The 56480-nt window shown below is 72.9% G+C and carries 53 protein-coding genes (2 of these 53 cut by a window edge); 26 read left to right on the top strand and 27 right to left on the bottom strand.

From position 1 onward, the window contains the following. Positions 1–380, bottom strand: the 5' portion of a protein-coding gene (locus ABZ836_RS11565; protein WP_356130463.1) for a GntR family transcriptional regulator. Its footprint begins 385 nt before the window's first position; only the first 380 of its 765 coding nucleotides appear in the window; the start codon lies at positions 378–380; its stop codon lies off the left edge, out of view. Positions 381–757: 377 nt separating this feature from the next. On the opposite strand from ABZ836_RS11565, the gene ABZ836_RS11560 reads away from it, so the two are divergent. The 4 genes from ABZ836_RS11560 (at position 758) to ABZ836_RS11545 (ending at position 5405) form a co-directional block, all read left to right on the top strand. Beyond that, entirely contained in the window at positions 758–2029 is a 1272-nt protein-coding gene (locus tag ABZ836_RS11560) for an extracellular solute-binding protein (RefSeq protein ID WP_356130465.1), read from the top strand. Positions 2030–2102: 73 nt separating this feature from the next. After that, positions 2103–3083: a sugar ABC transporter permease gene (locus ABZ836_RS11555; RefSeq protein WP_356130467.1), complete on the top strand. Its 981-nt coding sequence runs from the start codon at positions 2103–2105 to the stop codon at positions 3081–3083. After that, positions 3080–3910: a carbohydrate ABC transporter permease gene (locus ABZ836_RS11550; RefSeq protein ID WP_356130469.1), complete on the top strand. Its 831-nt coding sequence runs from the start codon at positions 3080–3082 to the stop codon at positions 3908–3910. Before ABZ836_RS11555 ends, ABZ836_RS11550 begins: the two co-directional genes overlap by 4 nt. 7 nt (positions 3911–3917) lie before the next feature. Then, positions 3918–5405, top strand: a complete 1488-nt coding sequence (locus ABZ836_RS11545; RefSeq protein WP_361141425.1) for a glycoside hydrolase family 3 protein — start codon at positions 3918–3920, stop codon at positions 5403–5405. Between the two features lie 86 nt (positions 5406–5491). Here the strand turns inward: ABZ836_RS11545 and ABZ836_RS11540 are convergent, their stop codons facing one another. After that, positions 5492–5752, bottom strand: a complete 261-nt coding sequence (locus tag ABZ836_RS11540; protein ID WP_356130472.1) for a UBP-type zinc finger domain-containing protein — start codon at positions 5750–5752, stop codon at positions 5492–5494. A gap of 71 nt (positions 5753–5823) precedes the next feature. Between ABZ836_RS11540 and ABZ836_RS11535 the strand changes: the two genes are divergently transcribed. Beyond that, positions 5824–7428 (top strand): Na+/H+ antiporter, encoded by a 1605-nt coding sequence (locus ABZ836_RS11535; RefSeq protein ID WP_356130474.1) that lies wholly within the window; start codon positions 5824–5826, stop codon positions 7426–7428. Between the two features lie 27 nt (positions 7429–7455). Here the strand turns inward: ABZ836_RS11535 and ABZ836_RS11530 are convergent, their stop codons facing one another. Together ABZ836_RS11530 and ABZ836_RS11525 are read right to left on the bottom strand one after the other, a co-directional pair. After that, on the bottom strand, positions 7456–8349 hold the full coding sequence (locus tag ABZ836_RS11530; protein WP_361141422.1) for a pyridoxal-phosphate dependent enzyme: 894 nt from the start codon (positions 8347–8349) through the stop codon (positions 7456–7458). Positions 8350–8382: 33 nt separating this feature from the next. Next, a complete protein-coding gene (locus ABZ836_RS11525) occupies positions 8383–8973 on the bottom strand; it encodes a peptidoglycan recognition family protein (protein WP_361141421.1) in 591 nt (196 codons plus the stop codon). 277 nt (positions 8974–9250) lie between these two features. On the opposite strand from ABZ836_RS11525, the gene ABZ836_RS11520 reads away from it, so the two are divergent. The 5 genes from ABZ836_RS11520 (at position 9251) to ABZ836_RS11500 (ending at position 14276) form a co-directional block, all read left to right on the top strand. Continuing rightward, positions 9251–10657, top strand: a complete 1407-nt coding sequence (locus ABZ836_RS11520) for a family 2B encapsulin nanocompartment shell protein (protein WP_356130481.1) — start codon at positions 9251–9253, stop codon at positions 10655–10657. A 95-nt stretch (positions 10658–10752) separates the two neighbouring features. Then, positions 10753–11910, top strand: a complete 1158-nt coding sequence (locus ABZ836_RS11515) for a family 2 encapsulin nanocompartment cargo protein polyprenyl transferase (protein ID WP_356130482.1) — start codon at positions 10753–10755, stop codon at positions 11908–11910. Positions 11911–12038: 128 nt separating this feature from the next. Continuing rightward, positions 12039–12266, top strand: coding sequence for a hypothetical protein (locus ABZ836_RS11510; protein ID WP_356130484.1), 228 nt, complete (start codon positions 12039–12041; stop codon positions 12264–12266). A 361-nt stretch (positions 12267–12627) separates the two neighbouring features. Then, positions 12628–13041 carry an anti-sigma regulatory factor gene (locus ABZ836_RS11505; protein ID WP_151771326.1) on the top strand — a complete coding sequence of 138 codons (414 nt, stop codon included), beginning with the start codon at positions 12628–12630 and terminating at the stop codon, positions 13039–13041. Next, the gene (locus ABZ836_RS11500) at positions 13038–14276 is read left to right on the top strand and encodes an RNA polymerase sigma factor SigF (protein ID WP_361141418.1); all 1239 of its coding nucleotides are present in this window, start codon (positions 13038–13040) and stop codon (positions 14274–14276) included. Before ABZ836_RS11505 ends, ABZ836_RS11500 begins: the two co-directional genes overlap by 4 nt. A 145-nt stretch (positions 14277–14421) precedes the next feature. Here ABZ836_RS11500 and ABZ836_RS11495 read toward each other — a convergent pair whose 3' ends face one another. Next, entirely contained in the window at positions 14422–14877 is a 456-nt protein-coding gene (locus ABZ836_RS11495; RefSeq protein ID WP_356130488.1) for a hypothetical protein, read from the bottom strand. 93 nt (positions 14878–14970) lie between these two features. Here ABZ836_RS11495 and ABZ836_RS11490 point away from each other — a divergent pair, with 93 nt between their 5' ends. Next, positions 14971–15939 carry a diacylglycerol kinase family protein gene (locus ABZ836_RS11490; protein ID WP_356130490.1) on the top strand — a complete coding sequence of 323 codons (969 nt, stop codon included), beginning with the start codon at positions 14971–14973 and terminating at the stop codon, positions 15937–15939. Positions 15940–16258: 319 nt separating this feature from the next. Next, positions 16259–16516: a WhiB family transcriptional regulator gene (locus tag ABZ836_RS11485; RefSeq protein WP_108954435.1), complete on the top strand. Its 258-nt coding sequence runs from the start codon at positions 16259–16261 to the stop codon at positions 16514–16516. A 174-nt stretch (positions 16517–16690) separates the two neighbouring features. Here the strand turns inward: ABZ836_RS11485 and ABZ836_RS11480 are convergent, their stop codons facing one another. Then, a complete protein-coding gene (locus ABZ836_RS11480; protein ID WP_356130492.1) occupies positions 16691–18169 on the bottom strand; it encodes a PAS domain-containing sensor histidine kinase in 1479 nt (492 codons plus the stop codon). Positions 18170–18609: 440 nt separating this feature from the next. Between ABZ836_RS11480 and nagB the strand changes: the two genes are divergently transcribed. Further along, the gene (gene nagB, locus ABZ836_RS11475) at positions 18610–19395 is read left to right on the top strand and encodes a glucosamine-6-phosphate deaminase (protein WP_361141415.1); all 786 of its coding nucleotides are present in this window, start codon (positions 18610–18612) and stop codon (positions 19393–19395) included. Between the two features lie 92 nt (positions 19396–19487). Here nagB and sodN read toward each other — a convergent pair whose 3' ends face one another. Continuing rightward, positions 19488–19883, bottom strand: coding sequence for a superoxide dismutase, Ni (sodN, locus tag ABZ836_RS11470; protein WP_151771321.1), 396 nt, complete (start codon positions 19881–19883; stop codon positions 19488–19490). A 144-nt stretch (positions 19884–20027) separates the two neighbouring features. Between sodN and sodX the strand changes: the two genes are divergently transcribed. Further along, positions 20028–20477, top strand: coding sequence for a nickel-type superoxide dismutase maturation protease (sodX, locus tag ABZ836_RS11465; protein WP_361141413.1), 450 nt, complete (start codon positions 20028–20030; stop codon positions 20475–20477). On the opposite strand, the gene ABZ836_RS11460 is transcribed toward sodX, so the two are convergent. From ABZ836_RS11460 to ABZ836_RS11445, 4 genes are all read right to left on the bottom strand, one after another. Continuing rightward, on the bottom strand, positions 20381–21010 hold the full coding sequence (locus ABZ836_RS11460; RefSeq protein ID WP_356130498.1) for a CGNR zinc finger domain-containing protein: 630 nt from the start codon (positions 21008–21010) through the stop codon (positions 20381–20383). The genes sodX and ABZ836_RS11460 overlap by 97 nt on opposite strands. A 186-nt stretch (positions 21011–21196) precedes the next feature. Next, the gene (locus ABZ836_RS11455; RefSeq protein WP_356130716.1) at positions 21197–21949 is read right to left on the bottom strand and encodes an amino acid ABC transporter ATP-binding protein; all 753 of its coding nucleotides are present in this window, start codon (positions 21947–21949) and stop codon (positions 21197–21199) included. A 35-nt stretch (positions 21950–21984) separates the two neighbouring features. Then, complete coding sequence (locus ABZ836_RS11450; RefSeq protein WP_356130500.1) at positions 21985–22923, bottom strand: amino acid ABC transporter permease; 939 nt, start codon at positions 22921–22923, stop codon at positions 21985–21987. Positions 22924–22962: 39 nt separating this feature from the next. After that, positions 22963–23931 (bottom strand): ABC transporter substrate-binding protein, encoded by a 969-nt coding sequence (locus tag ABZ836_RS11445; protein ID WP_361141411.1) that lies wholly within the window; start codon positions 23929–23931, stop codon positions 22963–22965. Between the two features lie 538 nt (positions 23932–24469). Between ABZ836_RS11445 and ABZ836_RS11440 the strand changes: the two genes are divergently transcribed. The 4 genes from ABZ836_RS11440 to ABZ836_RS11425 all read left to right on the top strand — a co-directional run bounded on the left by ABZ836_RS11440 (position 24470) and on the right by ABZ836_RS11425 (position 27811). After that, entirely contained in the window at positions 24470–25684 is a 1215-nt protein-coding gene (locus ABZ836_RS11440; protein ID WP_356130504.1) for an NADP-dependent malic enzyme, read from the top strand. A 198-nt stretch (positions 25685–25882) separates the two neighbouring features. Further along, a complete protein-coding gene (locus ABZ836_RS11435; protein ID WP_361141409.1) occupies positions 25883–26848 on the top strand; it encodes a zinc-binding dehydrogenase in 966 nt (321 codons plus the stop codon). A gap of 190 nt (positions 26849–27038) precedes the next feature. Further along, positions 27039–27248, top strand: coding sequence for an HTH domain-containing protein (locus ABZ836_RS11430; RefSeq protein WP_108954990.1), 210 nt, complete (start codon positions 27039–27041; stop codon positions 27246–27248). Further along, on the top strand, positions 27248–27811 hold the full coding sequence (locus ABZ836_RS11425; RefSeq protein ID WP_361141407.1) for a Clp protease N-terminal domain-containing protein: 564 nt from the start codon (positions 27248–27250) through the stop codon (positions 27809–27811). Before ABZ836_RS11430 ends, ABZ836_RS11425 begins: the two co-directional genes overlap by 1 nt. Positions 27812–27910: 99 nt before the next feature. On the opposite strand, the gene ABZ836_RS11420 is transcribed toward ABZ836_RS11425, so the two are convergent. Together ABZ836_RS11420 and ABZ836_RS11415 are read right to left on the bottom strand one after the other, a co-directional pair. Continuing rightward, positions 27911–29089 (bottom strand): PadR family transcriptional regulator, encoded by a 1179-nt coding sequence (locus tag ABZ836_RS11420; protein WP_361141405.1) that lies wholly within the window; start codon positions 29087–29089, stop codon positions 27911–27913. A 1-nt stretch (position 29090) separates the two neighbouring features. Then, a complete protein-coding gene (locus ABZ836_RS11415) occupies positions 29091–29969 on the bottom strand; it encodes a hypothetical protein (RefSeq protein WP_361141403.1) in 879 nt (292 codons plus the stop codon). A gap of 339 nt (positions 29970–30308) precedes the next feature. Here ABZ836_RS11415 and ABZ836_RS11410 point away from each other — a divergent pair, with 339 nt between their 5' ends. Continuing rightward, complete coding sequence (locus ABZ836_RS11410; protein WP_361141401.1) at positions 30309–31142, top strand: hypothetical protein; 834 nt, start codon at positions 30309–30311, stop codon at positions 31140–31142. Positions 31143–31816: 674 nt separating this feature from the next. On the opposite strand, the gene ABZ836_RS11405 is transcribed toward ABZ836_RS11410, so the two are convergent. The 5 genes from ABZ836_RS11405 to ABZ836_RS11385 all read right to left on the bottom strand — a co-directional run bounded on the left by ABZ836_RS11405 (position 31817) and on the right by ABZ836_RS11385 (position 38918). Then, positions 31817–31996, bottom strand: a complete 180-nt coding sequence (locus ABZ836_RS11405; RefSeq protein WP_030049542.1) for a DUF6104 family protein — start codon at positions 31994–31996, stop codon at positions 31817–31819. A gap of 128 nt (positions 31997–32124) precedes the next feature. Further along, a complete protein-coding gene (locus ABZ836_RS11400; RefSeq protein WP_356130516.1) occupies positions 32125–35928 on the bottom strand; it encodes a multifunctional oxoglutarate decarboxylase/oxoglutarate dehydrogenase thiamine pyrophosphate-binding subunit/dihydrolipoyllysine-residue succinyltransferase subunit in 3804 nt (1267 codons plus the stop codon). 306 nt (positions 35929–36234) lie between these two features. Beyond that, positions 36235–37287: an ATP-binding protein gene (locus ABZ836_RS11395; protein ID WP_356130718.1), complete on the bottom strand. Its 1053-nt coding sequence runs from the start codon at positions 37285–37287 to the stop codon at positions 36235–36237. 71 nt (positions 37288–37358) lie between these two features. Next, positions 37359–38096: a response regulator transcription factor gene (locus ABZ836_RS11390; protein ID WP_151771308.1), complete on the bottom strand. Its 738-nt coding sequence runs from the start codon at positions 38094–38096 to the stop codon at positions 37359–37361. A gap of 96 nt (positions 38097–38192) precedes the next feature. After that, complete coding sequence (locus ABZ836_RS11385; protein WP_356130518.1) at positions 38193–38918, bottom strand: spermidine synthase; 726 nt, start codon at positions 38916–38918, stop codon at positions 38193–38195. A 174-nt stretch (positions 38919–39092) separates the two neighbouring features. On the opposite strand from ABZ836_RS11385, the gene ABZ836_RS11380 reads away from it, so the two are divergent. After that, positions 39093–39923 (top strand): lysozyme, encoded by an 831-nt coding sequence (locus ABZ836_RS11380; protein ID WP_356130520.1) that lies wholly within the window; start codon positions 39093–39095, stop codon positions 39921–39923. A gap of 114 nt (positions 39924–40037) precedes the next feature. Here the strand turns inward: ABZ836_RS11380 and ABZ836_RS11375 are convergent, their stop codons facing one another. Together ABZ836_RS11375 and ABZ836_RS11370 are read right to left on the bottom strand one after the other, a co-directional pair. Beyond that, positions 40038–41618: a M20/M25/M40 family metallo-hydrolase gene (locus ABZ836_RS11375; protein ID WP_361141398.1), complete on the bottom strand. Its 1581-nt coding sequence runs from the start codon at positions 41616–41618 to the stop codon at positions 40038–40040. A 506-nt stretch (positions 41619–42124) separates the two neighbouring features. Further along, positions 42125–42913 carry a hypothetical protein gene (locus ABZ836_RS11370; RefSeq protein WP_361141396.1) on the bottom strand — a complete coding sequence of 263 codons (789 nt, stop codon included), beginning with the start codon at positions 42911–42913 and terminating at the stop codon, positions 42125–42127. Positions 42914–43306: 393 nt separating this feature from the next. Between ABZ836_RS11370 and ABZ836_RS11365 the strand changes: the two genes are divergently transcribed. The 5 genes from ABZ836_RS11365 to ABZ836_RS11345 all read left to right on the top strand — a co-directional run bounded on the left by ABZ836_RS11365 (position 43307) and on the right by ABZ836_RS11345 (position 49323). Then, positions 43307–46495, top strand: coding sequence for a nitrate- and nitrite sensing domain-containing protein (locus ABZ836_RS11365; RefSeq protein ID WP_361141394.1), 3189 nt, complete (start codon positions 43307–43309; stop codon positions 46493–46495). After that, entirely contained in the window at positions 46492–47004 is a 513-nt protein-coding gene (locus tag ABZ836_RS11360) for a roadblock/LC7 domain-containing protein (RefSeq protein WP_356130527.1), read from the top strand. The genes ABZ836_RS11365 and ABZ836_RS11360 overlap by 4 nt, the downstream gene beginning before the upstream one ends. Next, positions 47001–47399 (top strand): DUF742 domain-containing protein, encoded by a 399-nt coding sequence (locus ABZ836_RS11355; RefSeq protein ID WP_356130529.1) that lies wholly within the window; start codon positions 47001–47003, stop codon positions 47397–47399. The genes ABZ836_RS11360 and ABZ836_RS11355 overlap by 4 nt, the downstream gene beginning before the upstream one ends. Next, entirely contained in the window at positions 47380–48015 is a 636-nt protein-coding gene (locus tag ABZ836_RS11350) for an ATP/GTP-binding protein (protein WP_356130530.1), read from the top strand. Before ABZ836_RS11355 ends, ABZ836_RS11350 begins: the two co-directional genes overlap by 20 nt. 75 nt (positions 48016–48090) lie before the next feature. Further along, positions 48091–49323 (top strand): styrene monooxygenase/indole monooxygenase family protein, encoded by a 1233-nt coding sequence (locus tag ABZ836_RS11345; RefSeq protein WP_361141392.1) that lies wholly within the window; start codon positions 48091–48093, stop codon positions 49321–49323. An 8-nt stretch (positions 49324–49331) separates the two neighbouring features. On the opposite strand, the gene ABZ836_RS11340 is transcribed toward ABZ836_RS11345, so the two are convergent. From ABZ836_RS11340 to ligD, 7 genes are all read right to left on the bottom strand, one after another. Then, positions 49332–50126 (bottom strand): hypothetical protein, encoded by a 795-nt coding sequence (locus ABZ836_RS11340; RefSeq protein ID WP_361141390.1) that lies wholly within the window; start codon positions 50124–50126, stop codon positions 49332–49334. Between the two features lie 102 nt (positions 50127–50228). Further along, complete coding sequence (locus tag ABZ836_RS11335) at positions 50229–50522, bottom strand: hypothetical protein (protein ID WP_356130536.1); 294 nt, start codon at positions 50520–50522, stop codon at positions 50229–50231. A gap of 35 nt (positions 50523–50557) precedes the next feature. Then, positions 50558–51496 carry a diiron oxygenase gene (locus tag ABZ836_RS11330; RefSeq protein ID WP_361141388.1) on the bottom strand — a complete coding sequence of 313 codons (939 nt, stop codon included), beginning with the start codon at positions 51494–51496 and terminating at the stop codon, positions 50558–50560. Positions 51497–51696: 200 nt separating this feature from the next. Continuing rightward, positions 51697–53145 carry a penicillin-binding transpeptidase domain-containing protein gene (locus ABZ836_RS11325; protein ID WP_356130540.1) on the bottom strand — a complete coding sequence of 483 codons (1449 nt, stop codon included), beginning with the start codon at positions 53143–53145 and terminating at the stop codon, positions 51697–51699. Next, positions 53142–54503: an FtsW/RodA/SpoVE family cell cycle protein gene (locus tag ABZ836_RS11320; RefSeq protein ID WP_361141386.1), complete on the bottom strand. Its 1362-nt coding sequence runs from the start codon at positions 54501–54503 to the stop codon at positions 53142–53144. Before ABZ836_RS11320 ends, ABZ836_RS11325 begins: the two co-directional genes overlap by 4 nt. Positions 54504–54545: 42 nt before the next feature. Next, positions 54546–54908 carry an SH3 domain-containing protein gene (locus tag ABZ836_RS11315; RefSeq protein WP_356130544.1) on the bottom strand — a complete coding sequence of 121 codons (363 nt, stop codon included), beginning with the start codon at positions 54906–54908 and terminating at the stop codon, positions 54546–54548. 136 nt (positions 54909–55044) lie between these two features. Further along, entirely contained in the window at positions 55045–55926 is an 882-nt protein-coding gene (gene ligD / locus ABZ836_RS11310) for a non-homologous end-joining DNA ligase (protein WP_361141384.1), read from the bottom strand. 61 nt (positions 55927–55987) lie between these two features. Here ligD and ABZ836_RS11305 point away from each other — a divergent pair, with 61 nt between their 5' ends. Next, positions 55988–56480, top strand: partial view of a Ku protein gene (locus tag ABZ836_RS11305; RefSeq protein ID WP_361141382.1) — the beginning only. 593 nt of this gene lie beyond the right edge of the window; 493 of the gene's 1086 nt are visible here — the first part of the coding sequence; it begins with the start codon at positions 55988–55990; its stop codon lies off the right edge, out of view.

The raw sequence follows: 56480 nt of genomic DNA, 5'->3' as shown, positions 1-56480 counted from the left end.
CCGGCCAGGGTGTCGTCGGCGGTGATGTAACCGATGTCCAGGAGCTTGGAGGTGGGTTCCAGGCCCTGCGCCCGCATGTCCTCGGTGTAGGAGGTGAGCTGCAGGGACTGGGCGACCTTGGGCTTGGCGACGAAGGTGCCCTTGCCCTGGATGCGCTCCAGCCGGCCCTCGACGACCAGCTCCTGCAGCGCCTGGCGGACCGTGGTGCGGGAGGTGTCGAACTCCGCGGCCAGGGTGCGCTCCGGGGGGACCGGCGTGCCCGGCGGCAGCGTCTCGGTCATCTCCAGCAGGTGCTTCTTCAGGCGGTAGTACTTCGGCACGCGCGCGGTGCGGACGACGGCTCCGCCCTCGTTCTCCGCGCTGCTGACGTCGGTGCTCATCTTCCGCCTCTCGTCGGGGCCTTCCGTGGGGGGTGAGGTGGAGAGCGCCTACGCTCCGTGATCCCCGCGAAGATCCTGTATACCGCCGGTCGTTCACTTTGGTCTAGTCCAGCGTGCGCCCGCGGGAATTGGTCTACCTCGGCCGGCATCCTCGCGCGGATCACCCCGGGGCGTCGAATCCCGCAGGAACCCTGCATATCTCGGAAGCGTCACGGAGGTCCGCGGGGTGGTTCGCACTCCTTGACAGCCCTATTGGTCTGGGCCAAGCTCCGAGTACTGGTCTACACCATTGGTCCAGGTCCCGGCCCCACGGGCAGTACACGTCGTATGTCACCGAGGCGGGCAGGGGGGTACGTGGCATCCCTGAGGAGGGTGGCGTGAAGCGCAAGCTGGTAGCCGCGATCGGTATCGCGGGCATGATGGTCTCCATCGCGGCGTGCGGCAGCGAGGAGCCGTCGGCCAAGCCGGGCAAGGACGGTTACAAGGGTCAGACCCTGACCGTCTGGGCGATGGACGGCTCCACGCCCGAGCAGTGGACGAAGGACGTGACCGCCGAGTTCGAGAAGAAGACCGGCGCGAAGATCAAGTTCGAGACGCAGCAGTGGAACGGGATCCAGCAGAAGATCACCACCGCGCTGTCGGAGTCCAACCCGCCGGACGTCATCGAGGTCGGCAACACCCAGACCCCGGCCTACGCGGCCACCGGCGGCCTCGCCGACCTCAGCGACCTCAAGGCCGAGATCGGCGGCGAGTGGACCGAGGCGCTCAACAAGTCCTCGATCTACGAGGGCAAGCAGTACGCGGCCCCGTGGTACTTCGCCAACCGCGTCGTGATCTACAACAAGGAGATCTTCGACAAGGCCGGCGTCAAGGAGGTGCCGAAGACCCGCGAGGAGTTCTTCGCCGCCCTGGACGCCGTCGAGAAGAAGACCGACGCCGAGCCGCTCTACCTCCCCGGCCAGAACTGGTACTTCTTCGACGGCCTGACCATCGGCAAGGGCGCCGACCTGGTGAAGAAGGAGGGCGACAAGTGGGTCTCCAACCTGGCCGACCCCAAGGTCGCCGAGGCCATGGAGCTCTACAAGAAGTACCAGTCGTACTCCAAGGCCCCCAAGGACAAGGACGAGGCCACCCCGCAGCAGGGTGAGGTCTTCGGCAAGGGCAACGTCGGCGCCATCATCGCCATGGGCTGGGAAGCCGGCATCGCGATCGAGGCCAACAAGGACATCGAGTCCAAGATCGGCTACTTCACGATCCCGGGCGACACCCCGGAGAAGCCCGAGGGCGTCTTCCTCGGCGGCTCCAACCTGGCCGTCGCGGCCGGCAGCGAGAAGCAGGAGCTGGCCAAGGAGTTCCTGAAGATCGCGCTCTCCGACAAGTTCGAGGGCCAGCTCGCCAAGGAGGGCGGCGTCCTCCCGAACAAGGAGTCGCTGAACTCCAACCTGTCCGAGCACCCGGCCGGCCTCGCCGCCGCTCCCGCCGCGGCCTTCGGCGGCACCACCCCGCTGATCCCCGAGTGGGCGCCGGTGGAGAACGAGCCCAACCCGATCAAGCAGTACATGACGGCGGTGCTCAACGGGAAGAGCCCGGCCGAGGCGGCCGCCCAGGTCGAGGACGAGATCAACAAGCGTCTGTCGCAGACCAGCTGATCGCAGTGAAACCGGGGGCGGCCACGCGCCGCCCCCGGCCCGTCCTTTTCCAGGCAAGACATACGGAGTTGCCGTGACTGTGCAGACCGAGCGCGTCAAAGCGGACCCGGCTGCCGGGGCCGCCGCGCCCGCCAGGATCCCGCCCGGCCGCCCCTCCAAGGGGCGTGGGGCCGCCCTCGCCCCCTACCTGCTGCTGCTTCCCGCCCTGATCGCCACCGCGGTGCTGCTCGGCTGGCCCCTGGGCAAGAACCTGCTCATCTCGTTCCAGACCCTGGAACCCAAGCAGCTGATCCAGCACCTCACCGAGTGGACCGGCTTCAGCAACTACCAGGAGGTCCTCACCAGCGAGGAGTTCTGGAACGTCACGATGAGGTCGGTGATCTTCACCGCCGTCAACGTGGTGCTGATCATGGTCCTCGGCACCCTGGTCGGCCTGCTGCTGGCCCGGCTCGGCCCCAGGCTGCGGGTGCTGCTGCTGTTCGGCCTGGTGCTCGCCTGGGCGATGCCCGTGGTCGCCGGCGCCACCGTGTTCCAGTGGCTGTTCGCCCAGCGGTTCGGCGTCGTGAACTGGGTCCTGGCCTCGCTCGGCTGGGAGTCGATGGCCGACCACAACTGGTACGAGACGCAGTTCTCCACCTTCTTCGTGATCATCCTGCTGATCGTCTGGATGTCGATCCCGTTCGTCGCGATCAACCTCTACGCGGCCACCACGACCATCCCGAAGGAGCTGTACGAGGCTGCCGCCCTGGACGGTGCCGGCGCCTGGCGGAGCTTCACCTCCGTCACCCTGCCCTACCTGCGGCCGTTCCTCTGGGCGACGACCTTCCTCGAGGTCATCTGGGTCTTCAAGGCGCTCACCCAGGTCTTCGCCATCAACCGCGGCGGCCCGGACCGGCTCACCGAGATCCTCCCGCTCTACGCCTTCGTCGAGGGCTACGGCAACCAGCACTTCGGCACCGGCGCGGCGATCTCCTTCCTGACCATCCTGGTCCTGCTGGTGATCACCGGCTACTACCTGCGTACCGTGCTCAAGCAAGGGGAGGACGAGCTGTGAACCGCTCGCTGTTCGCCCGTACATGGCCGGGCGCCATCGCCGTGGTGCTCTTCGTCGTCTTCGTCTTCCCCGTGTACTGGATGTTCGCCACGGCGTTCAAGCAGCGGGGCGACATCATCACCGACACCCCGGTGTTCGTGCCGCTCCAGGGCACGCTGGAGAACTTCCGCACCGCGCTGGAGGCAGAGAACTTCTGGACCCTGGTGCGCAACTCGGTCACCGTGACCGTGCTGGCCGTGCTGTTCGCCCTGGTGATCGGCCTGGCGGCGTCCTTCGCCCTGGCCCGGATGCGCTTCAAGGGGCGCCGCGGGTTCGTGCTCGCCTTCATGGTCGCGCAGATGGCCCCCTGGGAGGTCATGGTCATCGCGATCTACCTGATCGTGCGCGACACCGACATGCTCAACAGCCTGGTCCCGCTGACCCTCTTCTACATGGTCATGGTGCTGCCCTTCACCATCCTGACGCTGCGCGGATACGTCTCCGCGGTGCCGCAGGAACTGGAGGAGTCGGCCATGGTGGACGGCTGCAGCCGGCCGCAGGCCTTCCTCAAGGTGATCTTCCCGCTGCTGGCGCCCGGCCTGATGGCCACCTCGCTGTTCGGCTTCATCACCGCCTGGAACGAACTGCCGATGGTGCTGATCCTGAACAAGGACGCCGCCATGCAGACCCTGCCGCTCTGGCTCACCAGCTTCCAGACGGTCTTCGGCGACGACTGGGGCGCCACGATGGCCGCCTCCTCGCTGTTCGCCCTGCCCATCCTGATCCTGTTCGTCTTCCTGCAGCGCAGGGCCGTCGCCGGGCTCACCTCCGGCGCGGTGAAGGGGTGACCCGCCGATGACCACACTGGCACCACGCATGGACACCCTCACCCGGGACGCGCTGACCGTCCTGCAACCCGGCTTCACCGGGACCACCGCCCCCGACTGGCTGCTCCGGCGGCTCGGCGAGGGCCTCGCCTCGGTCGGCCTGTTCGGCCGCAACATCGCCTCGCCCGAGCAGCTCGCCGCGCTGACGGCCCAGCTGCGCGCCGAACGCGAGGACGTCATCGTCGCCATCGACGAGGAGGGCGGCGACGTCACCCGCCTGGAGGTCCGCACCGGCTCCTCCTTCCCCGGCAACCACGCGCTGGGCGCGGTGGACGACGTCGACCTCACCCGGCGGGTCGCCGCCGAGCTGGGCAGGCGGCTCGCCGAGTGCGGGGTCAACCTCAACTGGGCGCCCTCCGCGGACATCAACTCCAACCCGGGCAACCCGGTGATCGGGGTCCGCTCCTTCGGCGCGGAGCCCGGCCTGGTCGCCCGGCACACCGCCGCCTACGTGGAGGGACTGCAGTCCGCGGGCGTCGCCGCCTGCACCAAGCACTTCCCCGGCCACGGCGACACCGCGGTCGACTCGCACCACGCGCTGCCGCGCATCGACGCCGGACGCCAGGTGCTCGCGGAACGCGAACTCGCGCCCTTCCGCGCGGCCATCGAGGCCGGGTCGCGCGCGGTGATGAGCGCGCACATCCTCGTCCCGGCGCTCGACCCGGAGTTCCCGGCCACCCTGTCGCAGCGGATCCTCGGGGGACTGCTGCGCCAGGAGCTCGGCTACGACGGGCTGATCGTCACCGACGGCATGGAGATGCGCGCCATCGCCGGGACGTACGGCATCGAGCGCGGCAGCGTGCTCGCCGTCGCCGCGGGCGCCGACGCCATCTGCGTCGGCGGCGGACTCGCCGACGACGAGACCGTGCGGCGGCTGCGGGACGCGCTGGTCGGCGCCGTCCGTTCGGGCGAACTCGCCGAGGACCGGCTGGCCGACGCGGCACGCAGGGTGCGGGAACTGGCGGCCTGGACGTCCCCGTCGCCCGCCTCCGGCGCCCCCTCCCCGGCGCCGGAGGTGGGGCTCGACGCCGCCCGGAGGGCACTGCGGCTGACGGTCTCCGACCAGGGCTCCACCCCGCTCGCCGGTCGGCCCTACGTGGCCTCGTTCACCCCGGTCGCCAACATCGCGGTGGGCGACGAGACACCCTGGGGCGTCGCGGCGGAACTGCGGCGGCTGCTGCCGGGAACCACCGCCGGCACCTTCGGCGGCGACGACGCGGGCGAGGCCGCGCTGGCCGCGGCGGGGGAGCGGCGGATCGTCGCCGTGGTCCGCGACGAGCACCGGCATCCGTGGATGGGGCGCGCGCTGGACGTCCTGCTCGCGGCCCGGCCGGACACGGTGGTCGTCGAGATGGGACTGCCGCAGGCCGCTCCCCGCGGGGCGGTGCACGTCGCCACCCACGGCGCGGCCCGGGTCTGCGGCCTGGCCGCCGCCGAGGCGCTCCTCGCCCCCTGACCGACCCGCCCCGACGGGCCCCCGCCCCGCCCCCGCGCCGACGGAGGGCGGGGCGGGGGCCCGTCGTGCCGCCGGCTCCGGGCGGTTCAGGCGAGGACGTGGTCGACGAAGCACCAGCGCCAGGCCTCGCCCGGCTCGAAGGTGCGCATCACCGGATGCCCGGTCTCCTCGAAGTGGGCCGTCGCGTGCCGCAGCGGCGAGGAGTCGCAGCACCCCACGTGCCCGCACTCCAGACACAGCCGCAACTGCACCGGCTGCGTCCCGGCCGCCCGGCACTCCTCACAGGTCCCCGACGACGGGGCCGGTTCCGGTCGCGGCAGCGAGTCGACGTGCGCGCAGTGTTTCATGGGGCCCAGATTATGTCCGGTGCGGGCGGCCACGCCCGGTGCGCCGCGGGACAGAGTGAGGGTGGGACCTGATGCACGTGATGCCCCTGCTGCTGCTGATCGCGGGCAGCGCGGCCGTGGCCGGCGCGGCCCGCCGGACCCCGGTACCGGCGCCCCTGGTGCTGGTGGCGGCCGGTCTGCTGGTCTCCTACCTGCCGGGGATGCCGCAGTACGAGCTGAACCCCGAGATCGTCCTGCCGCTGCTGCTGCCCCCGCTGCTCTACACGGCGGCCGTGGACAGCTCCTACCTGGACCTGCGCGCCCAGGTGCGGCCGGTGGCCCTGCTCTCCGTCGGGTACGTGCTCTTCGCGACGCTGCTGGTCGGGCTGATCCTGCACACCTTCGTGCCCGGCCTGTCCGCCGCCGGCGCGCTGGTGCTGGCCGCCGTGATCGCCCCGCCGGACGCCGTGGCCGCCACCGCCATCGCCCGCCGGCTGGGCCTGCCCGCGCGGATCACCACCATCCTCCAGGGCGAGTCCCTGGTGAACGACGCCACCGCGATCACCGCCTACAAGGTGGCGCTGGCCGCCGCCCTCGGCGAGAGCGTCGGCTGGTTCGGCGGCGGCCTGGAGTTCCTGGTCGCCTCGGTGGGCGGCGTCGCCGTCGGCCTCGCGCTGATGGTGCCGCTGCACTGGCTGCGCACCCGCCTGACCGACCCCATGCTGCAGAACACGCTCTCCCTGGTGATCCCCTTCTTCGCCTACGCGCTGGCCGAGCAGGTGCACGCCTCCGGTGTGCTGGCCGTCGTGGTGGTCGCCCTCTACCTGGGCCACCGCGCCTGGCAGGTCGACTTCGCCACCCGCCTCCAGGAGGGCGCCGTGTGGCGGATGGTCGCGTTCGTGCTGGAGTCGGCGGTCTTCGCGCTGATCGGCCTCCAACTGCCCGTCGTGGTCGGCGAACTGGGCGACGACTACGGCGCCGGTCAGGTCGCCTGGTACGCGCTGGCCCTGTTCGTGACGGTGGTGGTCGTGCGGTTCGTCTGGGTCTTCCCGGCGACCTTCCTGCCGCGGGCGCTGTCCCGCCGGATCCGGGAACGGGAGGCGAACCCGACCTGGAAGGGCGCCTTCGTCGTCTCCTGGGCGGGCATGCGGGGCGTGGTCTCGCTGGCCATCGCCTTCTCCATCCCGGTCACCCTGCACGGCGGCGAGGACTTCCCCGGCCGGAACCTGATCCTGTTCCTGACCTTCACCACCGTGATTGGCACGCTGGTGGTGCAGGGGCTGACGCTGCCCCCGCTGATCCGGGTGTTCCGGCTGCCCGGCCGGGACGTGCAGGCGGAGACCCTGATGGAGGCCAACGCCCAGGCGCAGGCCTCGCGCGCCGCCGAGGAGCGGCTGGAGGAGCTGATGGCCGACGAGCGCAACGCCCTCCCGGAGCCGCTCGCGGAACGCCTCAGGCGGGTGCTGGAGCGCCGTCGCAACGCGGTCTGGGAGCGGCTGGGCACGCCCAACCCGCTCACCGGGGAGACCGTCGACGACACCTACCGGCGGCTCGCGCGGGAGGTCATCGCCTCCGAGCGGGACGTCTTCGTGCGGCTGCGCGACGGCCGGTACATCGACGACGAGATGCTGCGCAAGCTGCTGCTCCGGCTGGACCTGGAGGAGGCCGCCGCGTTCCGCGAGGAGGAGGCCGGCTGACCCCGGTCGCGCGCGGCCGGACAGGCCCTAGGGGAACGGGCGCCCGGTGACGACCGCCGCGAGCCTGGTCCCCGGCGGGAACGCGCCCTCACCGGCCAGCACGGTCAGGGCGTGCAGCAGCTTGGCGACGTACACCCGCTCCACGCCCAGGCCGTGACGGTCCTCGAAGTCGCGGGCGAAGGCCTCGAGTCCGGCCGGCACCCGGGCGAAGCCGCCATGGTGGAAACGTTCCTCCACCTCCCAGCGTCCCCGGGGCCCGCCGAAGGCCTCCCGCTGCAGCCGGCGGACCTCCCCGGCCAGGAAGCCGCCCTTCAGCACGGCCACCCCCAGCGCCCGCTGCCCCGGGCCCAGACCGGCGGCCATGCCGGCCAGCGTGCCGCCCGTGCCGCAGGCCACCGCGGCGACGTCCACCAGGCCGCGCAACTCCTCGCCCAGGGCCGCGCAGCCGCGGACCGCGAGGCCGTTGCTCCCGCCCTCCGGCACCACGAAGGCGTCCGGCGGCGCCCCCGCCTCCCGCAGCAGCCGGGCCGGCCCCTCGGGCCCGGCCTTGCCCCGGTACGCGGACCGGTCGACGAAGCACAGCCGCATCCCGTCCGCGGCGCACCGGGCCAGCGACGGGTTCAGCTCCCGGCCCGCCAGTTCGTCGCCCCGGACGATCCCCACCGTCTCCAGCCCCAGCAGCCGCCCGGCCGCCGCCGTCGCCCGCAGGTGGTTGGACCAGGCGCCGCCGAAGGTCACCAGCGGCCGCCCTCCGGCGGCCTCCAGGCTGGGCACCAGCTTGCGCCACTTGTTGCCGACCAGGGCCGGATGGATCAGGTCGTCCCGCTTCAGCAGCAGACGCACGCCGTGCCGGGAGAACCGCTCGTCGGCGATCTCCACCAGCGGCGACGGCACCCGCCCCGGCACCCGGACCTCACTCACCCGCCCATTGTCGCCCCCGGCCCGCGGCCGCCGTCACTTGAGGCGCTCGGCGACCCGCTCCCGCAGCTTCCGCATGGTGAAACCCCGCGGGTCGGTCTTGCCGGGCTGCCACTCCAGGTGCCCGATCACCGACCGCGCCGACCACCCGTGGTGCCGGCAGATCGCCGCCGCGGCGCGGGCGACGGCCTCGAACTGCTCGTCCGGCCACGGGTCCTCGCCGTCGCCCCGGTTCTCGCACTCGAAGCCGTAGAAGTACCGGTTGCCGTCGGCGCGGGCCTCGTTCTCCGTCGGCAGGGACCGCTCGGCGATCACCGCCCGCAGCACCTCGTCGTCGCCGAGCCCCGCGTGGTTCGCGCGCCCGAAGCCGACCAGGTGGACCCGGCCGTCCTTGGTGATCACCCCGTGGCACAGCGGCCCGGGGAGGTCGGGGCGGCCCTCCCGGCAGATCTCCACCGTCTGCCGCGACCCCTCGGTGGCCGTGTGGTGGATCATCACCCCGTGGACCGGGCCCCAGGCCCCGGCGCCGTTCCGGTTGTGCTCCTTCCAGTCGCCGACCTCCTCGACGTCCAGACCCTCGTCCTCCAGGATCTTCAGGAACGTCCTCGCCGACATGGGCTTCGCCACGACCGCCCTCCTTCGCTCACGGTGACCGCGTGTTCACGCAGGGTTCCTACCGTCGGCAGGCCGCGCGGAATCCACCGGCACGGGTGTTCCGGGAGCGTGCGGGCGTGTTCGGGGCGCATCCGGACCCGAAGGTCCAACCCTGCCCCGTCGAACGCGCGATCAGTCCCGCTCTTTCGGGTAATGGCGCGGGCACGCTCCGTCGCCGAGAGTGGACGGCGTCAGCAGGGCCCGACGCGCCGCACGGCGGCGCGGGGCACGACAGGGAGGGCAATTCTTTATGTCGGTAGGCGAAGAGGTCCGCACCGAGCAGGACCGGCCGCAGCAGAGCCTCGGCACGGCGGCCGCGCGGAACCTGGCCACCACCACCAAGACCGCTCCGCAGATGCAGGAGATCAGCTCCCGCTGGCTGCTGCGCACCCTGCCCTGGGTGAACGTGCAGGGCGGCACCTACCGGGTGAACCGCAGGCTCACCTACGCCGTGGGGGACGGCCGGATCACCTTCGTGAAGACGGGTGACCGGGTCGAGGTGATCCCGGCGGAGCTCGGTGAACTGCCCGCACTGCGCGACTTCGAGGACCTAGAGGTGCTGGGCGAACTGGCCCGGCGGTGCCGGCAGCGGGAGTTCGCGCCCGGCCAGATCATCGCCTCCTTCGGCAGCCAGGTCGACGAGGTCCACCTGCTCGCCCACGGCAAGGTCGAGAAGGTCGGCTCCGGCCCCTACGACGACGACGCCGTGCTCGGCGTGCTCGCCGACGGCTCCTACTTCGGCGACCAGTCCATCCTCGACCCCGAGGCCATCTGGGAGTTCACCCTCCGCGCCGTCACCGGCTGCACGGTCCTCACGCTGCCCCGCCGCGACCTCGAGCAGCTCGCCGAGAACTCCGAGCCGCTGCGCGAGCACCTGCGGCGGCAGCGCACCGTCCCGGCCCAGCGCACCAACCGGTACGGCGAGCGCGCCATCGACCTCGCCGCCGGCCACACCGGCGAGGTCGACCTCCCGCGCACCTTCGTCGACTACGAGGCGCGGCCCCGCGAGTACGAGCTCAGCGTCGCGCAGACGGTCCTCAGCATCCACAGCCGGGTCGCCGACCTCTACAACCAGCCGATGAACCAGACCGAGCACCAGCTCCGGCTGACCGTGGAGGCGCTCAAGGAGCGCCAGGAACACGAACTGGTCAACAACCGGGAGTTCGGGCTCCTGCACAACTGCGAGTACGACCAGCGGATCCAGCCGCACGACGGCGTCCCCGGCCCGGACGACATGGACGAACTGCTCAGCCGGCGCCGCGGCACCAAGCTGTTCCTCGCCCACCCCCGCGCCATCGCCGCCTTCGGCCGCGAGCTCAACAAGCGCGGCCTGGTCCCCGAGTCGGTCGACGTCGGCGGCCAGCGGGTGCCGACCTGGCGGGGCGTGCCCATCTACCCGTGCAACAAGATCCCGGTGACCGAGGCCCGCACCACCTCCATCATCGCCATGCGTACCGGCGAGGAGGACCAGGGCGTCGTCGGCCTGCACCAGATCGGGATCCCGGACGAGATCGAGCCGGGGCTGTCGGTGCGCTTCATGGGTATCAACGAGCAGGCGGTCATCAACTACCTGGTGACCACGTACTACTCGGCGGCGGTGCTCGTCCCCGACGCGCTCGGCGTGCTGGAGAACGTGGAGATCGGGCGATGGAGGTGAGCTGACCCGCGCCGGGCGGTGTCCCCGCCCGGCAGGGTGGGGACAGTGCGGGGGAGATCCGCGAGTGGAGTGAAGGGAGTTCCCCGAGGGGGGCCATGAGCCACGTGATGACGACACAGGCGGCGCAGGACACCGGCAGCACGCGGGACGGAAGGGGCGGAGGGGCGACGGGTCCGGAGGGCAGAGGGCGGGACCGACCGGACGAACCCGAGGCCGTGGCCCTCCTCCGCGAGGTCAAGGAGGTGGTGGAACCGGCGCTGTTCCGGGCGGTCGACCGGCTGCCCGGCCAGATCCGCCGGATCGCCCGCTACCACTTCGGCCGCGAGGACGCCCACGGCGCCCCGGCGACCGCCCCGACCGGCAAGGCGATCAGACCCGCCCTGGTCCTCACCGCCGCCGCGGCGATCCGCGGCGGCGGGCCGGGCGGCGAGGGCGTGGCCGGCGAGGCGGCCGGGGCCCTGCTCCCCGCCGCGGTCGCGGTGGAGCTCACCCACAACTTCACCCTGCTCCACGACGACGTCATGGACCGCGACACCACCCGCCGCCACCGCGCCACGGCGTGGACGGTGTTCGGGGAGAGCGCGGCGATCCTCGCCGGGGACGCCCTGCAGGCCCTGGCCACCCGGCTGCTGGCCGAGGACCCGCACCCCGCCGCCCCGGCCGCCGCGGCCCGGCTGGCCGCCTGCGTGATCGACCTCTGCGCGGGCCAGCAGGCCGACACCGCACTCGAGCGGCGCGCCCCGGGGGAGGTCACCGTCGAGGAGGTGCTGGCCATGGCGGAGGCCAAGACGGGCGTGCTGCTCGGCGCCTCCTGCGCCATCGGCGGCCTGTACGCCGGAGCGGACGAGGAACGGGTGCGGGCGCTGGACGCCTTCGGCCGCCAGGCCGGCCTGGCCTTCCAGCTGATCGACGACCTGATCGGCCTGTGGGGGGACCCGGAACGCACCGGGAAACCGGCCGGGGCCGACCTCGCCGCCCGCAAGAAGTCCCTCCCGGTGGCCGCCGCCCTGGCCTCCGGCACCCCCGCGGGCGCCCGGCTCGCGGAACTGTACGCCGCCGAGCACCGGCCGGGGGAGGACGTCGAGGCCATGCTGCGGGCGGTGGAGGAGGCCGGCGGTCGGGACTGGGCGCACGCGCAGGCCGCCGACCGGATGGCGCGGGCGATGCACGAGCTGTCCCGCGCCGTCCCCGACCCCGAGGCGGCGGGAGGCCTGCTCACGCTGGCCGAGTACGTCACCCGCCGCTCCTGCTGACCGGAGCGGACGGAGCGGACGGAGCGGACGGCCCACCCCCGGGTGCGGAGCGCACGTCCGCGCCCCGCGCCCGGCGGCGGAGAACGGCGGCGGGTGCGGGGCCCCGGCCCGGGATCTACCCTGGCCGTATGGACAGTGACCGACATGTCTGTCCCTCCTGCGGGCGGCCGGTGCCCCTCGTGGTCCGGCGCCACAAGATGATGGGCGCCTTCGTGCCCGTGTGGCGCCCCGGACGCTGCGAGACCCGCGGCTGCCCCGCCCAGGGCCTGACCCCCGGCGACGAGCACCTGACGGCCCCCGCCGCCGCGGTGCCGCAGGACCGGACCGCCCACCACCACCGTCGCGGACGCCGCTGATCAGAACCCCCGCGCGGCGTCCCGCGCCACCCCGCCCGGCACCCGCCGCGCGGGGCTCCGGCGCTCCCTGCGTACGGTTCCTCCGGACGTCTCCACCGGTCCGCCACCCCGTCCCCGGTACGCGGTTGACGCGTGTGACGGATGGGTACGTCAACCCGGCACAGAGTGACGACGTGCGGCTACGCACCCCCTGTACACGCTCCGTGAAGAAGTGTTCACTGGGAGTGAGTTCACGGCGAAGGGGTCACGGGGACAGGAACGTCCCGCGCGCGGTAGCGTCACCGCTGAACCATGTATCGCGTTACCTCGGAGGGGCGACCCCCGGGGACCTGAAAACGCTTGTACCACCTTGGAGGTGAGGGTGTCCCAGATCGCAGGCGAGCCCGCGACCCAGGACTTCGTGGAAGTCCGGCTGCCGGCCGCGGGTGCCTACCTGTCGGTGCTGCGGACGGCCACGGCCGGTCTCGCCGCCCGTTTGGACTTCACCCTCGACGAGATCGAGGACCTGCGCATCGCGGTGGACGAGGCCTGCGCGATCCTGCTCCAGCAGGCCGTGCCGGGCTCGGTCCTCAGCTGCGTCTTCCGGCTGGTCGACGACTCTCTCGAGGTCACGGTCTCGGCCCCGACCACGGACGGCAACGCGCCGTCCCGCGACACCTTCGCGTGGACGGTCCTGTCGGCCCTCGCGGGCAAGGTGTCGTCCGCGGTGGACGAGGACCGCACCGTGTCGATCAGCCTCTACAAACAGCGCGGCGCGGGGCCCGGGCCGACGTGAGGAACGGGGAGGGGCCGGTGCGGGACGACGAACGCGGCGCCCTCGGGGCCGCGGCGGGGGCGGCCGGACGGGCGGACGGCGGCGAGGGCATTCCCGGCCAGGCCCGCCCGCATCCGGACGAGGCGACGGAGCCGGGCCGCGGTACCGGCAGGCCCCGCACGACGGGGGACGCCGGTCATCGGGGGGCTCGGGGAAGGGCTACGGACAGGGCGATGAGCGAGCACGACCGGGACGCCGGACAGGGCGCGGAGGCCGGGCCCTTCGCCGAGCGCGGGCACGACACGGCCGACGACGCCGGCCTGCCCGTGGCCGCCGCCGTGGAGACGGCGGGCGGACACGACACGGAGCCGGACCACCACGGGCAGCCCGCCGAGCCGCCCCGCGAGCAGCCCGGCGAGCGGCTCGGGGAGCGACTCGGCGAACGGTCCTACGAGCGGTCCTACGAGCAGGGTCACCGGCTGACCCGTGAGGAACGGGCGGCGCAGGACCGCAGCGAGGCGCGGGCGCTGTTCGTGCGGCTGCGGTCGCTGGAGCCGGGCACGCCGGAGTACGGCCAGCTGCGGGACCGCCTGGTCCGCATGCACCTGCCGCTGGTCGAGCACCTGGCACGCCGCTTCCGCAACCGCGGGGAACCGCTGGACGACCTCACCCAGGTCGCCACCATCGGCCTGATCAAGTCCGTGGACCGGTTCGACCCGGACCGCGGCGTGGAGTTCTCCACCTACGCCACGCCCACCGTGGTGGGCGAGATCAAGCGGCACTTCCGCGACAAGGGCTGGGCGGTACGGGTGCCGCGGCGCCTGCAGGAGCTGCGGCTGTCGCTGACCACGGCCACCGCGGAGCTCTCCCAGACGCACGGCCGCTCGCCGACCGTGCACGAACTCGCCGAGCGGCTGGGGATCTCCGAGGAGGAGGTCCTGGAAGGGCTGGAGTCTGCCAACGCCTACTCGACGCTCTCCCTGGACGTGCCCGACACCGACGACGAGTCGCCGGCCGTCGCCGACACGCTGGGCGCCGAGGACGAGGCGCTGGAGGGCGTCGAGTACCGCGAGTCGCTGAAGCCGCTGCTGGAGGACCTGCCCCCGCGGGAGAAGCGCATCCTGCTCCTGCGGTTCTTCGGGAACATGACGCAGTCGCAGATCGCGCAGGAGGTGGGCATCTCGCAGATGCACGTCTCCCGGCTGCTGGCCCGCACCCTGGCCCAGCTGCGGGAGAAGCTGCTCGTCGAGGAGTGACCGGCCGGAGGCGTCGCCGGGTGCCGGCCCGGATCGCAGGCCTGGATCGCCTGTCCGGAGCGCAGGCCTGGATCGCCGGTCCGGAGCGCCACCGCCACCGCCCCGTCGGTCCGGAGCGCCACCGCCCCGCCGGGCGCCGGCTTCCCTACTCCCGGCCGGGGCCGCGCACGCCGAGCGCCTCGGCCGTCGCCGGGTGGACCAGCAGCACCAGGCCGACCACGGCGGCGACGCCCAGCAGGATGCCGGCCCAGATGGCCACGCTGGAGGCCTGCAGCAGGCTGTAGGCCACCGGCAGCGCCAGCAGCTGGGTGATCACCGCGGGCCCGCGGCTCCAGCTCCGGCGGGCCAGCAGCCCGCGCGCCGCGACCAGCGGCAGCAGTGCCAGCGCCAGCAGCGTGGCGCCTCCGGTCACCGCGGACCGGACGTCGCCCTCGCCCACGCCGGTGACGATCATCAGGGCGCCGCCCACGAGCAGGGCCACCCCCTCCAGCCCGGCGATCACCGCTGCGGCGGTGAGCCGCCCGGGCCGCGGGGTCCGGGGCTCCTCGGGGGCCCGCGGTGCGTCGGGGGACGAGGCGGTGGGTTTCTGCTGAGCGCTCACGTCGGCCAGGGTAGTCGTCCGCCCGCACGGCCCGTTCCGCCGCTCCGCCCTTTCGTATGGGCCGGGTACCGATCAGTAGGTAACCTGCACACCATGCGCGCACTCCTCGTGGTCAACCCGACGGCAACCACCACCAGCGCCCGGACGCGTGACGTCCTGATCCACGCACTGGCCAGCGAGGTGAAGCTGGAGGCCGTGACCACCGAGTACCGGGGGCACGCGCACGACCTGGCCCGCGCCGCCGCGCGGGACGAGGAGACCGACCTGGTGGTCGCCCTCGGCGGCGACGGCACCGTCAACGAGGTCGTCAACGGACTGCTGCACGACGGACCCGATCCAAAGCGCCTGCCCGGGCTCGCGGTGGTCCCCGGCGGCTCCACCAACGTCTTCGCCCGTGCCCTCGGCCTGCCCAACAACGCGGTCGAGGCCACCGGCGCCCTCCTCGACGCCCTGCGCGAAGGACGGGAACGGACCGTCGGACTCGGTTTGGCCGAGCCGGCCCCGGGTACCGGGGACGACGGCGCTCCGGTTCGCTGGTTCACCTTCTGCGCCGGTCTCGGCTTCGACGCCGGGGTCGTCGGGCGGGTGGAGCAGCAGCGGGAGCGCGGCAGGAGGTCGACGCACCCCCTGTACGTACGCCAGGTGCTCCGCCAGTTCCTGGGCGACCCGCATCGCACGCGGGGGACGATCTCCCTCCGGCGGGACGGCGAGGAACCGGTGGAGGGACTGGTGGTGTCCCTGGTTTCGAACACGGCTCCGTGGTCGTACCTCGGCAACAAGCCGCTGTACCCCTCGCCCGGCGCCTCGTTCGACAAGGGGCTGGACGTCCTGGGCCTGACCAGCATGTCCACGGCCTCGGCGATGCGCTACGGCACCCAGCTCGTGGCCTCCACGCCGGACCGGGGACCGCGCGGGAAGCACGCGAAGTCGCTGCACGATCTCGGTGCGTTCACCTTGGTTTCCAAGGTCCCCTTGCCGTTCCAGGTGGACGGTGACCACCTGGGGCTGCGGACGGGCGTGAAGTTCACAGGCGTACGCCGTGCACTGCGTGTGATTGTGTGAGTGGAACCTGCCTTAAACCTTTCACTCGAACGTATTGAGCAGGATCCACCCCATGGAAGTACGGCTGTGACCTAGCAGACACCGAAGAATCAAAAAAAACTTTCCGGAAGGGGTTGTATCCGCCGCTGAGGTTTGCGAGTCTCTACGTGGCGCTCGGGACAGCCCTTCAGACGGCGTCCCACCAGAGCCCCGAATCCCTCTCCGAGCCAAGGATGGCCACCTCCGGGAAACCGGAACACGGCCCTTCACTTGTTGGGGGTTTCGTGAAAGCGTTCACATTCACAAGCACCTGCACGTATACACAGGAGAGGTAGCAGCCATGGACTGGCGTCACCACGCCGTTTGCCGCGAAGAAGACCCCGAGCTCTTCTTCCCCATCGGCAACACCGGTCCTGCGCTGCTGCAGATCGAGGAAGCCAAGGCCGTCTGCCGCCGCTGCCCGGTGATCGAGCAGTGTCTGCAGTGGGCGCTCGAGTCCGGTCAGGACTCCGGCGTCTGGGGTGGTCTCAGCGAGGACGAGCGCCGCGCCATGAAGCGCCGCGCCGCCCGCAACCGGGCCCGTCAGGCCTCCGCCTGACAACCCGCCCCGCGAACAGCCTGAGCTTGGCGGCGCGCACAGCGTGTGCGCAACTCCCGCCCCCGAGCCGCAGCGCGCAGTAACCCGGTTCTGACCCTGGGCCCCGGACCTTCACGGTCCGGGGCCCAGGGCGTTGTCCGGGGGCGGCGGGCCCGAAGGGGCGTCACCCGCCCGTCACTTGTGCGACCTCACGGGGATGTCGAGCAGCACCCGGGTGCCGCCCTCCGGGGCGACGCGGACCATGTCGAAGGTGCCGCCGAGTTCGCCCTCCACCAGGGTCCGCACGATCTGCAGACCGAGGTTGCCGGAGCTGTGCGGGTCGAAGTCCGCGGGCAGGCCCACGCCGTCGTCGAGGACGGTCACCAGCAGCCGCTCCTCGCGGGGGGTTCCGCCGCGCACCGCGGAGACCTCCACGGTGCCGGTGTCGCCCGGGCGGAAGCCGTGCTCCAGGGCGTTCTGCAGCACCTCGGTGAGGACCATGGACAGCGGGGTGGCCACCTCGGCGTCCAGGATCCCGAAGCGCCCGCTGCGCCGGCCGGTGACGGTGCCCGGGGAGATCTCCGCGACCATGGCGAGCACCCGGTCGGCGATCTCGTCGAACTCCACGCGCTCGTCGAGGGTCTGGGAGAGCGTCTCGTGGACGATGGCGATCGAGCCGACCCGCCGCACGGCCTCCTGGAGCGCCTCGCGGCCCTGGTCGGAGTCCATCCGCCGGGCCTGGAGCCGCAGCAGCGCGGCGACCGTCTGGAGGTTGTTCTTCACCCGGTGGTGGATCTCCCGGATGGTGGCGTCCTTGGTGATCAACTCGCGCTCGCGCCGCCGCAGTTCGGTGACGTCCCGGAGCAGCACCAGGGAACCGATGCGGGTTCCCTTGGGCTTGAGCGGAATGGCCCGGAACTGGATGACGCCGTCGCTGGCCTCGATCTCGAACTCGCGCGGCGCCCAGCCGCTCGCCACCTTCGCCAGCGCCTCGTCCACCGGGCCCCGGGACGGGGCCAGTTCGGCCGTGGTCCGGCCGAGGTGGCAGCCCACCAGGTCGGCGGCCAGGCCCATCCGGTGGTACGCGGACAGGGCGTTGGGGGAGGCGTAGGTGACGATGCCGTCGGCGTCCAGGCGGATCAGGCCGTCGCCGACCCGCGGCGCGGCGTCCATGTCGACCTGCTGGTCCGGGAACGGGAACGAGCCCGCGGCGATCATCTGCGCCAGGTCGGACGCGGACTGCAGGTAGGTGAGCTCCAGCCGGCTCGGCGTGCGCACGGTGAGCAGGTTGGTGTTCCGGGCGATCACGCCCAGCACCCTGCCCTCGCGGCGGACCGGGATGGACTCCACCCGGACCGGCACCTCCTCGCGCCACTCCGGGTCGCCCTCGCGCACGATCCGTCCCTCGTCCACCGCCGCGTCCAGCAGCGGACGGCGGCCACGGGGCACGAGGTGGCCGACCATGTCGTTCTGGTACGAGGTCGGACCCGTGTTGGGGCGCATCTGGGCGACCGAGACGTACTTCGCGCCGTCCCGGGTCGGCAGCCACAGGACCAGGTCGGCGAAGGACAGGTCGGAGAGCAGCTGCCACTCCGAGACCAGCAGGTGGAGCCACTCGAGGTCGGACGCGTCGAGGTCGGTGTGCTGGCGTACCAGTTCGTTCATGGAGGGCACGACTGCGAGCGTACCCGTGCGGCCGGCGGCCGCCGCACCCACGGGCCGCGGCGCAGGAAGGGACCCTCAACCCTCCCGGCACCGCAGCCCGGAGCAGCAATCGGTCACGGGTGTGCGGCCCGGAACCGACCGGTGAGGACCGGGCGCAGTCAGGGCAGAGAGGCCCGGTTCCTCGGTCCGCCCTCCTGTGCGGGGAGGGCGGCGTCTGTGCGTCCCTGCCTCGGCACCCGCAATTGTGGACCGGCCGTTCGGCCGTGTCCATGGGTGGAGGCGTGGGCTCCCGCACTGAGCAGCCTAGCCCGCCCGGGCCGTTTGCGGGACCGGTCCGCCGTGCGACCGGAGAGCGCTCCCGCGCGCGGGCCCGGACGGTTCCGCGGGACGGCCGTTCTTGCTAGATTGGTCTACACCATAGGTCTACACCACAGGACGGTGGCCCCAGCGTGGAAGTCATCATCGTTCCCGACGCCCGGGCGGGCGGCGAGCTGATCGCCGGCACCATGGCGTCGCTGCTCCGCCGCAAGCCGGACGCGGTCATCGGCGTGGCCACCGGCTCCACCCCGCTGCCGGTGTACCAGGCGCTCGCCGCGCTGGTGCGCTCCGGCGGGGCGGACGTCTCGCGGGCGCGGATAGCGCAGCTCGACGAGTACGTGGGACTGCCGGCCGGACACCCCGAGTCGTACCGCTCGGTGGTGCGGCGCGAGGTGCTGGAGCCGCTGGGCATCGCGGAGGACGCCTTCCTCGGCCCGGACGGCACGGCGGCGGACGTCACGGCCGCCTGCGCGGACTACGAGCGGGCGCTGGCCGCGGCCGGCGGCGTGGACCTCCAGCTCCTCGGCATCGGCACGGACGGGCACATCGGCTTCAACGAGCCCTGCAGCTCGCTGGCGTCCCGGACCCGGATCAAGACGCTCACCGAGCAGACCCGCGCCGACAACGCCCGGTTCTTCGACGGCGACGTCGAACAGGTGCCGCAGCACGTGATCACCCAGGGCATCGGCACCATCCTGGACGCGCGGCACCTGGTGCTGCTGGCCACCGGCGCGGGCAAGGCGGAGGCGGTCGCGGCGGCCGTGGAGGGCCCGCTGGCGGCCGTCTGCCCGGCCTCCGCGCTCCAGCTCCACCCGCACGCCACGGTGGTCGTGGACGAGGCCGCCGCCTCCGGGCTGAAGCTGGCCGACTACTTCCGCCACACCTGGGCCCACAAGCCCTCCTGGCAGGGCCTGTAGCCCGCGGCCTTGGTCCCGCCCGGGAGGGCGACGGGAAGGGGCCCGGCTCGCGACGAGCCGGGCCCCTTCCTCGCGTCGGGCGAGCGCGAAGGTCAGGCCTTCTTGGTCTCCCAGAAGATCTTGTCGATCTCCGCGATCAGGTCCAGCGCCTTCTGGCCGGTCGCCGGGTCCTTCGACGCCTTGGCGGCCGACAGGGCCTTCAGGGCGTCGTTGACCAGCTGGTGGAGCTGCGGGTACTTCTCGAAGTGAGGCGCCTTGAAGTAGTCGCTCCACAGGACCGAGACGTGGTGCTTGGCCAGCTCGGCGCGCTGCTCCTTGATGATGGTGGCGCGCGTCTGGAAGTGCGGGTCGTCGTTGGCCTGCATCTTCTCCTGCGTGGCCTTCACCGACTCGGCCTCGATGCGGGCCTGGGCCGGGTCGTACACACCGCAGGGCAGGTCGCAGTGGGCGCTGACCTTGACGCTGCGGGCAAACAGGCGGGAAAGCATGAAGCAATCCTTCCTCGTGATCGTCTTCTCAGGTGGGACATTACTCCGTAGGCCCCGGGAAATCGCGGGTGCCCCCAGGGGCGTACGGCAAAAGTACGGGGTGGGACTGGGACTCTTGGAGGAGCCGAGCGAGGAGGTGCGGGCATGACGGAGCCGTCGCCGCATGAGGGCGGGCAGGGGAGCGGGCCGGAACGGGCCCTGCTGCCCTTCGGGCTCGCCGAGGTCACCGGGCCCTCGATGGTGCCCACGCTGCACCACGGGGACCGTCTGGTGGTGCGCTACGGGGCGCGGGTGCGGCCCGGCGACGTGGTCGTGCTGCGCCACCCGTTCCAGCAGGACCTGCTGGTGGTCAAGCGCGCGGCGCAGCGCCGGGACGGCGGCTGGTGGGTGCTGGGCGACAACGCCTTCGCGGGCGGCGACAGCACCGACTACGGGGTGGTCCCGGCGGAGCTGGTGCTGGCCCGGGTGCTGCTGCGGATGCGCCCGCGCCGCCCGGGTCAGCGTTCGCTGCCCGCGCTGCTCGGCTGGGCGTTCTCGGCGGTCCGGCCGGTGCTCGCCGACCGGTCGGCCTCCAGCCGCTTGCGGGCCCGGTAGGCGGCCACGTTGGCCCGGGTGGCGCACCGGTCGGAGCAGTAGCGGCGGGAGCGGTTGGTGGAGGTGTCCAGGTAGGCGTTGCGGCAGGGGGCGGCCTCGCACAGGCCCAGCCGGTTCACCCCGTACTCGGTGAGGTGGAAGGCCAGGCCCATGGCGGCGATCGCCGCGTAGCCGGCCGTCGCGTTGGACGGGTGGTCGGCCAGGTGCAGGTGCCACAGCGGGCGGCCGTCCTCGTCGCGGTGGTCGTGGCCGGAGATCTGCGGGCTGACCGGGAACTCCAGCAGCAGCGAGTTCAGCAGGTCGACCGCCAGCGTCTCGTCCCCGGCGTCCGCCGCCTCGAAGACCGCCCGGAGCCGTCCGCGCACCGACCGCAGCCGGGTCACGTCGGCGTCGGTCGCCCGCCGGGCCGCGGAACGGCTGCCGCCGAACAGGTCCCGGACGGCGTCCACGGACGTCAGCTCGTCCTTCCCCCGGGCCGGCTCCTCGCTGTTGACCAGGCGGACGGCGTAGTCCGAGTAGTAGGCCAGTTCCACGTGCAGTCCTAACGCAGGGCTATGAGGTCGCTGAGTCGCGTGACGGTCGGACGGTAACCGCCGGGCATGCCTACAAGGTATTACCCGGCGAGGGGTGAAGACGAAGGGGCGGCACGGGAAGTTCCCGTGCCGCCCCTCGGTCCCGCCCCGCCCCACGTGCCGGGCGGGGTCACCGTGTCCGCGCGGTCACAGCACCTTCGAGAGGAAGGACTGCGTCCGCTCGTGCTGCGGGTCGGTCAGCACCTGGCGCGGGTCGCCGGACTCCACGACCACGCCGCCGTCCATGAAGACCAGGTTGTCGCCCACCTCGCGGGCGAAGCCCATCTCGTGGGTGACGACCACCATCGTCATGCCGGACTCGGCCAGGTCCCGCATGACGTCCAGGACGTCGCCGACCAGCTCCGGGTCGAGCGCGGAGGTCGGCTCGTCGAAGAGCATCAGCTTGGGGTCCATGGCCAGCGCGCGGGCGATCGCCACCCGCTGCTGCTGGCCGCCGGAGAGCTGCGAGGGGTAGTTCCCGGCCTTGTCGCCGAGGCCCACGCGCTCCAGCAGGTGGTGCGCCCGCTCCTTGGCGGCCGCCTTGCTGACGCCCTTGACCTGGATCGGCGCCTCCATCACGTTCTCCGCCGCGGTCATGTGCGGGAAGAGGTTGAAGCGCTGGAAGACCATGCCGATGTCCCGGCGCTGGAGGGCGACCTCGCTGTCCTTCAGCTCGTAGAGCTTGTCGCCCTTCTGGCGGTAGCCGACGAGCTCGCCGTCGACGTACAGCCGGCCGGCGTTGATCTTCTCGAGGTGGTTGATGCACCGCAGGAAGGTCGACTTGCCGGATCCGGAGGGGCCGATCAGGCAGAAGACCTCGCCCTTCCTGACCTCCAGGTCGATGCCCTTGAGGACCTCGACGTGGCCGTACGACTTGTGGACGCCCTCGGCCTTGACCATGGGGTGCTCGGAGGCCCCCGTCGTGCTCCTGCCGGTCATGCGGCCGCTCCCTTCCGGCTCGACACGGAGAGGACCGTGCGCCTGAACATCTGCCACGGGGTCGGCGGAAGCTGGCGGATGGAGCCCTGCGCGTAGTGCCGTTCGATGTAGTACTGGCCGACGCTCAGGATCGAGGTCATCACCAGGTACCAGGCCGCGGCGAGGAAGTACATCTCGACCGGGGCGCCGGATATCTGTCCGATGTCCTGCGTGATGCGCCACAGCTCCGCGTACTGCACCACCGAGACCAGCGACGTGGTCTTCAGCATGTTGATGACCTCGTTGCCGGTGGGCGGCACGATCACCCGCATCGCCTGCGGGATCACGATCCGGCGGAGGGTTTTGCCGTGGCTCATGCCCAGCGCGTGCGCGGCCTCGGTCTGGCCCTCGTCCACCGAGAGCAGACCGGCCCGGCAGATCTCGGCCATGTAGGCGGCCTCGTTGAGGCCCAGGCCGAGCAGCACGGTCAGGAGCGGGGTCATGAAGTCCGACCACTCGTCCTTGTACATCGGTCCGAGGACGATGTACTCGAAGACCAGGCCGAGGTTGAACCACACCACCAGCTGCACGAGGACCGGGGTTCCGCGGAAGAACCAGATGTAGAACCAGGACACCGCCCTGGTCACCGGGTTCTTCGACAGCCGCATCACGGCGAGCAGCACACCACCGACGATGCCGATGAGCATCGAGAGCACGGTCAGCAGAAGGGTCTTGCCGACGCCCTCGAGCACCCGCTCGTCGAAGAAGTACTCCGGGATGGCCCCCCAGTTGATCCTGCCCTGGGAGAAGGCGTACACGATCGAGCCGAGGAGCCCGATCGCCACGACGGCGGAGACGTACCGTCCGTAGTGTCGGACCGGGACGGCCCTGATGGCCTCCGGGCCGGCCGGGGGAACGCCGGCCGGACCTGCCGTCTTGTCGATGTCAACAGTCACGCGACTTGCCTTTCGGGTGGCCTGTGGCCGGTGGAGCGGTCACTTGCCGCCGTTGATCACGGCCTCCGTGACAGCACCCTCGGAGGCACCCCACTTCTCCAGGATCTTCTGGTACTCGCCGTTCTCGACGATCGCGTCGAGGGCGGCCTTGAGGGCGTCGCGCAGCTTGGTGTCGTCCTTGGCGACGGCGATGCCGTACGGAGCGGCGTCGACCTGCTCGCCCACCAGCTGGAAGTCGTTGCCGCCGCCGGAGGTCTTCACCGCGTAGGCGGCGACCGGGAAGTCGGACGAGCCCGCGTCGGCGCCGCCGGCGCGCAGACGGGTCTGGGCCTGCTGGTCGTTGTCGAAGGCCTCGATGGTGATCTTCTCGCCCTTGTCGCACTTCTTCGACTCGGCCTTGGCGAGGTCCTCGGAGACGGTGCCGCGCTGGACGACGAGCTTCTTGCCGCACAGGTCGGACCAGGTCTTGATGCCCTTGTCGTCGCCCTTCTTGGTGTAGATCGACACACCGGCGGTGAAGTAGTCGACGAAGTCGACGCCCTCGCCGACCTTCTTGCCGGTGTCGGAGTCCACGCCCTCCTGGCGGTCCTTGGTGTCCGTCATCGCGGACATCGCGATGTCGTAGCGGCCGGAGCGCAGACCGGTGAGCAGGGTGTCGAAGGTGCCGTTCTCGAACTCGAACTTCACGCCGAGCTGCTTGCCCAGGGCGTCGGCGATGTCGGGGTCGATGCCGACGGTCTTGCCGGACTCGTCCTTGAACTCGACCGGCGCGTAGGCGATGTCCGAACCGACCTTCACGACGCCCTTGGACTTGACGTCCTCGGGCAGCAGGTCGGCGAGCGGCGCGGCCGCCGCCGAGGTGCCGGCGCCCTTGGACTCCTTGGCCTCGGCCTCGTTGGTCTGGTCGCCGCAGCCGGTGAGCAGCAGGGCGCCGGCGACCGCGATCGCGCCGATCGCAACGGGCCTGCGCGGCGCGACGGACGGACGACGGGTGGAGCGTGCGGTCATGGTGGGATCCTCCGGCGGATGGGTGGAGCAGACTGCGAGGACTGCCGCAGCGGCACACGGCCTTGGGTGTCGCGCGTGGGCAATGCCCGCATCTTGCCATTCGGACTCACCCGTTCGAGTGATCGTCCAGGTCAAAATCGCATAACGGACACCCCGTAAACCCCAAGAACCCCTCCCGGTGCGGCGGCACTTCTCCGGTCATTTCCGATACGGGCCGAAAATTCTGTGGCCCGTCTCGGATTGTGGACAGCGGGTACGGGTGGGTCCGGGTGGCCGGGACCGGAGTGCGTCGACTTGTCCACCTTTCCGGGCATGAGTCATGTCACTGGCGTGTGAGCTTCCCGGTATGGACTCGTCCTGGCGATCGTCGTCCGGTAAGAAAGTTCTTTACACCCCACATCGGGGGCTCAGGGCGCGTGTGCGGCGCGCCCGTCGCGCACGGCCGGTCATGGCATCCCTCCATGGCCGTGTGCGGTGCCCGCCCGCTCCTCACCCGGAGCGGTCACCCTCAACCAAAAAGCCTTAAGGGGTACGACACGTGTCAGCGGAGATCGTCAATCCTCCCAGCTACCAGACCACCGACGGCCCGGACGGCCTGGACTCCATCGACCCGGCGTTCGCCCTGCACCGCGGCGGCAAGATGGCCGTGCAGGCCACCGTGCCGGTGCGGGACAAGGACGACCTGTCCCTCGCCTACACCCCGGGCGTGGCCCGGGTGTGCAGCGCCATCGCCGAGCAGCCCGAGCTGGTCAACGACTACACCTGGAAGTCCTCCGTCGTCGCCGTGGTGACCGACGGCACCGCCGTCCTGGGCCTCGGCGACATCGGCCCGGAGGCATCCCTCCCCGTGATGGAGGGCAAGGCCATCCTGTTCAAGCAGTTCGGCGGCGTGGACGCGGTCCCGATCGCGCTGGACTGCACCGGCGTCGACGAGATCGTCGAGACCGTCGCCCGGCTCGCGCCGTCCTTCGGCGGCATCAACCTCGAGGACATCTCGGCGCCCCGCTGCTTCGAGATCGAGGACCGGCTCCGCGAGCGCCTCGACATCCCGGTCTTCCACGACGACCAGCACGGCACGGCCATCGTCACCCTGGCCGCCCTGCGCAACGCGGCCCGGCTCACCGGCCGGACCCTCGGCCAGCTGCGCGCGGTGATCTCCGGCGCGGGCGCGGCGGGCATCGCCATCGCGAAGATGCTGCTGGAGGCCGGGATCGGCGACGTGGCGGTCGCCGACCGCAAGGGCGTCGTCTCCAGCGACCGGTCCGACCTCACCCCGGTCAAGGCGGCCATCGCGGCGATGACCAACAAGTCGCAGATCAGCGGCTCGCTGGAGGAGGCGCTGGCGGGCGCCGACGTCTTCATCGGCGTCTCGGGCGGCACCGTTCCGGAGTCGGCCGTGGCGTCCATGGCCGACAACGCCTTCGTCTTCGCGATGGCCAACCCGGACCCTGAGGTCCACCCCGAGATCGCGCACCGGCACGCGGCCGTGGTGGCGACGGGGCGGTCCGACTTCCCGAACCAGATCAACAACGTGCTGGCCTTCCCCGGCATCTTCGCCGGGGCGCTCCAGGTGCGGGCCTCGCGGATCACCGAGGGCATGAAGCTGGCCGCCGCCGAGGCGCTGGCGGCCGTGGTCGGCGACGACCTCGCGCCCGACTACGTGATCCCCTCGCCGTTCGACGAGCGGGTCGCCCCGGCGGTCACCGCGGCCGTGGCGGCGGCCGCGCGGGCGGAGGGCGTGGCGCGCATCTGACGCCCGCGTCTCCTGACGCGCGTCCCCGGCGCCTGCTCGGGCCTGTCCGGGCCTGTCCGCGGCCCCCGGCGACCTGCATGGCGCCGGGGGCCGCGGCGTGCCCGCCGGGGGCCGTGGGACGCCTCACGCGCGACGTGACGGCCACGTCACAGCGCCGGACGGTTCCCCGGGGCCCCTCGGCGACCTAGGGTCAAGGTCATGTTCGCTGCCTATGCCGCACGTATCGATCGTGATCAGCCGCTGAACGGACTCGAGTTGGGGGAGCGCCCGGCGCCCGAGGCGCGCCCCGGCTGGACCACCGTCAACGTGAAGGCCGCCTCGCTCAACCACCACGACCTGTGGTCCCTCAAGGGCGTCGGCCTCGCGGAGGACAAGCTGCCGATGATCCTCGGCTGCGACGCCGCGGGCGTCGACGAGGACGGCAACGAGGTCGTCCTGCACTCCGTCATCGGGCAGACCGGCCACGGGGTCGGCCCCCGCGAGCCCCGCTCCATCCTCACCGAGCGGTACCAGGGCACCTTCGCCGAGCAGGTCTCCGTGCCCACCTGGAACGTGCTGCCCAAGCCGAAGGAGCTCTCCTTCGAGGAGGCCGCCTGCCTCCCCACCGCCTGGCTCACCGCCTACCGCATGCTCTTCACCAACGCGGGCGTCCGCCCCGGCGACTCGGTGCTCGTCCAGGGGGCCGGCGGCGGCGTGGCCACCGCCGCGATCGTCCTCGGCAAGGCCGCCGGGCTCCGGGTGTTCGCCACCAGCCGGGACGAGGCCAAGCGCAAGCGGGCCCTGGAGCTCGGCGCGGTGGAGGCCGTGGAAAGCGGCGCCCGGCTGCCGCAGCGGGTCGACGCCGTCATCGAGACCGTCGGCGCGGCCACCTGGTCCCACTCGGTGAAGTCGCTGCGGCCCGGCGGCACCCTGGTCATCTCGGGCGCCACCAGCGGTGACGCGCCGTCCAAGGCGGAGCTGACCCGGATCTTCTTCCTGGAGCTGAAGGTCGTCGGCTCCACCATGGGCACCAAGGACGAGCTGGAGGACCTGCTCTCCTTCTGCGCCGCCACCGGCGTACGGCCCGTCATCGACGGGACGCTGCCGCTGGACCGGGCCCGTGAGGGCTTCGAGCGGATGGCCTCCGGAGACCTCTTCGGGAAGATCGTCCTCAGCCACTCCTGACGCGCGAGCGTCCGCAGACCTCCGGCACCTGTCCGCAACGGGCGGGTGCCGGAGGTTTTTCGTGCGCCGGGCAGGCCGGGCAGGCCGGGCAGGCCGGGCAGGCTGGGCGGTCCGGTGCCACCCCGCCGCCGCACCCTTGCGCGTCAACCGTGGTTGACATCCGCTGGTGGTGTCAACCATAGTTGACGGCATGACGGAAGCAACGGACCTCGCCGAGCGGGCCGGGGACCGCGATCCCCGCGTGGGACTGCGTGCGGTCACCGCGCTGCGGAAGCTGCTGGAGCAACTGGAGGCCGTCCAGGTGCGCAACGCGCGCAACCAGGGCTGGTCGTGGCAGGAGATCGCCGCCGAGCTCGGCGTGAGCAGGCAGGCCGTGCACAAGAAGTACGGGAGGCAGTGATGTTCGAGCGGTTCACGAAGGCAGCGCGGGACGTGGTCACCGGCGCCGTCGAGCACGCGGAGCGGGCCGGGGCGGAACGGGTGGACGAGGGGCACCTGCTGCTCGCCGTCCTCGACCGCACCGGCAGTCGGGGCTCCTTCGCCCTGGCGGCGCTGGGCCTCGCCGGGAAGCGGGAGGCCGTCGCCGAGTCGCTGGCCGCCGCCCGTCGGCGGGGCGGACTCACCGGAGCCGACGCCGAGGCCCTGTCGGGGCTCGGCATCGACCTCGACGAGATCGTCTCCCGCGTGGAGGCCACCCACGGCGCCGGAGCGCTCGCCGGCCGCCGCAGGGGCGCCCGGGGCCGCTTCGGTCACCGGCCCTTCACCCGAGGCGCCAAGGGCGTCCTGGAGGACTCCCTGCGGGCCGCCCTGGCCCACCGGGAGCGGCGCATCGGCGACGAGCACCTGCTGCTGGCTCTCGCGACGCGCCCGGGCATCGCCTCCGGCGTCCTCGCGGAGCACACGGTGACCCCCGAAGCCCTGGAGCGCGTGCTGTGGGGCGGGGGAGAGGCCGCCGCGAGCTGAAGACCGGGCGACGGCCACGGTGGCCGGGTGGCTCCCACCTGAGGGGTGAGGCGGGAGCCACCCCGGTCGCGCGCCGGGCCGGGCTCGCGCCGGGCTCGCTCAGGCTCGCGGGGAGGCGAGTATGGAGGCGATGCGGGCCGCCGCGGTGGCCAGGTGGTCGCGGGCCTCCGCGAGCTGGTCCGGGGTGACCCCGTGGTCGCGGGCGGCGTCCCGGACGTCGTCGCGGAAGCGGTCCAGCAGGCGCTCCAGGTCGCGGAGCGGCTCGCCCGTGCCGGCGTCGTGGGCCCACTCCGGCCGGTAGCCGACCTCCAGGCCTTCGGCCACCGGAGTGAAGACCGGGTCACCCGCGCCGACCCGGCTCCACGGGGTGTCCGAGTGGTCCGTCTTCCCGGGGGCGGGCTGTGTGTCCGTCGCCCGGTCTTCCCGGCCTTCCCGGCCTTCCCGGCCTTCCTTGCCGTTCGCGGGCGTGCTCTCCTCCGCCGTGTCGGTCCGGTCGGCGGGCTTGCCGAAGGGGCCGAACGTGCGGAAGGCGGAGAACTGGCCGAACTCCTTGGTGAGCTCGGAGAGTCCCTCGCGGAGGCCGGTGGGCCAGTCGCCGCGGGCGAAGTGGTCCTGGACCTGCTCCTGCACCCGGCGGGCGATCCGCTCCACCTGCTGCTGGGCCTCGGCGGCCTGGCGGCGGGCCCGCTCGGCCTCCTCCCGGGCCCGGCGGCTCTCGTCCTTGGCCCGGCGGGCCTGCTCCTTCCACTCGTGGCGGGCGCGGCGCATCTCCTCCTTGGCCGCCTGCCAGGCGTCCTTGTCGCCGAACGGGCCCTCGCCCAGGGGGCCGAACGCGCGGCTCTTGTCGCCGTCGGCGGTCTTGCCTCCTGCGCTCCTGCCGTTGGCGCCCTGACCGGTCCGGCCGGCGGCGGCGCGCATCTCGCGGCGCAGGTCCCCGGCGGCGGTGCGCACCTCGGTACGGATCTCGGAGGCCAGCTCCGCGACCGACTCGAGGATCTCGACCTCCAGGTCGGCCAGCTCGGCGCTGCGGTCCGCCAGTTCCTGACGGCCGGCGTCGGTGATCGAGTAGACCTTGCGGCCGCCCTCGGTGCTGTGGGTGACCAGGCCCTCGGCCTCCAGCTTGGCCAGGCGCGGGTAGACCGTGCCGGCGGAGGGGGCGTAGAGGCCCTGGAAGCGCTCCTCCAGCAGGCGGATCACCTCGTACCCGTGGCGGGGCGCCTCGTCCAGGAGCTTCAGCAGGTAGAGACGGAGGCGGCCGTGTGCGAAGACGGGAGGCATGTCAGAGCACCTTCTCGGTCGGGGTGTCGCTCTTCTCGGTGCCGGGGGTCCCGGAGTCGGGCGCCTCGGTGTCGGGGCTGGCGGGCCGGCGCAGCAGCGCGATGGAGCCGGAGACCGTGGTCGCGCGGATCCGGCCGCTGCCGGCGCCGAGCCGGCCGGTGATCCTGCGGGTGCCGGGCAGGCCGCCCACCCTCAGCTCGTCGAAGGCGTTCGCCAGGGAACCGGCGGCCGTGTCCGCGTGGACCTCGGCGTCGGCGGGCTCGGGGAGCCGGACGGCGATCTCGCCCGAGACGTTGGAGAGCTCCAGGTCGGCCGGGCCGGTGCGGCCCAGGTCGATCATCACCGAACCGGTCACCGATTCGGCGTGGACCGAGCGGCTCGAGCCCTCGACGACCGTGAGGTCGCCCCCGACCGAGCTGAAGCGCAGGTCGCCGGAGAGGGCCTGGGCCTCCACGGAGCCGGTGACCGTCGACGCCGAGACCGGGCCGGTCAGGCCGACCAGGGTGGTGTCGCCGTTCACCCCCTGCACCTCGGTGCGGCCCTTGACGCCGGAGACCGTGGTGGCGGCGTCGACCGAACCGATCCGGACGGTCGTCCCCGCCGGGACGGCCAGCGACACCACGGCGCTGCTGCGCCAGGAGTCCCGCTTCAGCAGCTTGCGGACGTTGTGCCAGGGCAGGTCGCGGTAGGCCACCGTCAGCACGCCGTCCTCGAGGGTCACCTCCAGGGGCTCGCCCTCGACCGAGGTCACCTCCAGGCGGGAGGCGGACTCGTCGGTGCCGACCACGTTGACCGCGCCGCGGACGAGGCGGACCCGCAGGGAGTGGACGGGGTCGTCGAGCGTGAGCTTGAGCGGCTTGGTCACGGACCACTCGGGCATGCGGACCTCCTGGCAGCGGGACGCGGTGTATCGCGTCTTCTGGCTAACACGATATATCGCGGTTGCGTGGAGTGGCAATGCACACGTTCGAGTGAGGTTGGGGTGGGGGAACAAAGGGGGAGGAATCGTCCGGGCCGGTCTAGCGTGGCGATCATGGCGACTGAGCGACCAGAGGGACCAGAAGAGCCGGATAGGCGGGAGGGGCCGGAACGACAACCGAGGTGGGCGAGTGGGGGTGGGGACCGAGTGGAGGGCGCGGAGGGGGCGGGCGGCACGGACCGTGCGGACGGCGTGGGCGGTGCGGCAGGCGCGCTGTTGGTCTGTCGGGCGGAACCGGGGGTGGTGGCGCCCGCGGCGCTGTTGCTGAGGGAGCCGATGCTGCTGAGCGGGGCGGGGGCGGGGTGGAGCGTGCTGGTGCCGGAGCGGGAGCCGTGGGCCCGGACGGAGGAGCCGGCCTCCGTGGGAAGGGTCGTCGGCGGGTGGGCGACGGCGCTTGCGGTGGGAGCGCCGTGGCCGGTGCTGGGGCTCTGGTGGGACGCGGCGGGCGGCGGTCTCCTGCTGGCCTCCGGGTTCCGCCGGACGGTCGGGTTCGGCTGGCGGGCCGACGGGACGCCGGTCGGGGTGGCCGGGGCGGGTGGCGGGGTCCCGCACGGGGAGGCGGTGGAGGGGGAGCCGCTGGTGCTGGCGCTGGTGGGGAGGCTGGGCCTGGACCCGGTGCTGGACGGAGAACTGCTGGAGGCCCTGCGGGCGCCGGACCCGGAGGCGGATGCGGGAGCGCGGCTGCGGGGGCTGCTGGCGGTGCTCACCCGGGTGGGGGTGGCCCTGCCGGCGGGGCTGGAGCCGGGGTTCTCCGCCGGGGCGCTGCGGGAGGCGCTCCTGGGGAGGCCGGGGACCCGGAGGGTGGAGTGGTCCGGGTGGCGGGAGGCGGTGCAGGCCGAACTCGACGTCGCGGGGGGCGGGCGGTTCGCGGAGTGGATGCCGTGGAGCGGCGGGCCGCGGGCGGTGGGGCTGGCGGCGGCACAGATCGCGGTGGGGGCGCCGGTTCTCGCGCGTGGGGTGCGGGCGCGGGCGGGGAGGGGACGGGGCGCGGCGGTCGCGGTGGGGGCGTTGCTGGTGGCGCACGGGGTGGTGGGGGTCGGGTACGGCGTGATGCGGCGGGGGCGGGGCGGCTGAGCCGCACGGGGCGTGACGTGTCACCCCGCCCCGGGGCGAGGGCGCGCGTGCGTGCGGGTGCGCTGCCGCCACGGCGGGTGGTGTGCGGGGCCGTGCCTGCGGGGGCGCGGTGTCAGGGGCCGGGCGGTGCCACGGCGGGGGCGCGCGTGCGGGCGGTGCCCTCGGCTTGGATCTCGTGGTGCGAGCTGCTCGTTGCGGAGGAGCCGTCCTGCGCCCGTGGATACCGCGTCCCTCCTGCCAGGGGTGGCGCGAGCCGCTCGGCCGCGGAGGGCGCCGCCCTGCGCCCGCCCTCTCCCCAGCTCACGGCTCTGCTCAAGCAGGGGGACAGTCGACAGCACCGTGCATGGGCGTGGGCATGGGCATGGGCATGGGCCCCCGCGGCAGGACAGGGCCCGAGTACAGGCCTGACCCCCTCGCCCGCTGGGCGGCCCAGCCGCCGCAGGGCGACGCGGCAGCCAGGTCGGCCCGCGCTGCTGACCCCGCGAAGGGCGGTGGAGTGAGAAGCCCCGCGCGGCGAGACGTTCAGGCCGGGCGCCCGTCCGGGGCAGGGGCGGCACGGACCACCCGCGGGGCGAACCGGCATGCCCGCCGCACGCCGAGGCCGGTGCCGCCTGCGGCGCGAACCGCGAACGGTGGGGCGGCGGGGAGGGCGCCGTCGCCGGCGGTGGCGAGGGTCAGTCGTCGTCCTCGTCGTCGAGGCGGGCGAGCCAGGTGGCGAGACGCTCGACCGGGACCTCGAAGTCGGGGTTGAGGTCGACGAACGTGCGCAGCTGCTCGGCGAGCCACTCGAAGGTGACCTCCTCCTCGCCGCGCCGCTTCTCCAGCTCCTCGATGCCGCGGTCGGTGAAGTACATGGGGGTGGTGTCTCTCCTGCGGTGGACCGGACGGTCGGGACGGTCGGGACGGTGGACGGTACGGGGAAAGGGTAAGGGCCCGGCCGGGGAAACCCGGACCGGGCCCTCACCAGGAGGACTGCGGGGCCTTACGCCTCGAAGACCTCACGGACCAGCTGCTCCTGCTCCGCCTGGTGCCGCTTCGCGGAACCGACCGCCGGCGACGAGCCGTGCGGACGCGAGATGCGGCGCAGGCGCTCGGCGGCGGGGACGTCCGCGCCGACCTTCAGGTCGAGGTGGTCGATCAGGTTCAGCGCGATGAACGGCCAGGCACCCTGGTTCGCCGGCTCCTCCTGCACCCAGAGGTACTTCTGGGCGTTGGGGTACTTGGCGAGCTCGGCCTGGATCTCCTCGCCCGGCAGCGGGTACAGCCGCTCCAGGCGGATGATCGCCGTCTCCGTGTCGCCGCGCTTCTTCCGCTCGGCGTCGAGGTCGTAGTAGACCTTGCCGGCGCAGAAGACGACCTTGCGGACCGAGGCCGGGTCCACCGAGGCGTCGCCGATGACGGGGCGGAAGCCGCCCGTCGTGAACTCCTCCGCCTTCGACGCGGCGGCCTTGAGGCGCAGCATCGACTTCGGGGTGAAGACCACCAGCGGCTTGTGGTGCGGGTTGTGCACCTGCCACCGCAGGAGGTGGAAGTAGTTCGACGGCAGGGTCGGCATGGCGACCGTCATGTTGTTCTGCGCGCACAGCTGCAGGAAGCGCTCCGGGCGGGCGGACGAGTGGTCCGGGCCCTGGCCCTCGTAGCCGTGCGGCAGGAGCAGGGTGACGCCGGAGGTCTGGTTCCACTTCTGCTCGGCGGAGGAGATGAACTCGTCCACCACCGTCTGCGCGCCGTTGACGAAGTCGCCGAACTGCGCCTCCCACATGACCAGGGCCTCGGGGCGGGCCAGCGAGTAGCCGTACTCGAAGCCCATCGCCGCGTACTCGGACAGCAGGGAGTTGTAGACGTTCAGGCGGGCCTGGTCGTCCGACAGGTACAGCAGCGGCGTGAACTCCTCGCCGGTCTCGCGGTCGATGATGACCGCGTGACGCTGGCCGAAGGTGCCGCGCTGCGAGTCCTGGCCCGCGAGGCGGACCGGAACGCCCTCGAGGAGCAGCGAGCCGATGGCGAGGGTCTCGCCCATGCCCCAGTCGATGGTGCCGTCCTCGACCATCGCGGCGCGGCGCTGCAGCTGCGGCAGCAGGCGCGGGTGCGCGGTGATGTGGTCGGGGATGTTGACCTGGGACTCGGCGATCCGCTTGACGACCTCGGAGGAGATCGCGGTGGTCACCGGGACCGGGAAGCCGGCCTGCGGGTCGTAGGCCTCGGAGGGGACGGGCTGCGCGGTGGCCTCGCGGACCTCCGTGAAGACCTTCTCCAGCTGGCCCTGGTAGTCCTGCAGCGCCTGCTCGGCCTCTTCCAGGGTGATGTCGCCGCGACCGATGAGGGACTCGGTGTAGAGCTTGCGCACCGAGCGCTTCTTGTCGATCAGGTCGTACATCAGCGGCTGGGTGAAGGCCGGGTTGTCCGACTCGTTGTGACCGCGGCGGCGGTAGCAGATGAGGTCGATGACCACGTCCTTGTTGAACGCCTGGCGGAACTCGAAGGCGAGTCGGGCGACCCGGACGACGGCCTCGGGGTCGTCGCCGTTGACGTGGAAGATCGGGGCCTCGATCATGCGGGCCACGTCCGTCGCGTACATGGAGGAACGCGAGGACTCGGGGGCCGCGGTGAAGCCGACCTGGTTGTTGATGACGATGTGGACCGTGCCGCCGGTGCGGTAGCCGCGCAGCTGCGACATGTTCAGGGTCTCGGCCACCACGCCCTGGCCCGCGAAGGCCGCGTCGCCGTGGATGGCGATCGGCAGGACGGTGAAGTCCGTGCCGCCCTTGTTGATGATGTCCTGCTTGGCGCGGGCGACGCCCTCCAGGACCGGGTCCACCGCCTCCAGGTGCGAGGGGTTGGCCACCAGCGAGACGGCGATCTGCTCGCCGTCCAGGCCGGTGAAGGTGCCCTCGGCGCCCAGGTGGTACTTCACGTCGCCGGAGCCGTGCATCGACTTCGGGTCGAGGTTGCCCTCGAACTCGCGGAAGATCTGCGCGTAGGACTTGCCGACGATGTTGGCGAGGACGTTCAGGCGGCCGCGGTGGGCCATGCCGATGACGACCTCGTCCAGGCGGGACTCGGCGGCCGAGTCGATCACCGCGTCGAGCAGCGGGATGACGGACTCGCCGCCCTCCAGCGAGAAGCGCTTCTGGCCGACGTACTTGGTCTGCAGGAACGTCTCGAAGGCCTCGGCGGCGTTCAGGCGGCGCAGGATCCGCAGCTGCTCCTCGCGCTCCGGCTTGGAGTGCGGGCGCTCGACGCGGTCCTGGATCCACTTGCGCTGCTTCGGGTCCTGGATGTGCATGTACTCGATGCCGGTGGTGCGGCAGTACGAGTCGCGGAGCACGCCGAGGATGTCGCGCAGCTTCATCATCGACTTGCCGGCGAAGCCGCCGACGGCGAACTCGCGCTCCAGGTCCCACAGGGTGAGCCCGTGCTCGGTGATGTCCAGGTCGGGGTGCTTGCGCTGCTGGTACTCGAGCGGGTCGGTGTCGGCCATGACGTGGCCGCGGACCCGGTAGGAGTGGATCAGCTCGAAGACGCGGGCGGCCTTGGTGACGTCGTCGTCGTGCGAGGCGTCGATGTCCTTGAGCCAGCGGACCGGCTCGTAGGGGATGCGCAGCGCCTCGAAGATCTCGTCGTAGAAGCCGTTCTCGCCGAGCAGCAGGTTCGACACGATCCGCAGGAACTCGCCGGAGGCGGCGCCCTGGATGACCCGGTGGTCGTAGGTCGAGGTGAGAGTCATCACCTTGGAGATGCCCAGCTTGTTCAGGGTGTCCTGGGAGGTGCCCTGGAACTCGGCGGGGTACTCCATGGCGCCGACGCCCATGATCACCGACTGGCCGGGCATCAGGCGCGGCACGGAGTGCACGGTGCCGATGCCGCCGGGGTTGGTGAGGGAGACCGTCACGCCGGTGAAGTCGTCCATCGTCAGCTTGTTGTCACGGGCGCGACGGACGATGTCCTCGTAGGCCTGCCAGAACTCGAAGAAGTTCAGCGTCTCGGCCTTCTTGATGGCCGCGACGACGAGCTGGCGGTCGCCGTTGGGCTTCACCAGGTCGATGGCCAGACCGAGGTTGACGTGCTCCGGCTTGACCAGCGTCGGCTTGCCGTCCTTCTCCGCGAAGGAGTAGTTCATCGACGGCATGGCCTTGACGGCCTGCACCATCGCGTACCCGATGAGGTGCGTGAAGGAGATCTTCCCGCCCCGGGCGCGCTTGAGGTGGTTGTTGATGACGATGCGGTTGTCGAACAGCAGCTTCACCGGGACGGCGCGGACCGAGGTGGCGGTCGGCAGCTCCAGCGAGGCGTTCATGTTCTTGGCGACGGCGGCGCCGGGGCCACGCAGGGTGACGTACTCGGGCCCGCCCTTCGCCTCGGTCGCCGGCTCGGCCTTCGCCTTGGCGGGGGCCTTCGCCGGGGCCGCGGCCGGAGCCTTGGCGGCGGCGGGCTTCGCCGGGGCGGGAGCGGCCTGGGCCGCGGGCTTCGCGGGGGCCGCCGGAGCGGCGGCCTGCTGCGGGGCGGCGGGAGCGGCGGCCTGCGCCGGAGCCGCGGCCGGAGCCGGGGCGGCGGGCTGGGCCGGGGCGGCCGGGGCCGGCGCGGCGGACTGCTGGGCGGAGGAGCCCGGCTTGTAGTCGGCGAAGAAGTCCCACCAGGCGCGGTCTACCGAATTCGGGTCCTGGAGGTACTGCTGATAGATCTCGTCGACGAGCCACTCATTGGCGCCGAACGCGGCCGCGGGGTTCTTACCCGCCGAACCTGCGTCGGTCGAGACACTCGAGTTACTGGGGGACTGTGGCGACACGGCGGCAACCGCCCTCTTCCGCTTCACAAGGTTATGGACAGCGGGAACAAAGGCTACGCCTCCCCGGCAGGGATGGTCAGGCCGGGCCCGGTCATCGTCGCGCACATCACATCCGCGAGCGTGTTTCGGCGGCGGAAATGGCGGGAAACAACCGGGGTTCCCCTATGAAACAGGTGTGTACGGGTGCGACGACGGAAGCCGCGCACGGCCTCCGTACGAGCCTGTTCCCCCCTTCCACGTGCTGACACGTGGTCCACCGGCGCGGACGTCGGTCGATCTTGAAGAGGTCTTGGTCCGAACTTTACGTCAACCCTCTTCCGGGATGCTTCCCGGAAGGGTGACGAGCATGCGACAACCTCGTTCGGATTCGGCCACGCGGATGCGTCCGCCGTGCAGTTCCACGGCCCAGCGGGCGATCGCGAGCCCCAGTCCGGTGCCGCCGTCGCTGCCCGGGCCGTGCGAGGGCGCGGAGCCGCGGTTGAAGCGCTCGAAGACGCGGTGCCACTCGGCGCGCGGGATGCCGGGGCCCTCGTCCTGGACCTCCAGCGTCAGCGAGCCCGGGTACGGTCCGCCGCGGGCGCGCACGGTGACCCGGCCGCGGGACGGGCTGTGCTTCATCGCGTTGTCGATGAGGTTGGCGAGCACCTGGTGCAGCCGCTCCGGGTCCGCGTGCGCGGTCAGGCCGGTGGGCTGGACGTCCAGGTGCAGGTGGACGTCGCTGCGGGTGTGCGTGCCGGAGCCGGAGGCCAGGCCCGGGCGGGCCGCCGCGACCATGCCGGCCTCCTTGATGATCCCCGAGAGGTACGGCCAGACCTCGAAGGTGCGGGCCTTCAGCGGCACCACGCCGTTGTCCAGGCGGGACAGGTCCAGCAGGGTGTCCACCAGCCGGCCCAGGCGCTCGGTCTGCCGCAGGGCGGTCCGCATGGTCTCCGGGTCCGCCTCGCAGACGCCGTCCACCACGTTCTCCAGGACGGCGCGCAGGCCCGCGATGGGGGTGCGCAGCTCGTGCGAGACGTTCGCCACCAGCTCCTTGCGCTGGCGGTCCTGCGCGTCCAGCTCGTCGGCCATCCGGTTGATCGCCCGGGAGAGGTCGCCGAGTTCGTCGCGCCGGTTCTCGCTGACCCGGCGGCCGTAGTCGCCGTGCGCTATGGACCGGGCCACGCCGGTCATGGCGTCCAGCGGGGCGGTGAGCGACTGCGCGACGAACTGGGTGATCAGCAGTGTCGCGATCATGGAGAAGACCATGACGAACCGCAGCTCGGTGTCCGTGCGCAGGGCTATGAGCAGGAACCCCGTGGTGATCAGCACCGAGATCACGACCAACGCGCACAGCTTGGTCTTGATCGAGAACGGACGCATCCCGCGCCGGGGGCACGACGGCCCGTACGGTCTGCGCCCGTTCACCGGGCGCCCGGCCACCGGGTCGCTGGTCATGGCGTCGGCGTCTCCAGGGCGTAGCCCACGCCGTGCACCGTGCGGATGCGCTCCGCGCCGATCTTCCGGCGCAGCGCCTTGATGTGGCTGTCGACGGTCCGCGTGCCGGAGGCGTCGGCCCAGTCCCACACCTCGGCCAGCAGCTGCTCACGGGAGAGCACCGCGCGCGGGGTGTTGGCCAGGCACACCAGGAGGTCGAACTCGGTGGGCGTCAGGTGGACGTCCTCGGAGCGGACCCGCACCCGGCGCTGGGCGTGGTCGATCTCCAGCTCGCCCAGGCGCAGCACGCCCGAGCGCGGCGTGGCGGCGGCCAGTGCGGCGCGCTCCATGCGGCGCAGCAGCACGTGGACCCGGGCCGCCAGCTCCCGCATGGAGAACGGCTTGGTCATGTAGTCGTCGGCGCCCACGCCGAGGCCGACCAGCATGTCGGTCTCGTCGTCGCGCGCGGTGAGCATCAGCACCGGGACCGGGCGCTGGGCCTGGACGCGGCGGCAGACCTCCAGGCCGTCGAAGCCGGGCAGCATCACGTCGAGGATCAGCAGGTCGGGCTGCCAGGCCTCCGCGGTGTCCACGGCGGCCGGTCCGTCACCCGCCGTTTGCACCAGGAACCCCTCGGCGCGCAGGCGGGCCGCGATGGCGTCGACGATCGTCGGGTCGTCCTCGACCACCAGGACTCTGCGCTGAGCGCCCTGCGTCGCCGTGCTTCCGCTGTGCGAGGTGTGTGTCTGCTCCATCGCCCGCCCCTGGTGTGCTTTCCGGAATCCGTGGGGTGATTCCCATGCCTGCGGTCACGGCGCCGATGATCGGCGCCAGGGGCAGCGTACGGGGAGTCACCCGTCAAGAGCCATCCCGGGCCGCAGGGCGAGGTGGACCGCGTCGGGGACTCCTCGGGCAACGGGGACCTCATCGGTACGGACCTGTCGGAACCCGGCATTCCGCAAGGTACCTTCGAATTCCGCGGACGGTCGCGCGGACCAGACCGCCAGCACCCCGTCGGGGCGCAAAACCCTTGCGCAGCACGCCAGTCCGGCCGGTGTGTAGAGGCTGTCGTTGCCTTCGTCGACCGTCCACCCGGGGCCGTTGTCGATGTCCAGGCACAGGGCGTCCCAGGTGTGGGAAGTCACATTCAGGTAACGCGTCAGATCGGCCTCGACGATCTCCGTGCGCGGGTCGGCGAGGGCCTCGGCGGTGAGGTGGGCCAAGGGACCCGAGCGGTGCCAGTCGATCACCGCGGGCTCCCGCTCGACCACCGTGATCCGCTCCCAGCGGGGGTCGGCGACGGCGTGTGCGAGCGAAAACCCGACGCCCAGGCCGCCGATCAGCAGGCGCGGCGCCGGGCGGCCGCCGGTCTCGTCGAGCCGGCGGGCTGCGGCGTCGACCAGGAGGCGTTCGGAGCGGCCGTCCGAGGTGTCCATCAGGAAGCAGCCGTTCGCGATGATCTGCAGCAACGTTCCGTGGCGGCGCAGGACGATCTCGCCGTGGGGGCCGGTGCGGCGGTCCACGACGACGGGGGGTTCGGCGTCCCCCGCCTGCACGGGGGTGTACGTGGCGGACATGACCGCCATCCTGCCAAGCCCGGTGGCCGGATATCGGCGAACGGGGGAACCGGCGCGGTCCCGCGGGGGACAGGCGCTCTTTCCGGGGGAGCTCTACGGGCGTAGCTTCGGTGCCTGGCACCACTGACATGTTCGCGGCAAACAGCTCCCCGAGCTCCCCACCGGAGGTTCCGCATGTCCGTGCTCAGACCCTCGCGCGCCGTCCTCGCCGGCGTGCTCCTCGCGGCTCTCGCCGCCCTCACCGTCACCCCCGCCCAGGCCGCCGAGGGCGCCGCGGCCGGCGAGCCGCCCGCCCGGGGCTCCGCCCACCTCGGCATGGGCGTCCCGGCCCACGACGGCCGGCACGGCGAACCGCCGACCGGCAGGGCCGCCGCCGTGACGCAGACCGAGGGCGTCGACGTCAGCAGCCACCAGGGCAACGTGAACTGGTCGGGGCTGTGGACCAGCGGCGTGCGGTGGGCCTACGCGAAGGCCACCGAGGGCACGTACTACAAGAACCCGTACTTCGCGCAGCAGTACAACGGGTCGTACAACGTCGGGATGATCCGCGGCGCGTACCACTTCGCCACCCCGGACACCACGACCGGCGCCGCCCAGGCCCACTACTTCGTCGACAACGGGGGCGGCTGGTCCCGCGACGGCAAGACCCTCCCGGGCGTGCTGGACATCGAGTGGAACCCGTACGGGGCGTCCTGCTACGGCAAGACCCAGGCCCAGATGGTGTCCTGGATCCGCGACTTCCTGACCACCTACAAGGCCAGGACCGGGCGGGACGCGGTGATCTACACCGCGACCAGCTGGTGGACCGAGTGCACCGGCAACTACAGCGGGTTCGGCGCGAGCAACCCGCTCTGGATCGCCCGCTACGCCTCGACCGTGGGCACGCTGCCGGCCGGGTGGCCGTACTACACGATGTGGCAGTACACCTCGACCGGACCGATCGTCGGGGACCACAACCGGTTCAACGGGGCGTACGACCGGGTGCAGGCGCTGGCGCTCGGCTGACGCGGGGCAGGGCACGGCGCGGCACAGCACGGCACGGCACGGCGCGGCGCGGTGCCGTCCGGGCGGCTCCGGGACCCGGTCCCGCGGCCCCCGGACGGCGGCGGGCCGGGCTCCTCAGCGGTCGACCCCCGCGTGCCCCGGACGCAGGCCCCCGCCGGTCGTCGCGGGAACGGGGGCGGGGGCGGAGGTGGCGGCCGCCGGGGCGGGCGCGGGGGCGGTCAGGGACGCCAGGTCGTGCGTGTAGGTGCCGACGGCGTCCGCGATGACGTCGATGTTGGCCTCGAAGGCGGGCCGCGCGATGTTGTCCAGGTCGTCGCAGGCCTGGTGGTAGCAGGGGTCGTAGGGCTTCCCCGCCTCGCCGCCGAAGAGGGCCGCCGCCTGCTCGCTCTTGGCCTCCTCCGCGCCGGTGAAGGTGCCGCCGGAGGGGATGCCCGCCTCGACGAACGGGCCGTAGTCCGAGCGGCCGGTGAAATCGGTCCCCAGGTGGGGCAGGCCGCGGCGGTCCAGGAACGCGGTGATGCGGTGCTCCAGCTGGGCCGAGCCCGCCGGGCCGGGGCCCGCGCCGAGGCCGTCGGAGTCGTCGCCGTCGTAGACGAACAGCGCGTGGTTCGGCGAGGCGATCATGTCGAAGTTCAGGTAGAGCCGGATCCGCTCGCGCTCCTCGGCGGACAGGCCGCCGACGTACTCCGTGGAGCCGAGGAGGCCGAACTCCTCGGCGCCCCACCAGGCGAAACGCACCCGGTGGGCGGGGCGCTGCTCGGCCCGGGCCAGCTCCAGGGCGACCTCCAGGAGGCCGGCCGAGCCGGAGGCGTTGTCGTTGATGCCGGGGCCCTCGGTCACGGAGTCCAGGTGGGCGCCGAACATCACCGTGCGGGCGGGGTCGCCGCCGCGGGTCTCGGCGATCACGTTGTGGGCGGTGCGGCGTTCGCGGCGCTCGCGGAGGTCGAGGGTGACCGTGGCCCCCGCGGTGTCACCCGCCTTCCCGGCCCGTTCCGCGGCGGCGGACAGGGCCTCGCCGTCCTCGCGGGTGACCCCGCCGGCCGGGATCACGGCTGCGGAGGGGTCGCCGAGCGTGCCGTGCAGCGGGCCGTCCTCGGTGTTGGCGATCAGGACCGCGGCGGCGCCGGCCCCGGCGGCGGCACGCTGCTTCTCGGCGAACGAGCAGGCGCCGCGGGGGACCAGCGCGACCTTGCCCTTCACCGCGTGGGCGGCGTAGTCGGACGGCTCGCAGCCGGGGGTGTCGTCGCCCCGCGCGGGCAGGGCGGCGAGCGGGGCGGTAAGGCCGCCCTCGGGGGTGGAGACGGTGTAGGTCATCAGCTTCACGCCGACGTCGCGCGGGGCGGCGTCCGGAGCGGTGAGGCGGAGCTTCTCGGCGAGGGTCTCGGCGTAGGTGAACGCGAAGGGGACCGAGGTGACCCGGTAGCCGGCCCGGCGGAGGGAGTCGCGCACGTAGGCGGTGGACGCGTCGGCGCCGGGGGTGCCGGCGGCGCGGTTGCCTCCGTTGGCGTCGGCGATGCGCTGGAACGCGACGAGGTGGCGGTGGGCGTCCCGCGCGTCGGCGCGGGCCACGAGGCGGGCGGCGAGGGCCTGGGCCGCGGCCGCGGGGTCCTCGGCGGGCGGGGCGGGGGCGGGGGCGGTGGCCGCGAGGAGGAACGGGGCGGTGAGGGCGGCGGTCACGGCTCTGCGTCTGCGCACGCGGGGTTCCTTCCGGCGGCGGGGCAACCTCCCGCCATGCTCACCCCCCTCCCGCACCCCCGCAACGCGGGACTTTCCGCCCTCTCCGCCACGCCGCGCCACGGGCCGCGTCCGCCGCGCCGTGCCACGGGCCGCGCCGCGGCGGGGGCCGCGTGCGGACGGCACGGTCGGCCTACGTGTGGTGCCGGTCGCTTGCCGCCGAGGAGGCGCCGTCCTCCCCCAAGCCCTCGGCCTCGCCCGGGCAGGGGCCCCATCGCCCCCCCGGGCGGCCCACGCCCGGGGGACGGTGGGCGTGCCCCCGCACGCGGGGCGAAGCGTGTGCCGGGGGAGCGGCGAGGCGACGCCGGCGCGGCGAACTGCACGCGCCCGCGGGTTCGCCGGGGAGGCCTCGCGGCGGGTTGCCCGCAGGGGCCGTGGGGGCCGGTTCGGCGAGCCGTGCGCGGGACGGGAGCGGCGTGACGGGGCGACGTGCGGCGAGGGGGCACGGGAACGGCGGCCCGCTGGGGTCAGAGGCGGAGGTGCGCGACGGTGGCGTCGTCGTGGGTCTTGGCGGGGCCGAGGTGGGCGCGGGCGGTGGCGTCCGCCGACTCGAGGGCGCGGACCTCCGCGATGAGGGCCTCCGCCCCCCGGTCGCGGACGACGGCGAGCGCGTCGCCCCACCCCCCGCGGCCGAAGACCTCCACCCACCGCGTCGCGCCGTCGGTGAGCGCGGTGAGGGAGCGCACCCCGTCACGCGGCACCGATCCGACGACGGCCCGCGCGGCGACGCCCGGATCGGCCGCGGCGGTCCAGAAGCCCCCCTCACGGTTCCGCAGGTTCGCGTCCACGAACGCGGCCGACCGCAGCCGCTCCCGCGGGATCCGCGCGAGCCGGTCGTCCGTGCGCGCGTCCACCTCCCCGTCGGCCCGTTCCACCAGCAGCACGGAGTCCGCGAGCACCAGGTGTTCCACCGTCTCCGCGTCCCACCGCGCGACCACCACCGTGGCCTGCGGCGTCCGCGGGTGAGAAAGGTCACAGCCGTCCGCGTGCGCCTCGGCCGTGCGCCGGATCGCGGCGGCCAGCACCTCCCTCAGGGGAAGATCCCGCCGGGATAGGGACAGTTCGGTCAGCGCCCCGCCGAGCCGGGCGGTGAACCAGGGAACGGAGTGCACACACCCGGTCTCGCCGCGTGGAGGAGTGACCCCGTCGAGCACCACCACCGCGCCGCCGAGGCCGGAGGCCGGTAGTCCGACGGAGACGAAGTCCTCGTTGGGAAAGCCGAGTTCGGAGGGCTCGGAGGCCAGTTCGGTACGCATCCGGCCAGTCTGCACGCGGCGTCACGGGTTCCGCGGGAACGCCGGCGGCGGGGCGTGGGAGGCGGCGGAACTCCCGTGCCGTGCCCGCTTGGTGGGGAATCCGGCGTGATTGTGAAGGCGTGGCGGCGAATCCTGCCAAAGTCCGTGTCGGCCGTCCACCCGGGGGTCCGGGGGCCCGCTCGGACGACCGCGCGGGTGGGGGGTCGTGACTTGCCCCTCAACTACCCTCCGATGTTCACTCCTTCGGGTGGCGGGACGGTTGATGACCGGTCACCGCCCACCGGCACTGGGAGGGTCGGACACCGAAAACCGGAACCGTACCGGGTGAGTGTCGCCCCAGTTGACGGCAGGTCACCCGGGCCTTGGGTACACGAGTCAGGAATGCGAGCACCGGTGCAGAAGACGCGGCCTCGGCGTACGGGCAAGAAGAAGGCCTCCCGCGAGGGCACGGAGAACTCGCCCACCACCACCGGCACCCCGGGCGCGTCCGCGCCGGCCGGCGGCGAGGTGGGCCGGGGCCGGCCCACGCACGTACGCAACCGGCTCATCGTCGCGGTGGCCGTGGTGGCCGCCGCCGTCGCGGCAGCCGGCACCCCCTCCGTCCTCTCCGCCGCGGGGCGGCTGGACGAGAGCAGGGACCTGGTGACGCTCACCGAGCGGACCCAGGACGCCCTCACCCTCGCCCACGCCCTCGCCGACGAACGGGACGAGGTCACCCCCTACATCGCGGCGGGCCGGCCCGAGTCCCTGGCCCCCTCCGAGCAGCGCGGCGCGCGCGTGGACCGGGAGATAGAGGATCTGCGCGGCGCCCCGGACGTCCCGGCGGCCCTGCGGTCGGACCTGGACGAGATCGCGACCGTGCGGCGAGCGGCGCTCTCCGGCAAGAGCACCGCTCTCGAAGCGCACGAGGCGTACTCCCAGGTCATCGCCGAGCTGCACCGGCTCGCCGGCGCCTTGGCCGACGACACCCCGCCGCGCGCCGGAGCGGGCGCCCACGCGCTGGCCGAGCTGGACTCCGCCGTCCAGCAGGCAGCCGCCGCCCGCGGCCTGCTGCTGGCCGCGCTGGCCGTGCCCAGCACCAGCACCCCGGTCTACGACCCGGTCACCGGCACCACCACGGTCACCCGGGTGGCCACCGAGGCGGACGCGAAGCGGCGTGACGAGCTCTCCGCCGCCGCCCAGCAGGCCCAGGTCCGCTCGGACGCCTCGCTGGCCGAGTTCCGCGAGACGGCGCCGGACCGCACCGCGGCCGCCTTCGAGTCGACCGTCACCGGCCCGGAGTCGGAGGCCGCCCGCGACTACCTGGAGCGCCTCACCGACCAGCCGCAGCTGGACGACAAGGACCTCGGCACCGACCCGAAGAAGCTGGCCGCCGCGCTGTCCGCCCGGCTCGACCTGATGCGGGGCGCCGAGTCCTCGCTCTACGAGAGCCGGGTGAAGAACCTGGTCGAGCTCCGTGACAACGACGTCACCGAGCTGGAGATCCGCATCGCCGCGCTGATCGCGCTGCTGCTGGTCGCGATCGGCATCGCCACCGCGCTGGCCCGCTCGCTGACCCGGCCGCTGGCGGTGCTGCGGCTCGGCTCGGCGCGGCTCGCGGAGAACCCGGAGGGCCAGGAGCCGATCCGGTTCACCGGCCGCAAGGACGAGTTCTCCCAGGTGGTCCGCTCGGTCAACACCCTGCACGCGCACGCGCTGGCGCTCCAGGAGCGGATCGGCACCCTGGAGGCCGACCGCAAGCACCTGATCGGCGAGCGGCAGCGGATGGCCGACGCCCGGGAGGAACTGCGCGCCGAGCTCGACGCGGCCCGGGAGGAGCTCGAGCGGTCGGAGGACTCCGTCGAGGGCGCCTACGTCAGCCTGGCGCTGCGGATCCTCGGACTGGTGGAGCGCCAGCTCACCGTCATCGAGGGCCTGGAGGCCCGCGAGGAGGACCCGGAGGGCCTCTCCACGCTCTTCAAGGTCGACCACTTCGCCACCGTGATGCGCCGTCACAGCGAGAACCTGCTGGTGCTGGCGGGCGTCGAGCACGGGCAGCAGCACGCCGGACCGGTGCCGCTGGTGGACGTGGTGCGCGCCGCGGTCAGCGAGATCGAGCGGTACGAGCGGGTGCGGATCGGTGCGCTGCCGCCGGCCGCGCACCTCGCCGGGTTCGCCGCGGACGACCTCAGCCACCTGCTGGCCGAGCTGCTGGAGAACGCCACCGCCTTCTCGCCGCCGGAGCTGCCGGTGGAGGTCTCCGGCTGGCTGCTGGAGAGCGGCGAGGTGATGCTCTCCGTCCAGGACGAGGGCATCGGCGTCACCGGGGACCGGCTGGAGCGCCTGAACAACCGGCTGGCCCACTTCGACCCGGAGCAGCCGCACCGGCCGGACGAGGACGACGGCCTGGGGCTCGGCCTGTACGTCGTGGCCCGTCTCGCGCACCGGCACGGGGTGCGGGTACGGCTGCGCGAGCAGACGCAGGGCGGCGTCACGGCCGTCGCGGTGCTGCCCACCTCGCTGCTGGCCGCCGCGCCGGCCGCCGCCCCCGTCACCACCGCGCCGCTCAAGCAGCACGGGGCCCCGACCGCCCTGCCGGGCGCGGACGCGGAGGCCAACTCCAACGTGCTGCCCGGCCGGACGCAGGCCCGGCGGAGCGCGGCGGAGCCGGCCGCCGCGGCCGGGAAGAGCCAGGAGGCCGTGGCGGACGGGGCCGACAGCGCCGAGGGGACGGGACCCGTGCCGGTGCCCGCGCCCGCGCCCGTGTCCGCGCCGCGGGAGGAGACGGTCTCCGGCGACGGCGCCGCGCCGGGCGTGACCGCTCCCGAGGAGCCGGTCGACATCGTCATCGCGGCGGCCGAGCAGGCCATCGCGGCCCAGGCCGCCCGTGCCGAGGCCGAGGCCCGTGCCGAGGGACCGGCCACCGCGACCGAGGGCACGGCCGCCCCGGCCGCCGCCGACCGCACGACGGCCCCGACCGTGAGCACCGACGGGGACTCCGCCTTCACGGTCGCCGCACCCGACACCGCCACGGAGGCCGCGCCGGACGCCACGCGCGCGGAGACCACCTCCGCGGCCGATGCCGACACCGCGGCCGACGCCGCCCGCACCGGTGGGGACCGGTACGAGGCGGCGGCCGAGGAGACCACCGCCGTGCGGCTCCCGGAGCAGATGACCGGCGAGCAGGCGGAGCACCTGGCCGCAGGCCGGGACGGGACCGCCGGCCGGGACGGGACCGCCGACCCGTACGCCATCGGGCCCGACCGCCACGAGCGCGCGGCGGACGAGGCCGAGGTCGAGCCGGTGACCGACAAGGGCCTGCCCAAGCGCACGCCCAAGATCGTGGACGCCCCGGCTCCGCGGGTGCGCACCAAGGCGGTGGACGCCGAGGCGCTGCGCCGCAGGCTCGGCGGCTTCCACAAGGGGTCGCAGGCCGGCCGCCGTGACGTGGAGGCGGAGCTGGCGTCGACGACTGGCGGGCCGGGCGAGGGGAAGCCGGGTCCGCAGGGGGAACGGGGTGAGGGGGCCGACGTGCCGCACCCGCGTCAGGGGATCGCATCCGAGCAGGCCACGGGGGGAACCGTCGAGGAGGCAAGCAGTTGACCGCGCCCAGCACCGTCGGACTGAGCAGTGAGGCTCGCAACCTGCACTGGCTGTTGACCAACCTCGTGGAGGAGGTGCCCGGACTCCAGTCGGTGGCGGTCGTCTCCTCGGACGGCCTGCTGCTGCTCTCGTCCGACCCGGCGGACCACGCGCCCAAGGAGAAGGAACAGGACAGGAAGACGCCGGCCGGCCCGCGCGGCTCGGCCGCCGACCTGGCCACGGTGGTGTCCGGCATCGGCAGCCTCACCGTCGGCGCCGCCAAGCTGCTGGAGTTCGGCGGCGTCCGCCAGACGATGGTCGCCATGGAGGAGGGGAGCCTCTTCGTCATGGCGATCAGCGACGGCTCGCTCCTGGGCGCGCACGCCGCGCCCGACTGCGACATGAGCGTGATCGCGTACCACATGGCGCTCTTCGTCGGCCGGGCCGGCCACGTGCTGACGCCCGAACTCCGGGACGAGCTGCGCGACTCCATGGAACGCAAGGACGCCACCGTGAGGAGCGGACGATGAGCGCGCCCAGGCTCCCGGTCCGCGGCGGGGACCGTAAACCCGCCCGGGTCCGCCCCTACTCGCTCACCGGCGGCCGGACCCGCTTCGGCCACGTGCTGCTGGTGGAGACCTTCGTGGCGGCGCTGGACGCGCCCCCGGAGCGCAAGGAGCTGCCGAACGGCACGCTGGTGACCCGGGTGATGCCGGAGATGCGCGCCATCGTCGAGCTCTGCCGCCGCATGCGCACCGTGGCGGAGATCGCCGCGCTGCTCAAGATGCCGCTGGGTGTCGTCCGCGTCCTGCTGAGCGACCTCGCGGACCAGGGAAAGATCCGCGTGTACGGGACCGGCCACACCTCCGGCCGTCCCGACCGCGCACTGCTCGAAAGGGTGCTCCATGGCCTTCGCCGTCTCTGATGCCGTGAACGAAGCGGTGACCGACGCGGAGGAGGAGGTCCTCAAGCCCTGGCAGACCGACCGCAACCGTGCCCCCGTGGCCACCAAGATCCTGGTGGCCGGCGGGTTCGGCGTCGGCAAGACCACGCTGGTCGGGACGGTCTCGGAGATCAAGCCGCTGGAGACCGAGGCCTTGATGACCGAGGCCAGCGCCGGCACCGACGACATCACCGCCACGCCCGGCAAGACCACCACCACCGTGGCCATGGACTTCGGCCGCATCACCCTGGACGACGACCTCGTCCTGTACCTCTTCGGCACGCCGGGCCAGCAGCGGTTCTGGTTCATGTGGGACGACCTGGCGCGCGGCGCGGTCGGCGCCGTGGTCATGGCCGACACCCGCCGGCTCAAGGACTGCTGGCCCGCGCTGGACTACTTCGAGAGCTGCGGCCTGCCGTACGTCGTGGCCGTCAACCACTTCGAGGGCAGCGAGCGGTTCGAACCGGAGGACGTCCGGGAGGCGCTGTCCATACCTCCGGCGGTACCTGTCATGATCATGGATGCGCGCAGCCGAATCGCGGTGGTCGACACCCTGCTGGCCCTCGTCGGCCACGCGCTCGACGCCCTCCCCGAGTAGGCCCGCGCGGCCTGCCCGACAGGCCCGGGCACCCAGACGCCCCGCCCCCAGCGTCCCGAGTAGGAGACATCCCGCATGCGGAAGATACTCGTCGTCGGAGCCGGTCAGTCCGGCCTCCAGCTCGCCCTCGGACTCCAGCAGCACGGGTACGAGGTCACCCTGATGTCCAACCGGACCGCGGACGAGATCCGCTCCGGCCGCGTCATGTCGACGCAGTGCATGTTCCACACCGCCCTGCAGCACGAGCGTGACCTCCAGCTCAACTTCTGGGAGTCCCAGGCGCCGAAGATCGAGGGCCTGGGCGTCTCGGTCGCCGGACCGGAGTCGCAGCGGGTCGTCGACTGGGTGGGCAAGCTGGACGGCCACGCCCAGTCCGTCGACCAGCGGGTGAAGATGGCCGGCTGGATGGAGACCTTCGCCCAGCGCGGCGGCCAGCTCGTCATCCACGGCGCCGCCGTCTCCGACCTCGACTACTTCTCCCGCACGTACGACCTGGTGCTGGTCTCGGCGGGCAAGGGCGAGCTGGTCTCCATGTTCGAGCGGGACGCCTCCCGTTCGCCCTACGCCGAGCCGCAGCGCGCGCTGGCCGTGGCGTACGTCCACGGCCTGGGCCCGCGTCCCGAGCACCCCGAGTTCGACGCGGTCCGCTGCAACCTGGTGCCGGGCGTCGGCGAGCTGTTCATCATGCCGACGTACACGCTCTCCGGGCGGGCCGACATCCTCTTCTGGGAGGGCGTCCCGGGCGGTCCGCTGGACGTCTTCCAGGGCGTCAAGGACCCGTCGGAGCACCTGGCGCTCACCCTGGAGCTGATGGAGCGCTTCACCCCCTGGGAGTACGCCAGGGCCACCCGGGTGGAGCTCACCGACGCGGGCGGCACGCTCGCCGGCCGGTACGCCCCGACCGTGCGCAACCCGATCGGCCGGCTGCCCGGCGGCGGCTCGGTGCTCGGCGTCGCCGACGTGGTCGTGGCCAACGACCCGATCACCGGACAGGGCTCCAACTCGGCCTCCAAGTGCGCCGCCGCCTACCTGGACGCCATCCTCGAGCACGGCGAGAAGCCCTTCGACGAGGACTGGATGCGGTCCGCCTTCGACCGCTACTGGGCGACCGCGCAGCACGTCACCAAGTGGACCAACGCCATGCTGGCGCCGCCGCCGGAGCACGTGCTCAACCTGATCGGTGCCGCGGGCCAGCTCCAGCCGGTCGCCGACCGGTTCGCCAACGGGTTCAACGACCCCGCGGACTTCGAGAACTTCTTCTTCGAGCCCGACAAGGCCAACGCCTACCTGGCCTCCGTCAGCGGCTGACGACTCCGTCACCCCCCGTGCGTTCCCGCCGCCCCGCCTCCCGGCCGGGCGGCGGGCCCGTTCCAGGCGGGCCCGCGGCCGGCCGCCGTGCCGCCGGCGGCGGCGTTCCCGTCGGCGTCCGGGGCCACGGCCGGAGCGGTCGTCCTCCTCCCGGTGCGCCGCTCGTAGGCGGCCAGCGCCTCCAGCTGCCCCGGCGACAGCGAGGCGAGCAGCTCCTCGATGCGGTGGAGCCGGGAGCGGACCTTGGCGTCCGCCTTCCTCTTCCGCTCCGCCAGCACCAGTTGGCCGTCGAGCGCGGCGCGGGCGCGTCGGGCCAGGTCGCGGACCCGGTGCTCGCCGCCGGTCAGGCGTTCCACCGACCGCGCGTGCTCGCGCGACGCGCGGGCGAGCAGCCGGCCCTCCTCCACGGCCGTCTGCGGATCGCGGGCGAACAGCACCCGCAGGTACGGCGACACCGCCCCGGCGGCGTCCCGGTACTGGGCCCGCGCGAACCGTCCGGCCGCCGCGCGGCTGTCGTCCAGGGAGAGCCGGGTGGTGGCCAGCCGCGTGTCCAGCAGGGCCACCCGCCGCCGCTGCTCCGCGAGTTGTCCGTCCACGGCGTCGTACTCCTCGGCGGCCCGGTCGGCCTGCCGGTGCAGGGTGCGCAGATCCGCGAGGAGGACGGCGACCGGACGCTGCCGGGCCCCGGAGGGGGGCGCCGAATCGTCGGCGAGGGCGGCCGGCGCGGGGGAGAGGGCGCCCGCCCCGACCACGGCGGCGCACAGCAGGCGGGCAACGGAACCGCGCGACAGGCGTCCTGACATGACGTCACCTCCGGCGCGGGGCGGTCCTTCCGCTCCGCACCGGCAGGATGGGCGGGCCCGCGCCGGACCGCGCGCCGAGGGTCGGCGAGTGGCGCAACCCCATCACCCGTCGGTGGCCCCCGGGGTGCGCGAGGGGCGGGACCAGGGCCAGCGGGGACGGCCCTCGTCGCCGGTGGCGCCGGGCACGAAGACGTACTTCCAGCCGACCGGCAGCCCCAGCCGGCGGCCGTGGCCGCGGGGCTCGCGGCGGTACACCAGCACCGTGGGCGGTGCGCCGTCCGGGTCGGGCACCGGCACCTTGTAGTACTTCGGCGGCTGCCCGGTCGTCCCCAGCAGCACGGGCAGCGTCCGGCCGTCCAGGGGGCCGCCCTCGAAGGGGGTCTCTTCGCTTCTCACCCCTCCAGTGTGGCGGCCCCGGACGGCGGCGGGCGTCAGGCCAGCAGGCCGGAGGACTGCCAGAGCTTGCGGCCCGGGCCGCGGAGCACGCCGATGTCGTCGAGGAAGTCGGTCAGCTTCCTGGCGCCGGTCTGCATGACGTCACGTCGGTGGGCGCTGTTCCTGACCTGCTCCATCGCCTGCCGCTTGTCGAGACCGACGTTGGTGTACACCTCGGGGTTGATGAAGGCGACCGAGAAGACCCGGGCGAACTCCCCGGAGGTGAGCCGGGTGAACTCACGCGACCAGCGGGGCGCCGTCACCATCTGGCGGCGCAGTTCCTCGCGGGCGTACCGGACGTGGCGGGCCTCCTCCACGACGTGGATACGGGTCACGCCGCGGGTGAGGGTCTGGACCCGCTCGTCCGGGAAGGTCAGCCGCTGCATCCAGTCGAGGATCTCCTCGCCGAGCAGGGTCGCGGTGAACGAACCGGGGGTGGTGGAGATGGTCTTGAAGAGCCGCCCCAGGTTCTGGTGCACGGTGCTGACGGGGTACTCCGGGCAGCCGGAACGCTGGATGAAGCGGGCGAACATCTTGGAGTGCCGGCACTCGTCCTCGATCTCGGTGAGGGCGTACCGGACGTGGTTGCTGGTCGGGTTCTTGTCGTAGATGTGCCGGCAGAGCAGCTGCATCAGGATGATCTCGAACCAGATGCCCAGGGAGCAGAGCGCGGCGGCCTCGTGCTTGGAGAGCTCGATGCGCTGCTCCTCGCCCATCCGCTTCCACATCGGGGTGCCGTAGAGCGACACCAGCTCCGGGGGCCAGAACCACTTGCCCTCCTCGAAGGGGGCCTCCCAGTCCAGCTCCTTGTCCGGGTCGAAGGAGTGCTTGGCGGACGAGTCGAGCAGCCGCTTGGCGACCTGCTCGCGGTCCTTCAGCAGGCCCAGTGCGTCACGCAGTCCGGCGAGCGTGTCGGTCTCCGTCACGGTCGTCATGGCTCTCCACCTCGTCGTGCGGTCGGTCGTGCGGTGCGGGACGTGTTACCGGCGGTACTGCTCTTATGAGACTGCGTGTCAGCAAGAGCGTCAATGCTCCGGACGACACCGGTGTGCGCGATGTCCACCGCCCGCGCGCACCGGCCGGGAGCCCGCGCGCACGGGAACGGCAGGCTCCACCCGTGGCGGAGCGCAAGGGGTCAGGAGCTGAGGACCGCCCGCATGACCGCCCGGGCGACGGGGGCGGCGACGTCACCGCCCGTGATGTCGCCGCGGTCCGCCGCCGCGTCCTCCACGACCACCGCCACCGCCACCCGCGGCTCCAGCTCCCCCTCGCCCCGCGCCCAGGACACGAACCACGCGTACGGCGTCCCCGCGTTCCCCACCCCGTGCTGCGCCGTGCCGGTCTTGCCGCCCACCACCGCGCCGTCGATCGCCGCCTGGCCGCCCGTGCCGTCCGTGACGACCCCCGTCATCAGCTCCCGCAGCAGCCGCGCGGTCGCCGGCCGCAGCACCTGCCGCAGCCCCCGCGGTCCGGCCCGCCCGATGGTCGTGCCGCGGGCCGTCGTCGTGCGCTCCACGAGGTACGGCGTCCGCGTCGTCCCGCCGCCCGCCACCACCGCCGCCACCCGCGCCATCTGCAGCGGCGTCGCCCGGGTGTTGAACTGCCCGATCGAGGCCAGCGCGAGCTGCGCCCGGTCGACGTCCGGGTCGAAGGTCGACCGGGCCACCCCGAACGGCACCCGCAGCCCGTCGTCGTTGAAGCCGAACGCCGCCGCCGTGCGGGCCATCCGCTCGGCGCCCACCCGGACGCCGAGGCGGGCGAAGACGGTGTTGCAGGACCACTCGAAGGCCTGCCGCAGCGTCGCCCGCCCGCACTCCGCGCGCTCGTCGGTCAGCTCGGTGCCGGTGCCCGGCAGCCGGTACGGGCCGGGCTCGCCGACCCGCCGGTCCAGGTCGCGGACCAGCCGCGCCTCCAGCGCGGCGGCGGCGGTGACCACCTTGAACGTGGAGCCCGGCGGGTAGGTCTGCCGCACGGCGCGGTTGAGCAGCGGCTGGTCCGGGTCGCCCAGCAGGCGCCGCCAGGCCCGCGCCGCCGCGGGGCCGTTGCCGGACAGGGCGGCCGGATCGTAGGAGGGGGTGGACACCAGCGCCAGGATCCGCCCGGTGGCCGGCTCGAGCGCCACCACCGCGCCCTTCCGGCCGTCCAGCCCCTCGAACCCGGCCCGCTGCGCCGCCGGCACGACGGTGGTCTCCACGTCGCCGCCGCGGTCCGCGGGGCCGCCCAGCAGCGGGAGGGCGGCGAGCAGCGGGTGGCGGCCGGAGAGGACGTCGTCCTCGACGGCCTCCAGCAGCGTGGTGCCGTACGCCTGCGAGGCGAAGCCGGTGACCGGCGCGTACAGCGGCCCGTCCGTGTACGTGCGTTCGTGCCGCAGCCGGTCCCCGGTGTCCACCGAGCCGGTCACCGGACGTCCGGCGACCAGGATGTCGCCGCGGGGCCGGTGGTAGCGGTCGATGTCGGCCCGCCGGTTCGCCGGGTTGCGCTCATGGGCGCCGGCCTCCAGCACCTGCACCCGCGCCGCGTTCACCAGCAGCGCGGCGAGCAGCAGCAGGCAGAGCAGCCCGGCGTGGCGCACGGTGCTGGTCATGGCCGTCCCTCCCCGTCCAGCGGTTCGCCCTCGTCCGGGTCGCGGTGGGCGGCGTCACCGAGCCGGATCAGCAGCGCGACGATCACCCAGTTGGTGACCACGGAGGACCCGCCCTGCGCGAGGAAGGGCATCGCCATCCCGGTCAGCGGGATCAGTCCGGTCACCCCGCCGGCGATCACGAAGACCTGCACGGCGATCAGCGAGGACAGCCCCACCGCGAGCAGCCGTCCGAACGGGTCCGGTGTCAACTGGGCCGCGCGGTAGCCGCGTTCGACCAGCAGCGCGTAGAGCACGATGATCGCGCCGAGCCCCGCCAGGCCCAGCTCCTCGCCGGCGGTCGCCAGGATGAAGTCCGACTTGGCGGCAAAGCCGATCAGGCTCGACTGGCCCTGGCCCAGCCCCTCCCCGAACAGCCCGCCCGCCGCGAAGGCGAACAGCGACTGGGCGAGCTGCCCCGCCCCCCGGCCCGCCTCCACGGAGGCGAACGGGTCCAGCCAGTCCGCGACCCGCCCCCGCACGTGCGGCTCGATCCGGGCCACGGCCACCGCCGCGGCCGACAGCCCCGCCAGGCCCAGCGCGATCCAGCCGAGGCGGCCGGTGGCGACGTACAGGAGGATCACGAACAGCGCGAAGAAGAGCAGCGAGGTGCCGAGGTCCCGCTCCAGCACCAGGACCCCCACGCTCAGCAGCCAGATCGCCACCACCGGGCCCGGCGCCCGGCGGCCGGCCCCGGTGAGCGCCTCGCGGTGGGCGGCCAGGTGGCCGGCGAAGAACACCACCAGCAGCACCTTGGCGAACTCGGCCGGCTGGAGGGAGAACCCGGCCAGGCGGATCCAGATCCTGGCCCCGTTCACCGGGGGGAACAGGACGGGCAGCACCAGCAGCACCAGGGCGGCGATGCCGCAGGCGCGGGTGACCCGCCGCAGCGTCCGGTGGTCGTCCAGGAGATGGACGACCAGGAGGAACAGGCCCACCCCGAGCGTCGACCAGACCAGCTGTGCGGGCGCCGCCCGGTCGCCGGGGGTCTCCAGGTCGAGGCGGTGGATCAGCACCAGGCCCAGGCCGTTCAGCAGCACGGCGATCGGCAGCGGCAGCGGGTCCGCGCGGGGCGCGCGCCACCGGACGACGACGTGCGCGACCAGGGCCAACGCCCCGAGCCCGGCGCCGTGACGGACGGCGTCGGGCGGGACGTGACCGGTGCGGGCCAGGCCGACGGCGCAGTAGCCGCACACGGACAGGAACACGGCGAGGACGAGCAGGGCGAGCTCCGCGCCCCGGCGGCTGACGGGTGCCGCCGTGGGGGGTGGGGGGCCCGCTGCCTTCCGGTCCCGCCCGACCCGGGTGGCCTCGGTGGTCATGGGTCGGAACGTAGCAAGCGGATGCCGGGATGTCCCGTTATGTCAGCACCAGCGCGGGGCCTTGCCGATGTTGTCGATGTACCGGGCCGGGCCCCAGGCCCAGGTGCCGTCGGCGAGCAGGTACCAGAGCGGGTTGCCGTCGACGGTGTCGCCCGGCGCCTTGCAGAAGATGTCGACCACGGAGCCCCTGGGGGCGAAGCCGATCACCTCGCTGCCCGTCGAGGGGGAGGTGTGCAGGCGCAGTCCGCCCGGGGCGGTCACGCGCCCCTGGTAGAACGTCTCGCCGGGCGGGCTCGGCGGAGTGGGGTGGCTCTCCCCTGCGACGGCGGGGGCGGCCGCGGCGGCGAGCAGAGCGGTGGCGGCGGCGCCCATGGCGACGCGGGACAGGGAACGGCGCAGGGCCATGCGAACCTCCGGTGTGTCGGGACCCGTTCGTCCTGCCACGCTGGCACGCGCCGCGCCGCCCCGCCCGCCGTGGAGCGCCGTCCGGGTGGGACCGGTCGCGGGCGGGGGAGCCGGGGGCCGGTCCGGTGGCGGGGGGTCAGTCCGGCAGGGGGGTGGCGCGGCCGGGGTCGAGGAGGGGGGACATCAGGTCGCCGTCGCGTTCCAGGCGGGCCAGGACGTCGGGGGCGCGCAGCGTGAGCCGTCCGGGCGAGGCGGAGGCGACCTCCTCCCAGGAGACGGGGGCCGAGACCGCCGCCGTCGGCCGGGCCCGGACCGTGTACGGCGTGGCCGTGGTCTTCCGGCCCGCGTTCTGGCTCCAGTCCACGAAGACCTTCCCCGGCCGCAGGCTCCGCGTCATCCGGTGCACCACCAGCCGCGGCATCGCCGCCTCCGCCTCGACCGCCAGCGCCTTGGCGTAGGCGCTGGTCCGCCCGGGCGACCCGCCCCGCACCGCCGCCAGCAGGTGCAGCCCCTTGGAGCCCGAGGTCTTCGGGTACGCCTCGATCCCGTCCCCGGCGAGCCGGTCCCGCAGCCAGAGCGCCACCTCGCAGCACTCGGCGAGCCCGGCCGGCGGCCCCGGGTCCAGGTCGAACACCAGCCGGTCCGCCTCCTCGGGGTCCTGGGCGAGCCACTGGTGGGTGTGGAACTCGGTCACCAGGTTGGCCGCCCACATCAGCGAGGGCAGGTCCTGCACCATCACCATCCGGGACGGCCCCTCCGACCGGGGGACCTCCGCCGTGGTGACCCAGTCGGGCGTACCGGGAGGCACGTTCTTGGAGAAGAAGACCTGGCCGTGGGGCCCGTCCGGATACCGCAGGAAGGACACCGGACGGTCCCGCAGGTGCGGCAGCATCGCCCCGGCGGCCATGGCGTAGTAGTGCAGCAGCTCCCCCTTGGTGAAGCCGTCCTCCGGATGGATCACCTTCTCCAGGTTGGAGAGCGGGATCCTCCGCCCCTCCACCTCTGTGATCGGCGTCATACGATAAGAATCCCACGCATCATGGCCATAGCGGTGGAAGTCCGGCGAAAGGGTGCTGAACGTGCGATCGATCTGGAACGGCGCCATCTCCTTCGGCCTGGTCAGCATCCCGATCAAGCTGGTGAACGCGACCGAGAACCACAACGTCTCCTTCCGGCAGATCCACACCGAGGACGGCGGCCGGATCCGCTACCGCAAGGTCTGCGAACTGGAGGGCAAGGAGGTCAGCCAGTCGGAGATCGGCAAGGCGTACGAGGAGTCGGACGGCTCGATGATCCCGATCACCGAGGAGGACCTCCAGCAGCTGCCGATCCCCACGGCCAAGACCATCGAGATCGTCGCCTTCGTGCCGAACGAGCGGATCGACCCCCTGCAGATGGAGTCCGCCTACTACCTCGCCGCCGGCGGCGCGCAGGCCGCGAAGCCGTACACGCTGCTGCGGGAGGCGCTCAAGCGCAGCAACAAGGTCGCCATCGCCAAGTTCGCCCTGCGGGGGCGGGAGCGGCTGGGGATGCTGCGAGTCGTGGACGAGGCGATCGTCATGCACGGCCTGC

Source organism: Streptomyces sp. NPDC047130 (assembly GCF_040643475.1).
Taxonomy (GTDB): domain Bacteria; phylum Actinomycetota; class Actinomycetes; order Streptomycetales; family Streptomycetaceae; genus Streptomyces.
Note: the sequence above shows the minus strand (reverse complement) of the source record. Positions and strands in the feature narration are given on the sequence as shown.

Bases quoted from the DNA above. Each gene is read 5' to 3' on its own strand.
- sodN (WP_151771321.1), bottom strand. From the start codon at position 19,883: ATGCTTTCCCGCCTGTTTGCCCGCAGCGTCAAGGTCAGCGCCCACTGC.
- ABZ836_RS11405 (WP_030049542.1), bottom strand. From the start codon at position 31,996: ATGTACTTCACCGACCGCGGCATCGAGGAGCTGGAGAAGCGGCGCGGC.
- ABZ836_RS11445 (WP_361141411.1), bottom strand. From the start codon at position 23,931: ATGACCGCACGCTCCACCCGTCGTCCGTCCGTCGCGCCGCGCAGGCCC.
- ABZ836_RS11515 (WP_356130482.1), top strand. From the start codon at position 10,753: ATGAGCCACGTGATGACGACACAGGCGGCGCAGGACACCGGCAGCACG.
- ABZ836_RS11315 (WP_356130544.1), bottom strand. From the start codon at position 54,908: ATGGCCCTGCGCCGTTCCCTGTCCCGCGTCGCCATGGGCGCCGCCGCC.
- ABZ836_RS11535 (WP_356130474.1), top strand. From the start codon at position 5,824: ATGCACGTGATGCCCCTGCTGCTGCTGATCGCGGGCAGCGCGGCCGTG.
- sodX (WP_361141413.1), top strand. From the start codon at position 20,028: ATGACGGAGCCGTCGCCGCATGAGGGCGGGCAGGGGAGCGGGCCGGAA.
- ABZ836_RS11320 (WP_361141386.1), bottom strand. From the start codon at position 54,503: ATGACCACCGAGGCCACCCGGGTCGGGCGGGACCGGAAGGCAGCGGGC.
- ABZ836_RS11425 (WP_361141407.1), top strand. From the start codon at position 27,248: ATGTTCGAGCGGTTCACGAAGGCAGCGCGGGACGTGGTCACCGGCGCC.
- ABZ836_RS11520 (WP_356130481.1), top strand. From the start codon at position 9,251: ATGTCGGTAGGCGAAGAGGTCCGCACCGAGCAGGACCGGCCGCAGCAG.
- ligD (WP_361141384.1), bottom strand. From the start codon at position 55,926: ATGACGCCGATCACAGAGGTGGAGGGGCGGAGGATCCCGCTCTCCAAC.
- ABZ836_RS11455 (WP_356130716.1), bottom strand. From the start codon at position 21,949: ATGGTCAAGGCCGAGGGCGTCCACAAGTCGTACGGCCACGTCGAGGTC.
- ABZ836_RS11435 (WP_361141409.1), top strand. From the start codon at position 25,883: ATGTTCGCTGCCTATGCCGCACGTATCGATCGTGATCAGCCGCTGAAC.
- ABZ836_RS11385 (WP_356130518.1), bottom strand. From the start codon at position 38,918: ATGTCCGCCACGTACACCCCCGTGCAGGCGGGGGACGCCGAACCCCCC.
- ABZ836_RS11340 (WP_361141390.1), bottom strand. From the start codon at position 50,126: ATGTCAGGACGCCTGTCGCGCGGTTCCGTTGCCCGCCTGCTGTGCGCC.
- ABZ836_RS11380 (WP_356130520.1), top strand. From the start codon at position 39,093: ATGTCCGTGCTCAGACCCTCGCGCGCCGTCCTCGCCGGCGTGCTCCTC.
- ABZ836_RS11545 (WP_361141425.1), top strand. From the start codon at position 3,918: ATGACCACACTGGCACCACGCATGGACACCCTCACCCGGGACGCGCTG.
- ABZ836_RS11325 (WP_356130540.1), bottom strand. From the start codon at position 53,145: ATGACCAGCACCGTGCGCCACGCCGGGCTGCTCTGCCTGCTGCTGCTC.
- ABZ836_RS11355 (WP_356130529.1), top strand. From the start codon at position 47,001: ATGAGCGCGCCCAGGCTCCCGGTCCGCGGCGGGGACCGTAAACCCGCC.
- ABZ836_RS11390 (WP_151771308.1), bottom strand. From the start codon at position 38,096: ATGGAGCAGACACACACCTCGCACAGCGGAAGCACGGCGACGCAGGGC.
- ABZ836_RS11370 (WP_361141396.1), bottom strand. From the start codon at position 42,913: ATGCGTACCGAACTGGCCTCCGAGCCCTCCGAACTCGGCTTTCCCAAC.
- ABZ836_RS11510 (WP_356130484.1), top strand. From the start codon at position 12,039: ATGGACAGTGACCGACATGTCTGTCCCTCCTGCGGGCGGCCGGTGCCC.
- ABZ836_RS11350 (WP_356130530.1), top strand. From the start codon at position 47,380: ATGGCCTTCGCCGTCTCTGATGCCGTGAACGAAGCGGTGACCGACGCG.
- ABZ836_RS11345 (WP_361141392.1), top strand. From the start codon at position 48,091: ATGCGGAAGATACTCGTCGTCGGAGCCGGTCAGTCCGGCCTCCAGCTC.
- ABZ836_RS11490 (WP_356130490.1), top strand. From the start codon at position 14,971: ATGCGCGCACTCCTCGTGGTCAACCCGACGGCAACCACCACCAGCGCC.
- ABZ836_RS11540 (WP_356130472.1), bottom strand. From the start codon at position 5,752: ATGAAACACTGCGCGCACGTCGACTCGCTGCCGCGACCGGAACCGGCC.
- ABZ836_RS11485 (WP_108954435.1), top strand. From the start codon at position 16,259: ATGGACTGGCGTCACCACGCCGTTTGCCGCGAAGAAGACCCCGAGCTC.
- ABZ836_RS11415 (WP_361141403.1), bottom strand. From the start codon at position 29,969: ATGCCCGAGTGGTCCGTGACCAAGCCGCTCAAGCTCACGCTCGACGAC.
- ABZ836_RS11395 (WP_356130718.1), bottom strand. From the start codon at position 37,287: ATGCGTCCGTTCTCGATCAAGACCAAGCTGTGCGCGTTGGTCGTGATC.
- ABZ836_RS11330 (WP_361141388.1), bottom strand. From the start codon at position 51,496: ATGACGACCGTGACGGAGACCGACACGCTCGCCGGACTGCGTGACGCA.
- ABZ836_RS11430 (WP_108954990.1), top strand. From the start codon at position 27,039: ATGACGGAAGCAACGGACCTCGCCGAGCGGGCCGGGGACCGCGATCCC.
- ABZ836_RS11420 (WP_361141405.1), bottom strand. From the start codon at position 29,089: ATGCCTCCCGTCTTCGCACACGGCCGCCTCCGTCTCTACCTGCTGAAG.